The sequence below is a fragment of the Microbulbifer sp. THAF38 genome, assembly GCF_009363535.1.
GTDB lineage: Bacteria > Pseudomonadota > Gammaproteobacteria > Pseudomonadales > Cellvibrionaceae > Microbulbifer.
Map to the genome: position 1 here is coordinate 2,815,819 of NZ_CP045369.1, position 57,671 is coordinate 2,873,489.

Sequence of the window (57,671 nt, forward strand, 5' to 3'; positions counted from 1 at the left end):
TTCCGCTGGCCTGGTCACCCAAGACCTGCGGGTAATCAATCCGCAAGGGGATCCGCTGAATGTTGAGAGAAGAATTGTTATCGGTGAGCGGGTTCGCGATGCTGAAATCGGAGCAGATGGCAATCTCTATATCATCACCGATGGACCCCAGGGCCATTTACTTCGTATAGAGCCCGATCAGTAAACAGCCCCCTACTCCTGCACTCATTAGACCAGCAATCTTTTAATCTACTTTTCAGGGGGTATGAAGCCACCATAGAATGGTCGGCGACGAGAACAACAAGGCACTCCACCATGCGTCTAGCCCAAGCTCTGGCGGTGACACTACTCACCGCCACTTCTATCAGCTCTCAGGCAGTAACACTCATCCACAACTTCTCAGGCTATCAAACTACGGATAAAGCGCTTATTCAGTTCTCTGCCATGGCCTTCGACCAGGGCAAGGTGCTGGGAACTGGCAATATTGCCGAACTGGATAAAAAGTATCCCGATGCCGAGAGAGTGGATGCCAAAGGCAAGACTCTGCTACCCGGCCTGATTGATGCTCACGGACATATGTTAGGCCTGGGGCAACTCAATGAGTTACTGGATCTGCGCGACCAGTCTCTGGAAGGTTCTCTCGCGGCGATAAAGCGCCATGCTGAGGGGCTGGAACCAGGCCAATGGCTGCTCGGGCGCGGCTGGAACCAGGTTACCTGGCCCGGCAAGCAATTCCCCAGCCGGGAGCAACTGGATGCCCTGGAGATCGATCACCCCATCTGGTTGCGCCGGGTTGACGGCCACGCAGGCTGGGCCAACTCGAAGGCTCTACTTCTTGCCGGTATCGACAAGAGTACCCAGGCCCCCGAGGGCGGTGACATTCTGCGGGATAGCAAGGGCGAGCCCACAGGAATCTTAATTGACAATGCCATGAGCCTGTTACAAAAGGCAGTCCCCTCTCCCACTCTGACCCAAGAGAAAAAATCCCTACAGAATGCCTTTGCTACAACGCTTTCTTTGGGGCTGACCAGTGTGCACGATGCGGGTATCAAGGAGCAAACTCTCAAAGCCTATCGGGAGTTGGCCGAGGAAAATGCCATCCCGATGCGGGTGTACCCGATGCTGTCAGTCGATAGCCACAACTATGCCAAGTTGCTGAAAGCTGGCCATATCGGCAACCCCGAAGCGCGACTCTATATGCGCAGCATTAAATTATCTGCCGATGGCGCCCTGGGTAGCCGTGGCGCGGCGTTGCTGGAACCCTATCACGACCGCCCTCAGGAAAATGGTCTACTGCTCTATCCAGAGAGCAAAATGCTATCTCTACTCAAGCTGGCAACTGATAATAATTTCCAGGTGAACGTACATGCGATTGGCGATAGAGCCAACCATATAGTGCTCGATCATCTTGAAACCTTGAATAAAAAGAAAAGCCAGCAAGAATATCGTCACCGCGTAGAGCATGCGCAGGTCATTGAAGCAAAGGATATCCCTCGCTTTGCCCAACTCCACCTAATAGCCTCCATGCAGCCCACCCACGCCACTAGCGACAAAAATATGGCGGGTGACCGCCTTGGTGATAAACGCCTGATCGGCGCCTACGCCTGGCAAACACTCCTTAATCAGGGCACTCCCATCGCTGCCGGCTCCGACTTCCCGGTTGAACCCGCCAATCCCCTGTTTGGCCTTCACGCCGCAGTGACCCGTCGCGATCGCCAGGGCAATCCCAGCAAAGGCTGGCGCACCGAAGAAGCGATGACTTTAGAACAGGCTCTGCGCGCATTTACCCTGGACGCTGCCTACGCCAGCCATCAGGAGAAAGTAATCGGCAATCTACAACCCGGTAAATTTGCCGATTTTATCCTGATTGATAAGAATATTTTTGAAATAGATCCACAAGAGATCTGGCAGGTACAAGTTTTGCAGACTTGGGTTGAGGGAGAAAAGGTTTACCAACGAAATTTATAATTGGTTTGCCACTATTACCTCCCTATAAATTACTCGGTGCTTTTTTGTAAACCTCTATTAATAAGTATGCAATCTGGGCCCCATCAAAGCCCAGGTTGCATACAATACCCTTAAAAAGTGAGTTCTCAGTAGTTAATTGGCCAACTCATTGCACTTAGATTCTGGCATGAGAAATCCAGAAGTCAGCAGTCAGAGGAAAAATGAATATTAAATCAAGAGACCAACTTATCGACTTTGTAGTGGTCTAATACTTCCGGACACTTCGCTAAGATGGTAAAAACACCAAGCGAGGTGATGTATGACAACGAAAGGTACACGCCGGCAATTCAAGCCGGAGTTCAAGAAAGACGCCGTAGCCCTGGTCTCTGAGCAGGGATATTCTATTTCTAAAGCCGCAGAGGCTGTAGGAACCACTGCCAACAATCTGCGACGCTGGATAAAAGAGCTGAAGCAGGAAGAGAGCGGAGAAAGGCTGGATGTCGGCGAGCGCGCAGAATTGGACCGGTTACGACGCGAAAACAAGCAGTTGCGGATGGAGAAAGAAATCCTAAAAAAGGCCAGCGCTTTCTTTGCGAAAGAAATGAAGTAAAGTACAACTTTATTAAAGAACAGCAAGGCAGCTTTCCAGTTAGGACACTCTGCCGAGTGATGCAGGTAAATAAGAGTAGCTATTACGGGTGGTATCAGCGTAGTAATAGCTCAATAGATAGCCAGACATGGAAACTATGCCATCGTTTGAAGGCCTTATTTTCTGAATCTCGACAGAGTCTCGGAAGCCGTCGGTTAATGAAACTGTTACGCAAAGAAGGCTTTAAAATTGGTCGCTATCGTGTCCGCAAACTAATGAAAAAGCTAGGTTTGAGAGTAAAACGCAAGAAGCGATTTACACTGACGACAGACAGCAAACACCAACTACCTACCGCGGAAAACCTTTTGAATAGGGAGTTCTCACCAAGTGTTAAAAATCAAGTTTGGACTACTGATATCACGTACATCTGGACTGCACAGGGCTGGCTGTATTTGGCGGTAGTGATTGATCTCTATTCACGTAGGATTGTTGGTTGGCATCTAGATCGCCAGATGGAAACGGCCCTGGTAAGTCGTGCATTGATGATGGCTGTTAATTTGCGTACACCGCCAAAGGGTCTTCTACACCACTCTGATCGAGGCAGTCAGTATGCCAGCCATACCTACCAAGCGCAGTTGAAACAGCATGGTATGGTGTGCTCAATGAGCCGCAAGGGAAATTGTTGGGACAATGCACCGACTGAACGCTTTTTTAGCAGCCTAAAACGAGAATGGCTGACGGGAAATATCTATCCGACAAGGGAAGATGCGATAGCCGATGTGAGGGCCTATATTGCTTATTACAACTCACGCAGGATACATTCATCACTGGAGTATATAACCCCTATCGAATTTGAAAAATGTGCTTAAAGAGGTGTCCGGTTAGACTTGACCACAACACTTTGTAAATAAAGGAAATAAGGTTAAGTATCTCTACTTTTGGGGGCATCAAGAAAAAGGAAAGCAAGTCTCTAAGAGCTGCTTTAGCCAATGGTACGACTCCAAATTCAAAGAAGAAGGACATCATTTTATTACAGCTGAACACTACATGATGTATCACAAGGCCAAACTCTTTGGGGATAGCAATGCATGTAAAAAAATTTTGGCTTCACCCAATCCGGGCGAAGCCAAGAGCATAGGTCGGCAGGTTGTTGGTTTTAACCAGAATATGTGGGATAAGAAGCGATTCGATATAGTGGTTAATGCCAACCTTGCCAAGTTCTCCCAAAACATTGAACTAAAGGAGTTTCTGCTTAATACAGAGAACAGGGTCTTAGTGGAGGCCAGTCCTGTCGATAATATTTGGGGGATTGGCTTGGCGCAAGACAGTCCAAAAGCACAAGACCCGAACACCTGGAAAGGTCTCAACCTTTTAGGCTTTGCGCTTATGGAAGTGAGAGATAAGCTTCGTCTTTCTCCTGCTTAACACACTTAATTGTTATCAGGCTTGCGCATTTGCATAGCAAGCTTTAAAAAACTCAAAGTCAACTTAAAGTAAAGTAGCTTCCAAAAAAATTGAAAACGGGCAATGGAGTTATTTTAAATTAAACCTCTCCATTACCCATAAACTAACTACCTGCTAGGTGTTAGTAATCAACACTTAACCAGAGATTTTCAAAGTCAGTGTAACCATAAACAGCCACATACCAGATACCTGCTTGAGGCGCATTCACATCAATAGATTCATGGCTGCTCCAGTTTTCAGAGTAATAATCCGCATTGGTTGCCGAGACTTGTTCGCCATACTTGATATACAAGTCGGCATCACCGAGAGAACCAATAAATGATGGCCCAGTCGCAATGGAAAGCTTAGCTGCGCCCTCTGGCACCTGCACCTTAAAAGTGAGCATCTCACCCGCCTTACCATCCAAATCTGCGATTGTCTCTCCTGTTAATAGGAACTCAGATGTAGACTCCGTGAAAGAGCCCATCAAAGAAACATCTTCAAAATCCGTATAGCCCAACAGCATAACGTGCCATACACCCGCTTTCGGATTGGCGATTGAGACGGCCTCTTCATTACCACCTAAATAGGGACGATAATCATAGACTGATTCTGTTGGTTTCTCTCCAAAGCGCACGTAAAGATCCGCATCCCCAGTGCCGCCAGTCATTACAAACTTTAGGTCAGAAGCATTTTCTGGAACGGTCAGGGTGAAATGCAATGCTTCTCCAGTAGCGGCAGCCAATCCGGCAATCTGCTGTTGATTAACAAGCTCATTAGCTGGCTCTCCACCCAAATCCAGAGTCGCAGTCAAATCGACACCTTCAAAAGAACGCTCGACCGGTGATAACAGTACATACCAGCGGCCTTGCTCTGGCGAAGCAATCTGTATATTTTCGATGTTACCGGCATTTTCTGAACTGAAATCAAAATCTGTGGTACTGGGCTGACGGTTGTAAGCGACATAAACATTCATCTCGCCGCCCGTTCCCGACTCTTCTGTTTGAACAGTCAACTTTTGAGCATTTTCAGGGACATCAATATGGAATAGCTTTTCACCTTTAGCCCTTAAATCGACCCTAGGTTTACCCGAAATTAGCGTTCGCTCCGCCTCCTCATCACAAATGAATGTGCCACCACCTTTAACCGGGCTGTATTGGATATTGCCACCTTTTATCACACCATTAATTAGGGTGAGCATTTCACAAGAGTAAACATCCAATAGATTATTGGTAACATCCACATCTTTCAGGAAGGGCTTATCCAATACCCACTCAAATTTTGCTGCGTCTAAATAGTTGCCGGCAAAATTCAAGGATTCCAAGCGTTTGGGCAGCTCTGGAATCTCCGTCAGGTTTTCATTGACCGCGGTCAGATGTTTTAGATATCGAAATAGATGGATACCCTGCAGCGACTGAATTTCACCATTCCCAGGAGTCTGGATTTCCTCAACTTTTGCAGCCTCTAAACTGCTAATTTCACCGTCGTTATCGCTATCAAAATAGGCAAGTAGATAAGACTTAAATGCCGGATCAGGAATATTGATATTCACTGCGCCGTAGTGGGAAGCCGCCCCCACCTGATCACCAGCTCCGAGGTCGAAACGTTGCCCCACAATGCCATCATATTGCTCATAGCCTTTCTTTGGGACAATAGTTGCATCCCCATTAACGCTATATGCCCTGGAGGGATAGTGCATCACAGACAGGAAGTCATATTCACTGTAATTGTGTGATTGACGAATATCAAAGTTGTAGATATATGCGGGCTTTATATTTTCTTCAAGGATCATCACATATTGATCACGATCCGAACGCTGTTGTTCATGCCTCATACCAATTGCGTGGCCCAGTTCGTGAACAATAATATACTTCTCATCCCAGTTGTTCATACTGAAAAACTGCCCACCGCCGGACATTCCAACCATAGAGCGGTTTTCGCTGCCATTACGCACATAGATATAATTAGCTTGATCCGTGCGTTGCACAAACTTTAAGTCTGCAACTTCTTCCCAAACCCTGGTGGCTTCTAAGAAGCGTAGGCGGTTTTCTGCCGTTACATCCCCATAGAAATCATAATAGACAATACCTTCAGGCCATTTATTTGCTGATAGCTCAAAGGCTGACATGATACCTACTTGCTCAGATCCCTGTTGAACCAGCTCCAGCATGTCACCAGTTAACTGATAGAGTTTGCCATCGACCATCACTCTTTTTGCTGTGAATTGCTCTTCCAGTTGCGCAAATTCACTTGCAGTGAAGCTCGGAATACTAGGATTCTCTAGCTGACTTGAAGCCAGGGCTGATTGACCCATCAAGGCCAAACTTGTGGAAACCCCCAGCACTGCACCGGTTAATTTTTTCATTTTCATGTTCCTTCTCTGAAAATTTACGGATTTATAACCTAATCTGGTGTTCAAGGTTTTGAAAGACGACGTACTCACTTGATCTAAATCAAAAATTTCCATGGACCACGTCGACGCCGGCAAGAATACAGACTTTAAGTTTTTGGGTCGATAGAAAATCAAGCAAAGAAGGTTTAAAAATCATCTGCAATAGAAGAATTTTTTTTCATTATGAATTGATTATTACTGAAGTATTTCACTTACAAGAACCGAAACATTCCCGCAAGACAAAATCAGCAATAACAGGGCCATATTTCAGACAATTCAATTTGACTTGAACTCATTCATTCGGAATTAACCTAGCCCCCAAAAAGATGGTACGAAAGCAGTTAACTATTCCAAGGCCAAGCTAAACGCCAATACGGAGATTGCTTTTGCAAGAAACTATTTCAAAGTGCATTGACAGATGCTCACAAGCACCATCAAGGAAAATGTTTACATGAAAACCCAAACCCTTGGGAGAGAAATACCATTCAAAAGAAATAATGGCTATAAATAGAGACGAGGATTTCGACAGAATATCGGGGGATTTTAACGATTACACAACCAGAAATGCAGACAGGTTATATGAGCCTTAGGATATCCATCCTAAGGCCCTGTCCCCACTTGACATTCCCACTCGGCCGAAAAAAGCACACCTGATGAAATCAGCTCACCAACAAATTCTGTCGCAACTTCGAAGGAATGTGAAATAGAGTTAGCAAAAAGTTGGGCAACCCATCAAGGGCACTAAGAGGTGGCGCGCTAGGAATGGATGCTATACCGGACAAACCCAGCCCCCACTCACCATTTTCCGTAACGTTCCAGCTCGCCAGATAAAACCCTGCGCAATGGTTCCAAGTCCGCTTCAAAGTGCTTCCACTGCTCAGTGCCACTACGGTAAATGGGCTGGCGCACCTGCTCAGCGCTTGGAGTACGAACGGCGCGATCCGTACGATGAAACTGCAGGCACTCTTCGGCAAATGGCAGTCCACAAAAATCCAGGAGTCGCCGCACCTGCCCTTCCAGATCTTCAACGACCGATTCATAGTGCACACGAAGCACCTTGCCCGGTAGCACCCTGTCCCAGTGATCCATCAGGCGCACATAATCCCGATAGTGCTCACCCACTTGCTCCATGCCATAGGTGAACTCCTGCCCTTCCGCAAATAGCTGCTTAAAGCCACTGAAACAACAAGCCATGGGATGGCGACGGGCATCGATAATTTTTGCATTTGGCAGAATCAACTGAATCAAGCCAATATGACGAAAATTATTCGGCATCTTGTCGATAAACAGTGGAGCTTGGCCGCGATGAATAACGGCCTCTTCCAGATAGCGCTGACCAATCTGCCTCAGCTGATCCGCACTTAATTCATGCAAGACTGCGGGGTAGCGTGCCTGCTCGCCAGCTTGACCACGCCCCTTTAGGCGTTGAACCGCAGCCATAATATTGTGCAATTCAAAAGTGCCATCCACTTGGGGATGCGAGGCGAGAATCTGCTCCAGCAGCGTCGATCCTGCTCGGGGCAGGCCCACAATAAAAATGGGGTCAGGAGCATCACAGCCAGAGGAAGCATTCCTGGCAAAAAGCTCGGAGTTGCAGTGAGCAATTTGCAAGTCGGTATCCCTGCGGTTTTGTTCGATGCTGTACTGACACTCCTGTTGCTTGAGTGCATTACCTTGTTCATACCAGGAGAAAGAACCAGAATAATCTGCGCGATCCTCCAGAGCTTTGCCCAATGCAAAACAGAGGTGGTAGCGATCGTCACGCGCTATATCTGGCAAGCCTTGCAGCTCCCGCATACTGTCGATTTCGGCATCGGTAAAGCGGTAAGTTTTCATATTGGCCAGACTCCAATAGGCATCTCCAAAGTCCGGCTTGGCCCGATAGGCATCCCGATAGGCCTCGATGGCCTGCCCTGCTTCCCCCACGGTTTTTAAAGTGTGCCCTCGCTGCAAATGCACCCCGTGCAGATCTGGGGCCTCGGCTACCACACAATCATAAATCTCTAAGGCAGTCTGATAATCACCCACCATGGCGCTTTGTGTGGCGAAAAGTATATCGCTTTGGCGCCCCCCCTGGCCTGCTCGCAAGTGGCGGGCCTGTTCCAGCGCCGCAGCAAACTTCTGCCGCTTGCGCAGCACACCGATATAGTCGAAGCGCGCCTGGTGAAAATCAGGGTGCAGCTCCAGACAGCTTTCAAGTAAGAAGTCGGCATCATCTAGCACCCCCAATTCAGCGCCGATCAACGCCAGCAGGCGCATAGCTTCCGGATGGTGCTTGTTTTTCTGTAAAAAACTCCGGCAAAGCTGTTCGGCCTTATGAAGTTTTTTCTCATACATCAGGCTCGCGGCACTCAGTAGTGTAGGCGGCAGGTTCTGCAATCGTTGGAACTGGTGTAGGGCCTGTAAGGCATCGGCCTCCTTGCCTTGGGCGCGCAAGCCGAGCGCCAACCCTTTCCAGCTGGCATACAGTGCCGGGTTTAACTCCAGGGCGCGACGGTAAGCGCGTACCTGTTCGGCAAAATTTTCCTGCGCCGAAAAGTTATGGCCGCACTCCTGATACGCTCGAGCATGACTACCATCTCGCTCCAACAATTGCCCAAGGGTCGCCAGGGCGCCGTCAATCTCACCCGAATACCTTAGGCTAACCGCCAGTAGGTAGTAACCCTCAATGTCGCTGGGGTATTGCTCCACCAACTCTTTTGCCATGGACGCCGCGGCAGAGAAACTTTTCTGCTTCAGAGCGCTACGGATTTTTTGACTGAGTTCGGTTTGGCCACCCTGCAACGGAGAAGTTTCGGATTGCGAAGAATTAGACTGCGATGACAAAAGATTTTTCTCTCTAAGCCGTAAAAATGCGAGCCGCTACACCGACCACCAACGTAGCAGGGGGAACTCAACAGGATTTATGAAATGGCATTGATGCAACTTCACCAATAATTTATCCACGACAGCGGAGCGGAATCTAGCCGCCCCGCTATCGGGCTAATCACTAAAGAGACTTACAATCCCTCAGAAGTCATACGACACGCGCAAACCCACAGTACGCGGGCGATTGGTGGTGATGCGCTTGGAATTATCCAGGGTATTGATAAACAATTCCGCGCGCTCGTCGGTGAGATTCTCAACGTAGAGCTCTGTACCCCAATGCTCCTCGCGCAAACCGAAAGACGCATCCACGGTAGTGTAAGAGTCTTGCTTAAATCGGTCGTTCGGATCGATCACAATAGAACTCCAGGCTTCATCGCTATAAGAAACGCCCGCCTGCCAGTAAGCACCGAAGCTGGCCAGATCCCACTCGTAACGAGCACGCAGATTCATCTGCAGAGGTGGAGACAGGGCCAGTTCACTGCCTTCAGGAGCCACGTTAACCGCACTGCCTAGCACATCGGTAATTTCGGTATCGTTGTAAGACATAGCGCCGATAAGCTGGAGGTTATCAATTGGCAGCCAGGTCACATCCATCTCAAGCCCACGGATTTCCGCATCCAGGGCATTGTCGAGATAGAACAGGAAGTAGACATCGGGATCAAATACCGCAGTTTGAATATCTCTCCACTCTACGAAATAAGCGCTACCGTTAAATTGAAGGCTCTGATCCAAGAGAGTCGTTTTCCAGCCCGCTTCGTAGTTATCTACGGTATCGGTACTGATGGTATAGGGTACTACCGTCGTCTCATTGCCATTGCCGCCGCCACGGTTGTAAGCGGGCGGGCGGAAGCCCTCCGAGTAGGTTGCATAGAGCATTACATTATCTGTAGGTCTATAGCTGAGGGTGAATTTGGTAATGACATCACTCTCATTCATGGGGACATCGATACCGGTCTCCTGCCACTTGGAGTCCAGGTTATCGCCGTACATATCCAGGTCAATACCGCCTGCATTGCCAAACGAGGAGTTCGCGGAGCCCAACAACTCCACATCGATATCGTAATGACGCAGACCAACTGTGGCACTGAGCTGGTCGGTGATGTCATAGGTCAGCTCACCAAAAAAGGCCAGCTGCTCTTCTCTGCGGGTAATATCGTTAAAGAAAGCCACCCCTTCCGGGCGAGCGTTCGGGTCGATAGCAGTGGATTTCACCGGATCAGTGGAGTCCGGAGACCAACCGCGCGGATAGTTTTGCGGGAAGCCCAATTCCAAAATGGACTGATAATCAAAATTGCCCCGGTCGAGGATTTCGATATCCTCATAAAAAGCACCTACCGTAAGGCGCAGAGCGTATTCCTGCGGCGTGGACAGACGCAGCTCGTGACTGGTGCGGGTATTTTCCATAAAGCCCACATAGCCCTTTGTGGGATCGTAGCAAGTGTCCACATAGTTACAGGTGTAGTAGGCCGCATAGTTGCCCACATCGTTGTAACCGGTGTAGTCCATAGATTGCTCCACCTCGCGATCGAGGTAGGCACCAGTATACACGATATCCAAAGCCGCCAGGCGCCCTTCAAGAGTCCAACTTGTCAGATCAAAGCTGTCTTCCAGGGTATCGTCGTAGAATCGGTTTACTTCCAGATCTCCAACTTCTTCCGGGTCATGGTCAAACACCCCATCAGCTTCCAGATCTTGATGAGTGTGCTGCACCAGCAGAGACCAGTCATCACTGATCACATAGTTCACCCCTAAGCGAACCCCTTTGTAACTGGAATCGTTAAAGTCTTCCTCTACCAGCGCTTCACTGGAAGCGCTCACAACCGGCAGCCCCTCCCAAGCTGGATTAACGGAAGCATCGGGAGTGTAAGTACCGGCCACATTATCGATATAACCGCCTTCATTGGATTGATAGGCCGCTACGCGCACAGCCAGCTTATCCTCAATCAAAGGCAGGTTGATCATGGTTTCCAAACTATCGGACAGCTCGCCATCCTTAGTGGTCGCCAACCCCGCTTCTATACTGAGATCGAACTCGTCCAGCTGTGGTTTATTGGTGATCAAACGTACGGTACCCGCTTGGGAGCTGGCCCCAAACAGGGTGCCCTGCGGGCCTTTCAAAACTTCGACACGCTCAATATCGGTGACATAGACATCCAAATTCCTGCCACCAATACTCACTGGCGACTCATCCAGATAGAGCGCAACATTGGGTGCGGTTCCATTGGCCTGAGACAGCTGGGTGGCAATGGTTTCGGTCGCCATACCGCGAATGTAAATAGAAGATTGCCCGGGCCCACGCCCCCCGGCAGTCACATTGGGCATAAAGCGAATATAGTCATCAAAGTTAGAGACATTCAGGTCCTTCAAGCTTTCTTCGCCCAGAGCCTGCACGGTTACCGGGATATCCTGCGCGCTTTCAGCGCGCTTGGTAGCCGTAACAGTTACTTCCTCGATTTGCCTGGACTCGGCAAATACCGGTTGGTGGGCCAATACCGCCGCTCCTGCAGCCAGCACCGCGCTGTGCAGCTTGCTTTTCTCAAACACAGAAATCTCCTTAATTGACTTCGAATTATGCTTACCCAGTGCCCTAAGCAGAGGCTGACAACTCCTTTGGCAACCATACCCATTTGCTTAGTGCTGTAATTATTTTTTCGGAAATATGATCTTTGAAATAAACAGACTCACACTGTTCTAACTATCACAGGAAGGCCTAGATAGATGAAAGTGGGATCATAAGTATAAATTTTGGACGGAATTCTATACAAAACCCTTAGAAATATAAAGTTGGTATGTTTTTTAACCAAAAAAGCCCCGATGGAGAAAATTGGTAACGACTGGCAGCAAATAAATTTTTAGGGGTGTAATATTTTGATATCTAATATTTAAATCACTTAGAGTATCGCCCCAATATCAACAGCCGCTTGCGAAAGATCTAACTGGGTTGGGACTGGGACTGGGAAGCGAGCGAGTGGACAGGACTTGCTACAAGCACGCTTTTAGAACCTGCTCTCATGTGGCCACCTCTACAAGCAGGACAACGAATGGAAAGGGCCCTATAAATAATCAACTGCTATTAACGCCTTGCGAACAATCAGAACCCAGTAGCCACCAATAGGAAAAGAGTCAATTCCCAGAGGTAAAGCTGCTTATCTTTTTTCTAGATCGGGAGCTACCTTCAAGAAATAACACTTCGATAGGGAGATCACAGTCTAACAAAACACCGTTGATATCGGCCTGGGTCAACGCTTCAAAGACGGTATTTGATCCCCCATATTCCATTAACTAGCTTCCTATTTAAGATTACCCTCTAAGCAACCGAGATCACCTGGAACTGATTATGCAGTCGGCTTTTTCAACTTATAAAAGCAATCTATATAAAATATGCTAAGCTTGATTTCTTATCAAAAATACACATAAAAAAGGAGGAAATCGCTTTTAATCGTGAAACTCCACCCCATCACTAGCAGTATGGCAGCGCCCAAAACAATGCTTGCCCTATGGCGCTAGCCTATTAGTCGACATGCCTACTTTTCTTTGTAGAGCTTGGCACATGAAAAAATTCGAATCCGCCGAAATAAAGAATTTAATTACCGACTTTGATGGGACTCTTTGGCAGGGCTCCGTTGCAGAAAAAGAAATACCTCGCCTTAATTCTGATTACTATCATTATCTTGTTGATCTCTACAGAAAGGGTGTTGTCATCATCGGGATAAGTAAAAACGATAGGAGTGATGTGCAGGCGGCATTTCGAAAACTGAATATCAATAAAGAAATTTTTTTGACCGTCATTGCCAACTGGCAGCCTAAAACGGACAATATACACGCGCTATTTCAACAGCTCTCTCTTAAGGCCTCCCATACAGTCTTTATAGATGACAACCCACTGGAAAGAAGTGATGCGCAGGCCGCATTTCCAGACCTTTATGTACTGGATTTCAAAGAATGGCATTTACTTCAAGAAAACCCATACCTTAAAAATCCCATCTCCACTGAAAGGAGCATCAAAGACCGATACAAAAAGTATCGTCACGCACTCAATTTTTTTGATGCCAGAGCTCACTTTGATAAATCTGACAAGGAATTCCTATTCTCAAGAAATCGCTCGATACAAATTGGCTCCCCAGCCAATGAAGAAGAATTTTCCAGAGTTGCTGAGCTGTTCTTTAGAACAAATCGATTAAACTTTAACCCACGACAACTACCCTCAATTGAGGAGTCAATCGCTTATATACAAGGAATAGTCGAATCTGGAGGGAGGATTTATTCTGTTTCTGTTAAAGATGGAGGAGAATCCCTTGGGATACAGGCTGCATTTACAGTAGTCACTAATGGGCCAGCATCCATTGTCAACAATGGCACCATTTCTTGCAGTATGATCAGTTTTGGCGATTTTGAAGGAAAGATTCTAAATGAACTGCTAAAAAAGTGGTTCAAATATTCTAAGAAAGTGGAAATTCTAGTAAGGCGCACTAAAACCAATACCAGGATCTTTGAATTACTTAAAAAATTTCACTTTAAGTTAAAGCGCCAAGATAATTTAAACTCTACCTATTCCTTAAAGAGGGATCAATTCAAGGAGATCTCTGTACCCTGGATCAAATCCGATGAAGACGCTGAAGTAGACTACGATTATTTTGGCGTTCCGGCTATTAGAAATTATTTCTTAAATCGGGAGTGGAATAAGATACCAGCAAGCTCTCACGTGGTTCTATTGGGCTCAGGGCAAGGCGAAACACTAGGTGTAGCTGTTACCAATAAGCTCTTTAAGCACTTACAGGCCATAAACACAAAGTATGACCTTGTCGATATCGAAGACTATGGATTCAATATCGTCGCCAATGCAGAAAACCTAAACGATATTTATAAAGCGGAATCCGTTGATTATATTATCTGCACCGAGCTTCTTGAGCATACTGAGCATTATTGGAGAGTGATTAACGAACTATTGCGAATTCTCAAGGTTTCAGGTCAGGCGTTTGTCAGTGTACCCTTTAACTTTCCAGCACATGAATATCCAATTGACAAGTGGCGATTATCATTCGAATACCTTAAGGAAACTTTTGGAGTCTGCTGCAAAATTGAAGACTACCATCTTGAGGGCGACCCAAACAACCCACGCCATATCCTATTAAGCCTCACCAAAACAGGCGCTTTTCTTCAACACATAGAACCTAAGCAGGGATATATAGACCCCCATACTGGATTAACTTATATTTTTAGCGATCATGAAAAAATTAAAAAATTAAGCCATTAACTAAAAACTCTACAACAGCACTTAAAAACCGTCTTACATCCCCCTCTATTCTCTTTCAGTCCACCCAGCCTGAAACCATCGGTACACCGGTAAAGGTGTAATTAAATACTCTCACTATGGGTAATGATACTAATTCAAAATATTACTGGATAAAAAAAGGCCGCATCAGTCGATGCGGCCTTTTCGAACTAATTGTTAAGCTAAACGATCAGTTCTTAGAAGCAACGGTGCTCTCTTTCTTCTCCGGGATCGGGAAGCCACGATCACGCATCAGCGCTTCGATATTGGCATCACGACCACGGAAAGCACGGTAGGCATCTGCGGGATCTACAGCATTACGTGGTGCAAACAAGTGCTTCACCAGCTTGGCTGCTACTTCTTTGTCGTAGAAGCCACCTTTAGACTCGGAGAAGGCCTCAGAGGCGTCGGAAGTCAGCACGTCGGCCCACATGTAACCGTAGTAGCTGGCTGCATAACCTTCACCAGAAAAGATATGGCCAAAGTGCGGGGTGCGGTGACGCATGACCAGCTCGTTCGGCATGCCCAGCTTGTCCAGAGTTTCACGCTCAAACTTATCTGGGTCGATACCCTCAGGATCGACAGTGTGGAACTTCATATCAATCAGCGCAGAGGCCAGGTACTCAGTGGTGGCAAAACCAGAGTTGAACTTGGCGGCTTTCTTAATCTTCTTCACCAGATCCGCAGGAATAGGCTCGCCAGTCTTGTAGTGCACCAGGTAGTTATCGATGACCGCATCGGTAGACAACCAACGCTCCAGCAGCTGGGATTGGAACTCGGTGTAGTCGCGAACGCCGCTGTTCAGGGTCGGGTAGGTCACGTTAGAAGCGAGGAAGTGCAACGCGTGGCCAAACTCGTGGAAGAAGGTTTCCGCATCGTCCCAGCTCACCAGCACAGGCTCACCCGGCGCGCCCTTGATAAAGTTGGAGTTGTTAGAAGACAGGACGTTCTTCTTGCCATCAAAGGTGGAGTGGTCACGATACATGGTTGCCCAGGCACCGGAACGCTTACCAGCACGGGCAAATGGGTCCAGGTACCAGAGGCCGATATGGTCGCCACTGGTCTTGTCAGTGACTTCCCAGACTTTTACATCTTCGTGGAATACCGGTACAGAACCCTCTTTTACCGGGGTGAACTTGAAGTTGAACAGCTCACCAGCCACGTAGAACATGGCTTCACGCAGATTATCTAGCTGCAGGTACTGCTTCACTTCATCGGAGTTCAGGTCGTACTTGGCTTTGCGAACCTTCTCGGCGTAGTAACGATAGTCCCAGGGCTCAATAGTGATATTGGCTTTCTCGGCATCTGCCACCGCCTGCATATCAGCGACTTCTTCTTTTACGCGAGCAACCGCTGCAGGCCAAACCGCTTCCATCAGCTCCATGGCGCGCTCAGGGGTTTTCGCCATACGGTCTTGCAGGCGCCACTCCGCGTAGTTGTCAAAGCCCTGCAGGCCCACACGCTCATCGCGCAACTTCAGGATCTCAGCAATGATGGCGTTATTATCGCGCTCATCGCCATTGTCGCCACGGCTGTAGTAGTTGGTCCACACTTGCTTGCGCAACTCACGGTTGTCGGAGTAAGTGAGGAATGGGTCCATGGAGGAGCGGGTATTGGTAATTGCGTACTTGCCCTTCTCGCCCTTCTCTTCCGCCAGAGCTGCCGCCGCTGCAACGAAGGATTCCGGCAAGCCGCTCAACTGATCTTTGCTCAGGAAGATATCGTAGCCTTCCTCATCTGCCAGTACATTGTTGGAAAACTTGGTGTAAAGCTCAGCCAGGCGCTTGTTGATTTCCGCATAGCGCTCCTTGGCCTCACCCTCCAGGGTGGCACCATTGGTAGAGAACTGGGTATAGATCAGCTCAACCACACGCTTCTGTTCGGCATCCAGGTCCATCGCGTCGCGCTGGTCGTAGATCGCCTTGATACGCTTAAACAAGTCTTTGTTCTGGTAAATTTTGGACTCGTAATCAGCCCAGATCGGTGCTAGCTCTTGCTGAACTTTGCGGAACTCCGGTGAAGACATATTCGCAGCCCAGATTCCATAGTAAGCCGTTGCGCGGCCCAGCTCTGCGCCACTACGCTCCATAGGCACAATGGTGTTAGCAAAGGTTGGCTTGGCAGGATCTGCAGCGATCGCATCCAGCTCGGTAAGGCTTATCTCAATGCCCTTTTCAATTGCAGGCTTGAGATCTTCCAGCTTCATCTTGTCAAACGCAGGTACACCACCAAAGGGACCAGTCCACTCTGCCAGCAGCAAGTTACTGGCGTGCTCTGGAGTTACAGCCATGGACTCTTCGGCTTTCACAGTGTCTTTAGCTACCTCAGCCTGCTTTGCCTTTTCACCACAACCGCCCACAACCGCCAGGGATGCGGCTACGGCTAGTGCGATCATTGTCTGACGCATTTGCTATCTCCTCGTAAAAAAGGGTCTTGTAATAGTTTTAAGAGCGGGATTCTACCCTCTCTTGACCTGTGCCGGCCAATTCTACCGCCTCTGTGGCCTGGAACTGCGACTAACTGAGCGATTCGTGCGACAACCTCCTCCCCCTGAACTACCGGCACCTCCATGGAGATGAAGAGAACACCCAATATTGTTAACGGTTTATTAAGTTAATTCATTTGAACATAAGAATCATTCGAATGCTTAGTCAATGCGGCTCGCTTAGCCTCACCATAATAAGTTGGGGAATCTATAAGCTGGGGGATCTCAATACGAGTGCTGCTAACCAAATAATCTGCAGAGCACCAAGTGGCCAGCGGAGACAAGCCCGTTAAAACATTTAACTCTCACTGCTGGGAGGAATATTGTTTGTGCAGATAAGAAAAAGAAGGAATTTAAAACTCATTTTTTTGGGCAACCCTCTTTTCTTAGCCTACTTCTACAGGCGCTATAGCTAAGGACCTTGGCTAACGTCAAAATCTATAAGTCCTTTTTCCAACAAACCAGCATTGCCATTGGTGGAACACACTCAGAGTTTTCCAAATCTCCACACCAATTACCCACATTCTTCCCGAGTTCAACAAACTTCTGTAGAGATAGATTACTTTCAATTGCCACCATCAAAATATCTGACAAGGTGTGATGAAAATTATAATTTTCTTTAGCCTGATATTTTCTGCCATCCAAATAGCCCAATCCTTGATCATCCTTTTGCGGCTCGCGATTGAAATAAGACATGGCAATGTATGAGGGGTCACCTTCTTCATACATATTTAGAACCGGATGTATTTCTTCCATTAAAAGATAACCACCCGGCTTCAGCAGCGAAGCGCAGATACTCATAAACTGCTTAAGGTCCGGCATCCAGTTCAGTACGCCAATCGTGATAACTGCAAAGTCAAAACGGCCTTTATACTCATCAGGCAGCTCATAGATATTAGAGCAAACGATCTCTATATCCGAACATCCCGAAGCATTTACCAAAAGCCGGGCCTGATCGACAAAGGCTTGAGATCCATCAATGCCGACGCAACGACCAGCCCCTTTCTTTTTTATGGAGATAAGATCTTTTGCATTATTACAGCAAACTTGTACTACTGACTTTCCGGAAAGATCAAACCCATCCAACAAGTCATCAAAATCTTTTTCCAAGATATTAAAATTAGACTCGGAGACTTTTTCAAGTAGACCCTTGTTTAATTCCCAGTGAATAGGTCCAGCCTCATCCCAGGAGGCCAAGGATTTACTGACAAAAAAATCTGTATTTTCTTTCATGGAACACCTCTTTAGCGCCCAGCTTATATTTTAATAAACTCGACTGATCCATTCTGGGACTTTACAACGCCCTTATCCTGAAAATGAAATGAAAGATCTCTTTGGAACACTCCAAAATGCGCCTTGTATACCGCCCCAGTTTTTAGCAGTAGTCCACTGAGCCCTCCCCAGCTCACCATCACTTTATCCCCTTCAATATAGAGTTTTTGCTCCGGCCAGCCATTACTATTCACATAGGTACCAAGCAAGTTTCCTGGGAAATTTTCGGCGCTAACAACCAAGGCAGGATCTGGAGCTCCCAATAGCTCGCCTCGAACAGACTTCTCCAGTCGATTCATCTCCTGCTTAAACAGCGCATCCCTATTTGCTTTATTTAAAATTGAGTTATACGTATAATTAGCTATTACATGGGGTAACATATAAGCAGCATCCTGATTAGTGAATGCAATTACACCAATCTCTCTTTCTGGTATAAATGATACATGGATGCTATATCCACCATAATTTCCAAACCGCGTTAAAAGAGTTTCTTCATTATACTCTGCCAGATCCCACCCTAAGGTGTAGCCAGATCGTTCATAGGTGAAATAGGTTTTTGATTGATCTATCTGCTTTTCATGAAGCTCATCAAAAATATCAATATTAGATACATTTGACCTATCTTTGTTTATATTTACCTGAAGCCATGTCGCCAAATCGTTTACTGTCGAAACCAAGCCTCCTGAGGGGTGCATCGTTAGATCAGACTTGAAATGTCCTGAACTAAAGATATTACCACTACTGGAGGTGATAATAGATGGAAGAAAATTTTCCACTTTGGATACCTTATTCGTAGTCGAATTCATATCCAGAGGCTCAGTTATATACTTCTCTATAAGCTCTCCCCAAGCTTTTCCAGTGACGTTCTCTGCAATCATCGACGCGACTATCGGGCCCGTATTAGAATACCTAAAGTTGTAATCTGGCGCTATAAGTAGATTCTCACTCAATGAATGTACCAGCTCGTCTGGACCGGAATAACCTAAAAAAGCTGACTTAAAGGTATGTTGGATACTTGTAAATCCTGCCGTATGGGTCAGTAAATCCCTAATACTGATCTTATTGGTATCAACTTTTCCCTCAAGCCCCAACTGGAGCTTATAAGATGATATGGGTTTATCTAAATCCAACTTGCCCGAGCTATGCAGGATAGCCATCAAAGTACTGGTAAAAGACTTTGTGTGACTTGCGATTAAGATAGGAGTGTTCTCTGTAACTTTAGGGCCATCTTCAGAATAGGCATAAAAAAAATCAAGCCCTTTCTTATCAACTACTGCAACAAAATGTGAGCCAATTAAGCCGTTACTATTAGACAGCTCCGCCAGAGCTGATTTTATTTCTTTTTCAATACTATCATCTATGGCATAACAGTTATTGCCGGCAATCAAAGCCATTACGATATCAACAAGAAGCCTTATTATCATATCTAAAATTCTTTTTCTAAATGAGATCGAAATTGGAAAAGTTAACTGGCAACCAATTCAAACACTAACTTCATCTTTAAAAACAAGCAGCAACTATGCAAAATACGATAAATAGAATGTATATATAGGTATTCCGCAAAAAATACAATTAAACTATATCGGGATTACAGAATACTCTTGATCTTGACTCATTGTTGGACCCCCAAGTACAACCTCAATTTTCGTTACCGCTCATTATTATCCAAACATCCTTCACAGGCCTAAATTTCTCTTCAAGGCTAAGTATCTAACTTCAGATCCAGGAGTAAAATTTGTATACTTGCTACTATAGAAGCAGGATTTAAGGCCATGGCTCCACTGAGTGATCTCCCAAGAAAGAAAAGCGCAGAAACCGATCGCAAGTTTATTGAAGCCCTCGCCCGAGGACTGGATGTTCTGCGGGCTTTTCAGCCCGGTGATGGCTTTCTGGGTAACCTTGAAATCGCCCAACGCACAGGCTTGCCTCGCTCCAGTATTTCACGGTTAACCTATACTCTGACAAAATTAGGCTATTTGACCTACTCAGATCGACTGGAAAAGTACCAATTAGGAAGCGGCGTACTAGCACTGGGTTACTCTTTCGTGTCCAATCTGGCTATTCGCCAGGTTGCCAAGCCCTTAATGCAAGACCTGGCAAACTCCACCGGAACTGCTGTAGGGCTGTCTGACCGTGATCGGCTCGAAATGATATTTGTCGAGTTTTGTGCAGCCGCTAATGTTACGACTTTTCGCTACGAAATAGGTAACCGTGTTTCTTTAGCTACCAGTGGTTCAGGAAGGGCTTTCCTGGCAGCGCTACCTCAAGAGGAGCGCGAGTACTTTTATGGGCACTTGGAGAAAAGAAATAGCGAGCGCTGGCTAAAAATCAAGGTTGGAATTGAAGAAGCGGTAGCAAGCTATAAGCAGCGCGGCTTTTGTTGCTCCTTTGGCGACTGGAATCGCGATGTTAATGGTATTGCTGTCCCACTACAATTAAGCCAGGGGCGCATTTATACATTTAATGCGGGCGGGCCTGCTTACCGCCTGAGTCCAGAATTCTTAGAAGAAGAAGTCGCCCCCTTATTGAAAAATATGGTCGGCAATATAGAGGCCATGCTGATCCGCTACTAGATAGCTTAACCCCAGGTTAGTAGCTCAATGCGACCAACCTGGGGGGGCAACTCATCACCTCACGGCTGCCTGCCTCGCTAGTGCCCGGCAAATCGGCGGGTATGATAATCCGTACTACCGAACAAATACTGGATTGTGGTTAAACGTTTAAAGTAGTGGCTTACATCCAACTCCTCTGTAACCCCTATACCGCCATGTAACTGAATTGCTTCCTGGCCTACTAACCGGGCAGCTTTTCCAATGCGGCTTTTTGCTGCAGAAATTGCCTTAGGGGCAACGCCATTATTCACATCCAACTGTAACGCTGCCATTAATAGAATAGAACGGGCCTGCTCATATTCGGTAAACATATCCACCATCCGGTGTTGCAAGGCCTGGAACTTACCAATGGCAACGCCAAACTGCTCCCGGGTCTTTGTGTATTCCACGGTCTTTTTATAAATTTTCTCCATGGCTCCTACTGCCTCGGCACACAGCGCCAGTGTGGCCCGGTCAATTGTCTGTTCGATTACTGGTAAAGCAGCTCCCTCCTCCCCAACTCGGTTTGCCACAGGAACCATCACGTTATTAAACTTTACTTCAGCCGCACGGTGCCCATCCACAGTGGCATACCCCTGGCGATGAACACCCTCAGAGTTGGCATCTATCAATAATAAAGTGATACCTTCACAATCATGCTGACCGCCGCTAGTACGCACTGCCACCAATAGTTTATCTGCGGCTGAACCGTTCAAAACAACGGCTTTGTGGCCATTTACTACGTAGCTGTCTCCGTTCCTTATAGCTTTAGTAGTAATATCAGACAGGTTGAAACGGCTCTGGGGCTCAGCAAATGCAAATGCCAGTTGCAACTGGCCTTCCATCAACAAGCTTATTAACTCTCGCTTCTGCGCCTCATTGGCACCGCTTGCTATTAGTCCACCACTTAAAACTGCACTGACCAGGAAGGGTTCCACTACCAGGCCACGACCAAACTCTTCCATCACTAACATTAGATCAACAGCAGAGCCACCCAAACCACCGTCTTCGGCACTAAATGGAACCATTAGCCAGCCCAGCTCGGCAAATAACTTCCAGTTATCCTCACTAAACCCAGTATCACTTTCTATTAACTTGCAGCGACGATCAAAGTCATAATCCTGTTGAATAAATTTGCTCACACTGCTTTGCAGCATCTGCTGCTCTTCGCTATAGGAAAAATCCATCGTTCCAATCCTCATTAAACATCGCGTTTACAGACCAAGTACCCACTTGCTGATAATATTTTTCTGAATTTCGTTACTACCACCATAAATTGAGGATTTACGGTTATTTAAGTAACGGGGCACGCTGCTGGTAATAACTCCAGGGCCTACATGCTCGCCATCAAATCCGCTTTTAAATTGCTCCCGGACAAATGGCATTCCGTAGTAACCCGCAGTTTCCATGTAAAGTTCATCAATAAGCTGGGCGATTTCAGTTCCTTTAATTTTTAAAATGGAGGATTCCGGCCCCGGTGCATTACCGGTACTCACTGCCGCAAGTGCTCTTAGCTCAGTAAACTCCAGAGCTAAAAGATCTATTTCAACTTCTGCGAGCTTTTGCGCAAAGGCTGGATTTTCCAGGAGGCTGGCGTCACCATCACAAGTATCACCTGCCAGCTTTTTCAAAGTCTGTAAACGTTTTTTGGAAGTAGCAACCCTTGCAATGCCTGTGCGTTCATGGGTCAACAGTACCTTGGCATAAGTCCAACCGTGACCTTCCTCTCCTATTCGATTGGCCACGGGTACCCGTACATTGTTGAAATGCACCTCATTTACTTCATGATGGCCACCCAAAGTGATAATAGGCGATACCGTAATACCCGGGTGGTTCATTTCAATTAACAGGAAAGTGATTGCGGCCTGGTTCTTGACTTCGGGGCCTCCGGTACGAACCAGGCAGAAAATCCAGTCGGCCCAGTGCCCCAGAGTCGTCCAGGTTTTAGTGCCATTAACGATATACTCATCGCCGTCTCGCACTGCTATGGTTTTTAACGACGCCAAATCAGAGCCCGCATTTGGCTCCGAATACCCTTGGCACCACCAAACATTACTTGCCAAAATATCCGGTAAAAACCGCTGTTTTTGCTCTTCACTACCATAAGTGAAGATAACCGGTGCAACCATTTTAAAGCCGAAAGGAATTACATCTGGCGCGCCGAAGTTGGCACACTCATTGGCCCATATGTATTTTTGTGTTGGCGTCCAACCGGTACCCCCATATTCAACTGGCCAGTTAGTCGCAGCCCAACCCTGTTCGTACAGGATCTTTTGCCAGCGTTCATAGTCCTCTTTTCCCAGGGGAATTTCATCCAGAGTCCTCTCACTGATATCCGCCGGGAGCTTCTCTTGCAGGAATTGCTTAACTTCCTGCTGAAAAGCTAATTCTTCGGGGGAAAAATCTATATTCATTCGCTTGCTCCTGTTTTTATGGGTGCAATTGGCAGAGATTTTTCAGCTAACTTCCTTCACCAACTTGCACAATCAACATGTACTAAATTCGGAAGTTCCCTTATACAAGCGGAATAAATTCACTTTCGATCTGGCTCGGGGAGTTCCACTCTTTGTCTTAATTAAACCTATCTACAAACAATTTCAGGATGATATTGATATCTGAGCATCGCAATTTTGACTTTTTCCGACTCACGCAAGTAGGCCCTCAATTATCGAGACAACTCTATTGACGCAACTTTCTACTTAGTGGCGTTTATATATAGCTGATGTAAATATTTATCCGCCAATTCCCACCAATTAGCTTTTAAATAACCACTCGACGCACAAAACATTACCATTGAATTCCGCAGAGTGGAATGCTCTTTTCACTTTTGATATTGTCATCAACATAATAACCATAGTGAGAGAAGCCCCCATGTCTATCACGTCCACTTCCACTGGCAGTCCCATGCTGCAATCTCTTGCAGAAATCCAGGAATATGAAAAAGTACCTTTGTTACAACGTTATCCCTGGGAAAACACCTACGATTTAATTCGGCAGGCCGCCCGTCTTTACCAACAAGATACAGCCATCGAATTTCTTCCCACCGCAGTACCAGATGAAGAAAGTGTGACTGTGAGCTACTCGCAGCTATCCGAAAAAGTTAACCAAACCGCCAATCTACTCCATTCTCTCGGCGTTAATTCGACAGATACCGTTTCATTACTATTACCCAACCTTCCTGAAACGCATTTTGCACTCTGGGGTGGACAAGCCGCGGGAATCGCCAGCCCTATCAATCCGTTGCTGGAACCGGAGCATATCGCCGAGATCATGAATGCCACCAAAGCCAAGGTATTAGTCAGCCTTGGGCAGGATCTCAGTGAGGAAATATGGGAAAAGGTAGCGCAGGTCATTAAGCAGGTTCCAACCTTGAAGGCACTGCTGCTAATCAGTAAAAAACCGGTTAGCACCCTATCCATACCTTCCGGCATTAAGGTAGAGAATTTTGTACTGGCTATTGCCCAACAGCCAAATGACCATTTAATTAGTGGGAGAACTATTCAAGGCGATGAAATTGCCAGTTACTTTCACACAGGGGGAACAAGCGGACGACCTAAAATTGCGCGCCTGACCCACAGCAATATTGCATTTGTTGCACAGCTGAGTGTGGACACAACATCCAGTAAGGGGAGATTTGCCACCCTCAGCGGCCTTCCTCTGTTTCACATTTTCGGCACTGTGGTCGCCGGCATTGGCACCCTGCTCGCCGGCCGCACAATTGTCATAATGACTCCCTCAGGTTTTCGCTCCCCTAATGTGCTCCCCAATTGGTGGCATCACGTCGCCCACTTCCGGGTACAGGGCTTTGCCGCCGTGCCCACTATTCTGGGCATCTTGATGCAAATTCCTGTGGGCGACAATGACATCAGCTGCCTGACAGATGTTGGCTGCGGGGCCTCACCTTTACCCGCAGCGCTTAAGAGTGCGTTTGAGGAAAAATTCAATGTGACAGTAAGCAACGGCTATGGCATGACAGAGTCCAGCTGCCTGCTGGCCCGCCCGCCAACCGATATGCAAGCACCTGAGGGCAGCGTCGGCCGCCGCCTCCCCTATATGGAAATGAAAATTGCCGAAGTGGATGGAAACCGACTAATGAGAACCTGCAACACCGGTGAAGTCGGTATTGTGCTTGCACGGGGGCCACATATTTTTTCAGGCTATCTCTCCGAAGAGGATAACGCCAAGGCTTGGGTTGATCACAGTTGGTTTAATACTGGCGATATGGGATATGTCGATGGCGATGGCAATCTTTATCTGACCGGGCGAGCCAAGGATTTAATCATTCGTGGCGGCCACAATATAGATCCAGCCTTGATTGAAGAACCACTAAGCCGTCACCCCGCCGTGGCTATGGCCGTTGCCGTTGGCCAGCCCGATGCCTATGCCGGTGAGGTTCCGGTGGCCTATGTCACTCTATATCCGTCCGAAAATCCACCCACAGAAGAGCAGCTTATCGACTACTGCCGCACTCAGATTTCTGAACGTGCAGCGATACCCAAGCGGGTAGAGATTATTGATGAAATTCCTCTAACCGCGGTAGCCAAGGTATTCAAACCCGCTTTGCGCAATCGCGCGACCGAATATGTTATTGGCCAGGCACTTCAGGAAAAAAATATATCTGCAGAGTTTTCTGCCCGTTTTGATAGTGCCCTGGGCCAGGTTGCAAAAGTTCGCCTGGAAAAACCTTCAACTAAAACGGTAGCAGAGGAGGCATTGGAAAATATTCCGGTAGCGCTGGAGATTGATTAAGCCCGGATATTTACGACTACTCACAAAATAATAATCAGTCATTGGGAAAACTGACGATGCCACAAGCTTATATCTATGATGGCGGTCGAAGTGCTTTTGGTCGCCATGGAGGTAGCCTTTCCAGTATCAGGCCAGACAATATGCTCGCGCATGTCATTAAAACCCTGGTTGAACGTAATAATTTCGATCACAAGCAATTTGAGGATGTGATTGCCGGAAACACCAATCAGGCCGGTGAGGACAGTCGTAATATCGCCCGCTTTGCCGGGTTAATTGCAGGACTGCCAATCTCCACCGGTGGTATTACGGTAAACCGCCTATGTGGTTCAGGCTTATCTGCCGTTGCCGATGCAGCCCGCTGCATCAGGGCCTCGGAAGGTGATTTGTTCATTGCCGGTGGTGTTGAATCCATGAGCCGTGCCCCTTTGGTCCTCTCCAAAGCAAGCAGCCCTTTCGATCGCACCCAGCAACTGGCGGATACCACTTTGGGTCCGCGCTTCACCAATCCCGATATTGTTGCAGAATTTGGCAGCCATACCATGCCGCAAACTGCAGACAATATCGCCGCAGACCTGAATATTCAGCGGGAAGAGTGCGATATCTTTGCACTAGCTTCACAAGCAAAATATGAAAGCTCGCGTATTGATGGCTTTTTTATTGATGAAATTATCCCTATCGAGGTGCCACAGGGCAGAAAGCAACCACCCCGCCTTATCGATACTGATGAGCATCCCCGCCCCGATGCCAGCCTAGAGCGCCTGCAAACACTACACCCATTGTTTGAAGACGGTGTAGTGACTGCCGGAAATGCTTCCGGAATCAACGATGGTGCCGCAGCACTCATTATTGGCAGCCAGGAAGCCGGCCAGGCCGTAGATCTCAAGCCCCGCGCACGTATTCTCGCCAGTGCTATTGCGGGAGTCGAGCCAAGAATAATGGGGTTAGGCCCGGTCCCAGCTACCCGCAAAGCATTGGCTCGTGCAGGCTTGAGCCTGGCTGATATGGATGTCATGGAGTTTAACGAGGCTTTTGCTGCACAGGCCATGGGCTGCCTAAAAATGCTTGAGATTGATTACGAGGACTCCAGGGTTAACCCCAATGGTGGTGCAATTGCAGTTGGGCATCCCCTCGGTGCCAGCGGAGCCCGGATTCTACTCACAGCACTACGCCAGCTGGAGCTTAGCGGTGGACGCTACGGGTTAGCCACCATGTGTATTGGTATTGGTCAGGGAATCGCAGTGATTATTGAGCGTATATAAAAACCGGCGAGACGCTCTAGGAGAAACCATCTAATAGTCATTTAAGATCTGGAGATAACAATGTCTACCGTAAATTATGAACTTATTGGCGATATTGGTGTTATTCGACTTAACAACCCCCCTGTCAACGCGCTTTCCCACGGGCTGCGCGAAGGCATTTGGGGAGAGATCAAGAGTGCCCAGGAAGATGCCTCTCAAGCACTGGTTTTAATATGTGAAGGCCGCACTTTTATTGCTGGTGCAGACATCACAGAATTTAGTAAGCCACCACAGGCACCTGCCTTATCTGAGGTGATTACAGAAATCGAAAACTCTCGTAAACCGGTGATTGCCGCTATTCACGGTACCGCATTGGGCGGGGGCTTTGAGGTGGCACTGGCTTGTCACTATCGCTGTGCCCTGGCATCTGCCAAAGTCGGCCTGCCTGAAGTTAAATTGGGGTTATTGCCTGGGGCCGGTGGTACTCAGCGCACGCCACGTCTGGCCGGCGTTGCGGCTGCACTAGAAATGATCACCAAAGGTGCCCCAATCCCGGCCGCGAAAGCCAAAAGCATGAAGCTGATCGATCACGTGGTTGATGATGATCTATTCGAAGGGGCCCTCGCCTTTGCTCGCGAGCTAATTGACCAGAAAGCCCCACCACGCAGAGTCCGGGACATCACTATAGATCCTGCCAGTATTCCAGAGGGCCTGTTCGAGGATTTCCGCCAGCGACTGGAAAAAAGAGCACCTGGTCAACTGGCCCCACAGAATATTGTCTCCTGTGTGGAGGCAGCGGTGAAGCTGCCTTTCGATAAAGGACTGGCTAAAGAGCTGGATCTATTTATCGAATGCCTACTCTCAAGTCAGTCCGCCGCCCTGAGGTATATGTTCTTTGCCGAGCGACGTGCGACAAAAGTTCAGGGGCTCTCCAAAGATACCCCTATCAGAGAAATAAACAGTATTGGCATTATTGGCGGCGGCACGATGGGGGGAGGTATCGCCATGAATTTTGCCAATGCCGGTATCCCCGTCAAGCTGCTGGATATCGATCAAGCTGCCGTAGAACGTGGCCGTGCAGTAATCGACAAGAATTACAATATCAGTATGAAAAAGGGGAAGATTACAGAGCCCCAAAAAGCACACTGTCTCTCACTAATCCAGGGCATCACTGACTACACCGACCTGGTAGAGGTAGACCTCGTTATCGAAGCTGTGTTTGAGAATGTAACGCTTAAAAAGGAAATTTTTTCCAAGCTGGACCAATACTGTAAACCCGGCACCATTCTCGCAACAAACACTTCCTACCAGGATATCGACCAGATCGCCGCTGCTACCAGTCGGCCAGAAGATGTTATCGGCTTACACTTTTTCAGCCCCGCCAACGTTATGAAACTTCTAGAAGTCGTTCGTGGCTCAAAGAGCGCCGACGATGTTATTGCTACCGCAATGCGGTTGGCAAAAACTATCAAGAAAGTTCCCGTGCTGGCCGGAAACTGTTATGGGTTTATTGGCAACCGGATGCTGCGGCCCTATGCCCGTGAAGCGCAACTCTGTTTGATAGAAGGAGCCACCCCGGAGCAAATAGATACCGTAATGCAATCCTGGGGCATGGCCATGGGGCCCATAGCGGTTGGAGATTTGGCCGGTCTCGATATTGGCCACAAGGCCCGCGAGGGCCTGAGCGAAGCAGAAAAAGGCGACCCCAAAACCTATTGCATTGCGGATGCTTTAGTAGAGATGGGACACCTGGGCCAAAAGAGTGGAGCCGGTTATTATCGCTATGACCCAGAAACTCGCGCTCGTACCAGTGACCCCGAAGTCCAAGCAATTATTGAGGCTCAAGCCAAAGCGCACGGGATAGAGCGGCGAGAAATCTCTGATAAAGAAATTCTTAATCGCCTTACTTTCTCCTTAATTAATGAGGGAGCCAGGATCCTGGAAGATGGAATAGCCCAGCGTCCCAGTGATATTGATGTTGTGTATGTTTATGGCTATGGCTTCCCTCCCCATCGTGGCGGCCCCATGTTTTACGCAGATAGCATTGGCTTGAAAAAGATCTACGATACTATTTGCACATTCCGTGACCTACATGGCGAAGCCAACTGGACTCCTGCACCATTGCTCGTCCAACTGGCAAAAGAAGGTAAAACATTTACGGACTGGGCAGACGATCAGCGATAGTATTCGCTTCTCAAGGGTAACCGGTAAAAGTACCGGTTACTTTTTTGCCAAAGTTGAGATATTTTTAGTTGGCAACACAATGATAAGGCCTGATACGTTAATAGAATCGAAACTACGACCGAGCCAAATGCGTCTTAATGAGCTTCAGCTCGAACAGTCACCAGAACCGCCAGATCACCACAAAGCGATCCAAGCCAGGGTTAAGAGAAACAATTGGAAAGGCATAGGTTACGCACTAGCCACCGCTATGGTTGCCAGTACAGCCGCCGCAGCCAGTAAATGGATATCACCCGCGGTACCAGTACCTTTAATAATTCTCAGCCAATACAGCATCTGCTTACTATTACTTATTCCCTGGCTGGTGCGCCAGTCACCCCAACAGCTCATAACACAACACTGGAAAACCCATTTACTACGCGGCTTTGCGGGCTGGCTCTGCTTCTTTTCCTACTTTTATGCACTCAGCCATATTTCATTGGTGGAGGCAGGCTTACTGCGCAATGCCGCCCCTATTTTTGTTCCGCTTGTAGCCTGGCTTTGGGCGCGTGCACAGATTCCCGCCACAAGCTGGCTACCCATTGTGCTTGGGCTGCTTGGTATCGCACTGATTCTTCAACCTGATATCCATGGTATCAGCAGTGGCCACGCCTTCGGCTTACTGTCAGGTATTACTCTAGCTGCCTCTATGGTGGGAACACGTATTCTGTCTCACACTGATAAGTCGAGTCTTATTTTATTTTACTATGTCCTTATCTCATTTATGTGCAGCCTGCCCCTAGGTATCCACTACTGGCAGTCAATACCTAGTTGGACCATTCCCTACCTAGCTTTTAATGGAGTTTCTGTTTTATTAGCGATATGGCTCTATACCAAAGCTTATAGTTATGCAAAACCCAGTGTAGTTTCACCAATCAGTTATTTTGGAGTAGTTATTGCTGGCATTTTTGGTTGGCTGATATGGCAACATCTGCCTAACACAATTGCGTTGATAGGAATTCTTATAGTGGTCATAGCAGGTCTGCTCACAGTGTTTTTCTCTACACAGCGGGCTGCCCGAACGCACCCTGTCCCTAACCAGTCTCCCATAAGGTAAATCCAAATGAACTGGCAAGATATAAAACAACCACCGTTTAATGATCATTTGGGTGTAAAAATTGATGAGTGGCAGGAAGGCCGTGTAGTGATCAGCGTAACCGTACTTCCTGAGCATTTGAATAGCCACGGAGTACCCCATGGAGGGTTTATCACAACGTTAATTGATATTGCCGGTTCCTACTGTGGTCTCTACTGCCCATATCCAAATCGTCGGCGTAAATCCCTCACGCTTTCATTAACAACCAATTTCACCGGTCGAGCCAAAACCAACCAGTTAACCGCCATAGGTAAGTTGACTAGCTCGGGGCATAAAATCTTTTATTCCTATACTGAAGTTTATGACAGTGTAGGAACATTGCTTGCAACTGGTCAGATGACAATGCGCTATCAAACGGGTAGTGAACCATAAAAAACTTAGAAAGATTTCTCAATCAAGCTGAAAATTGACTTATCTTATAGCAACCCCAGAATAAAAGAGCACCATCAAGCCACACAGAATATCCTTAGTTTTTATGGCAAGCAGATAACCCGATAAGATAGGCAGGACAAAACCGACAAGACCTCATAAAGCAGGTAAGTTTTCTCCATAACTGCAAACTTATGATATGGCTCCCGTTAAAAAACGCACCTTTCGGAAGCCATATCCTCCTATCACATAAAATATCAACAGATATTGCTTTCGCCATCTATTAAATGGTGAACGAAAAAAAATCCTCAGTAGCCTTTAAAAAATATAAAAGCCAGTAATGCAGTTAAAGTAGATACCCACCCAAGGATATAGCGTCTCATCGCTTTATTAGCTTTCTTTTTTTCAATCCAGGTTCTTGGGCTAACACCCTTAAACAGAAATACCACTTTGCTCGCCAAATTAACACAGACGATATTAATAGCAAGCAACAACCCTGCACCGCTAGCTAGATGCATCTGCCCACTGCCAATCATTATCCCCATTGTTACTGCAGGTGGAAGTAATGCTACTGCGACCATAACGCCAACTAAAACACCAGACAGCCCCGTAGTTAGGGATAGTGTTGCCGCTGCACCAGAAGCGAGAGCCAAAGCAATTGAATCCAGACTTGCATTGGTTCGAGACATGATTTCATGGTTATCGAACTGTCCAGGCCATAGTAATCCAATCCATACAGACATCCCGATGGCAATAATAATACCAACAGATAAGGTTTTTATTGAATTCAACATTAAGTCGCCATCACCTAGAGAAGTACCAAGACTTAGAGCTAGATTTGGCCCAAGTAAGGGGGCAATTACCATAGCCCCTATAACAACTGCGACATTATTCTCTATTAGCCCTATAGCTGCTACGGTTGTCGCCAATATAACTAATAATAAATAATTGGAATCAAGACGCGCCCCTCTTTCAATATCCTGATATAGAGATTCACGAATGATACTGGCCGATACATTCTCTTTTTTCTCCTCCACCTTAGCTTTTGGTAAGTCAGCATAGACAGGCAAAACTACTATACGAACACTGGGTTGTGCTCCCAAAATGGTCTGAAGAGTATCCAAGGTTTCTTGAAGTCTGCTATCATCGACCAGCATGCGCATTTGCTGCATACCGTCATCCCCTATAACTCCGCCTCTGAAGTCAACAGCCTTAACCTTGTTTGCAATTGCTGAGATAGTTTTATAACTCCCGGCATTTGCGATTATTTCTACATATTTCAATGGTAGCTCTCTTATTAATACCGCTTTCCAGCTTTATGATAAAATATCAATTCATATCGATAATTCTGTACAATCATAAATAAATAAATCAAAAAAATCTAATAATTATAGAAACAATTTACTTGGAACTTCCTTACCCCGATAAAACCGACCTGCACCTCGGCAAAGCTTCGACAATATAGTTGCTAGAAAAGGTTTCAATCTTTAAAGAAGCAATATTGTTAATGTACTAAACTATATTTACTTTAAGGCTAACTGAATACATTTAATTTCAGAAGAATTTATAAATTTTAGTTTGCAAATAGTGGCCAAATGCTACTATCAAGTTTAGCTAGACACACCAAAAATTCCGTTTAGAAAAAAATAAACCTATCGAACCTTAACATAATCACGACTCATCTTGAGAGTTAATATGAATATTCGATCTGCTTCTAGATTAAATACAGCCTGCCTTATATGGATAACACTTTAGTTATATTAGTGGGATAAGAGGCTTCAATTTGTAGTCACCTCTCACAAAAATAGAAACGAAATAGATCAGGACAAGAGAGATTAGTTTGGCTGAAAGCTGATCTCCTTAAGATCTTTGCTGGCATCAGTTTCTCCAGAAAGAGGTTTATTCTGAAGCTCATATGCTTCTCTATATTGATTAACGAGCCACTTATCCCAGTACTTTTGATCATAAAAATACGAAATTTTCTCTTTCCCAAGCCTACCAAGAACTGCAAGCCGCTCATCATCATAGATTATTGAATTAATATCCTTATAAAGCTCGCCACTTATATATACCCTTTCTCCAACTCCACCAAAATTTGAATAAGTGCCCTTGTACCAGTTTTCCTCATTAATAATGCCTATGTATGATTGAGAACCAATAGCAATTACTGGTCTATTACTTCCCAAAGCATCAAGAGCACTCCTTCCAGGAGCAACTACCAAGTCAGCCGACTGGTAAAATTTATTAAGTTTCTCTTCTTCCTGCCAGCCTGTGAAATTTATACATTGGCGATCAAGTTCTTTATTCAATTCATTTGCAGCTGACTCTAACATAGGTCTTCTAGGCCCATCACCGACAACTAGCCAATTCCAAGTTGTCAATCTATTCTTGGCTTGATAAGCCCAGGCATCAATTACACAATTAAGTATAAATTTTTTATCCAGCCCCATTCGACAGGAAAAAACAATTATTCGATCGTTTGCCTCTATTCCATTCGGAAAATAACAGCTTATTGCGTTTATACGGTCTAATCGCTCACTATGACCACTATAAAAAAGATCTGTATTAACAGCATTTGGGTAGATCAGAATTTTATGGAGATTTTTGACTCCCTTTTTGACAAGATGATCTCTCACACCAAGGCTCACACAAAAGATTCGGCTAAAATCATCGGAGTCTTCTTCTAAAGAGTCGGTATATTTTCCGTGCATCGTGAGCATAATTGGTATATTTAATTTTCTAGCGATTCTCTGACCAATTTCCCTAGAAGCAAAAGGATGTGCATGTACAATATCAAATTTAAGTGCACTGGCTATATGAGTTGCTGATCCAGAGGGGTCTTTAAAATCATCCTCAATTACATCCAGACCAATATCACGACATTGCTGAGCGAAAATTCCAGGCTTACATAATATTGTACAACGCCAACCTACTTTAGTGATTACTCTTGCTTGTGCATATACATGCGAATGAAGACCACCAAGTGGAGCCTTGAAGAAAACCGGGATAAGGATATGCATAATTTTTCCAATAATTGAACATTGATTTAAAATCAACTTATTCAACCCAGTAACAACTACCTTTACATCACCCAAAGAAAGAATCAGTTTAACAACGCATTATAAACACCTATTAAATAGTTTGATATTTATCCATACTGTTGGAATATTTATCGGTAACTCATTGCGATACGCTTTAGCAATCAATCACCTAATAACTCAAAAGTGATAATCATTAAGCAATGAACATCCTATCATAACCTTATAAAGGTTATATATAGCTCCAACATCCGTTATTAGGGAACCCCTGAACATTCCATGAAACCTCTGACCTAAAGCCTGGTTCGCAATCAAAGTGCAGCTTCGCAAGAGAGCCCAGACCTATCAAGAAATCACAACGCAGAGTGTGAATCGCCCTGAAAGATCCATAGAGCTGGATTTGAAAACTATAGTTACTATGTTACATATTTAAAAGGGCTATGGCCACTCTCTGAAAATACCTGAGGCCTTCAAAGCCTGCAGAAATATTTCTGAATTATTCAGAGATTCCCTATATAAATGCACTCAAGCCCCCCCTTGAATCAAAAGAATCAATTTGCCGGATTTGAAGTGCTGCGAATACTTCTCTTTTCCCTCTTGAATATACGCCTTAAGGGATTCCCCATTGTACGCCCGGCATCAGAAGCATAGATACCTGCACCCAAAACTATTATGGCTCCAAGTAAGGTAAGATTATCCGGCAGATCACCAAAGATAACAAAACCAATCACAACCGCCCAAAATAACAGGGTATAACTAAAAGGCTGTAAAGTAGAAGCTGGTGCGAAAGCCAGCGCCTTTATCAGTAAATAGTGGCCCATAGCACCAAGAAGCCCATTCAAAATCAACAATTGCCAGCCCGCCGAAGTTGGCTCAACCCAATTAAAGGGTGCTAACCCTCCGAAAACCATAAGTCCAATGAGAGCTGTATAGAATACCGTCGTATTCGAACTATCAAACTGAGCAACACGGCGTGAAAGCACTTGATATGCTGCCCACAAAATCGCTCCGCTGATAGGGATAACTGTGTGCCAACTCATGACACCTAATCCAGGCCGAATAATAACTAGTGTACCTAGAAAGCCTATAGTGACCGCAACCCAGCTTCCTCTATCCACCTTTTCTTTCAGATACCACCCAGCCATTAAAATAGCAAATAATGGTGCCAATGCTGCGATAGCATGCACATCAGCCAACGGCATCATACTGAAGGCAATGATGAATACCGTAACCTCAACCACTAGCAACAATGACCGTATGACTTGGATGCCAATAGCTTTACTACGAATTTCTTTTAACTGGCCAGTTAAGCCAGAAACAAGAATTACAATTAAGAAAAATATCGCAAAACGAACCGTCATTATTTCAACGATAGGATAGTTTTGCACGAGTAATTTGCCGGTCGCATCCATACCAGCAATGCAGAGCATAGCTAAAACACATAAAATTATTCCTTGACCACTTTTTATATTCAATTTTTCGACTTCCTAAAAATAAATCTGGGTGATTTCACACCCTTATCTAATTGATACAATCATCCGTCTACTATAATATGCAGTATACTTAGTTGAGCTGGCACGAACTGATAACCGAAACTTAAAACTTCTCGGCAAAAGAGAAAATAATAGTGGATACCATAACAAAGAGAAAACTTCTGCTAATTATATTTTTTCACTAAAATTACATTCAAATTTTCCTGCTTAACATCCTTGGTTTTAAGGAAAAAGAATACCTATTAACATACAACAAACACGATCTATCAGTATCATATTTTGAGTAACTCACTAAAAAATTAGTGTTATGTATCTGATTTAGTGGAATGCTAAACAAGTGAGCAATGGCTTTATCACCTTCAGGCTGGATTGCTAATACAGCCCCAAATGTGATATCTAAACCTTCAATTCTACGCACTACTAAATTTTGAATATTCATTCCTTGATGAGAATTAAAAGCTCGATAGTAAAGTCGACCTTTCCTAACTCCTCGAAAGTCTTAACGATCTTGTAGATGTTTGATGGTGCAACCCTAATCTGAGGTGAATCAATTTTTGGACATACAAAAGAAGTTGCACTGGTCATCATAGGAACAAAGAGTACAATGAATAGTAACATCGATAATTTCAAACGCACTTTACCCTCTGCTTTCTCTCTACTGATTATTTCATGTCTTCCGTAAGAGAATATGCCTGGATACTCTATTTTCAAGTAAACGAACTAACGCTGGGTCCATACAATTATAATTGTCAGGTATATCTAAACAGATCAGCTTTTTATCTTTTAGGAGATCCTTGAACTTCTTTGAGACTTTGTTTTTATGAGACTTCTCCATAACAAAGATGACATCAGACCACTCGATAAGGTCGCCACTCACAGTTGTTTCGGCATCACTATTAGTGCCTGCACCGATAGCATTGATACCCTCGTACGTAGAGAAAATCTCTTCACCTGTCGGGCTTCTCAACCTATTTTCACTACACACAAACAACAAATTCATGATAATCCTTCTTTTAGATAACGCATGTTATTGGCGTGGACCCTAGGGATAATGATCTTACTTTAGTGGTATGTAGTTTACTTTTTGGGCTTAAGATCTTTTATTATCTGGGCATCGATCCAGTACAAGTCTGACTGAGAGCCTTCCCTACCGTTTCGGTGAGGCACCATCCTATTGAAGAAAAGAAATTTTCCATCAGGAGTGATTTGTGGCCCACCTTCTTCCGCTTCTGTATTTACCTTGTCACCAAGATTAATCGCTTCCCCCCAGGAACCATCTTTTTGGCGAAAACTGATATAAAGATCATTACTTCCAAATCCGCTCTCTCTTTCGCCATCCCACATAATATAGCTCTCGTCAGGAGCAATATACGGATGGGCTTTCCACTTACCAGTATTGATTGTTTGAGGTAGCGGTTTCGGAACTTCCCATTTCCCGTCAATAAACTTTGAGTACCGAAGAATTCCATCACCGGCCGGACTACCTCTCTCATCCATGACCAAAGTCCCTTTGCCTGATGCTGTAAGGCCCATGATTTGAATGGCTTCAAATGCAGGGCCAAGGCTTTTCATTTCTGACCAACCGTCAGCCTGGAGTACTTTATATTTGGCACCGTAATGAAGGATCTTTCCATCTGGTGAGTGGAAGGGTTTTCGCACTCCAGTCGGCATTACTGTCTTGTGCCACTGATCACCTACTTTTTTAAAAATGACAGATTCCGGCTCTCTTGCATCACGCGAGTGCTTCCACCTACCGACATATAACTCCGTCATATCTAAGGAAAAGCTCCCAGCATCTCCCCACTCCTCTGTATTTACGATACCCGGTGCGAAGGGTTTGGCGACTAAACCCGGAGGCTTTTGCCCAAGGTAAGGCCCTTTAATTACCGGAAGTTCATCTTGGCTATAACTTTTATTAGCCATCAAAAGAATAGAAAACAGAGCGACAACTAAATTGTTAGTATGTTTCATAATTTAATCCCACCCGAAAACCTGTGCAGAGCATTTTATTACAATGTGCATGCATGATACTACTTGTAATTTATCAAGGCACTTATTCGTCTAATCGTCGTATTGTTGATATTTCTCCACCATCAATTTCTGTTGAAGTCCAGACGCCATTAGAATTGACTTCCTCGTACTTACATCTAAATCTAGGAGCTTTGAAAGGTTTTGAGCAAAAAATACCGTTCTTTCGTTGCTCCCAGACCCCCTTTACGACCGAGCCGTCCCTTGCCGTACTTCTAAAGGTGCCATCGGCAAGAATGACCTCTCTGTAAACTTTTCCATCAGAGGCGGTAACATCAAATACACCATAAGGAGGTTTACCATCTGCAGCGTATATTCCGACTTTCATGACTGACGACTCAGAGTCATCCAAAGCCAAGCATGCATTGCCGGAAATGGCAACCCCCAAAATAAATGATGCTAAAATTTTTTTCATGTCGTAAGGCTCTAAGATATTAATAATGAATGACCTCTATCCATCGAAGGAGAGATTCTACATATTACCTTACTAAACGGCAGCAGGAACACAACTTAGGCTGTTCCGTGGAAGACGGGAGCTTTGTGTCCCGAAAAATTCAGCAACTTGTCAACCTATTCCTCCTCATCGCTCCGATCCACCAGATCATCTGGAGAACCAAAGAGAATTTTTTAATTCATCACTGTTTTTATTACTCTTTCACCAAAGATAAGAGTAGGCCTTAATTTTCAGGGATCAACGAAAAATCACCCTGAGACGGAATAGTTTTTCATCAGCTTATCCTTCAGCGGATCTATTACTCTAATTTTAGTCGCGCCGACTAGGTCCAAACGCTTCATACGCCAATCATGAAACAGGAAACATATCCCTTACGAGTAAGGCATGCTTGTTGAAACACTCAATAGATTCCAAGTGCATCGATGTGCCTCTTTAAGTCGGCCAATCAAGAATTAATGCGTACTAAGTACTTTAGTGCCACACAAAAGGTCAAACGCTTTCGGAATGAAAATTTTGTATCGATAAGGAAAATCACAACTCCAATTTCTAGATGATTCTTGAGCCAACATTTACTGATTTGAAAGCGGCAAGTGCTTTGTAAGATATAGCTTCTAACGAAATTTTTTTAGGGGAGATATCTTAGTAAGACTCTGGATGCCATGCCTCTAGCTTGCAAGCCAAATTTATTAATTTTTTATATAGAACACTTACAGTTCAACTTCTTTTGTCGATTTTACTTCCGTATAAGTTAACACCCAATGCACAAGCAAATAATTTGTTACGACCCCAAAGCACCAAGTGCATTTTATACTGGGGTCTGTTAGTTATTTTTTACAAGCCCAAATATGTCATCCAGAACAGACTCCCCTTGTTCAGTAGGTGCTAATTCATATTGCCATTTGTGATCTCTTGAATATGAACTTGACCAACTCCAAGAATCATTAATGAACTCTACCAAATCAGACCCATCTGAAGTTTTCGAATTTTCAAGTGAATATGGCACCTTCGAGTCAGGCTTTTATTAATTCAGAGCCACCAAGCTTTTCGAATTAAGAGAGATTAAAAGCTCAATAGCTAGCTCAAACTTAGCTATTAGTCCCATTTCGAGGTTGCCAGAATTAATCTCAGAAATTAACTCGGGGAGCGATTTCCAGAAATCCGTTAATTCTACTAACAACCATTTTTCCTGACCAGACAAATTGATAGTTTATTCTCCTTCGGCAACTAACGCCTGCATATGGGGTGCTTTAATTGTCCTACATACTCTTGTTATGCTTTCACTGCAAGGACTGTACCGATTCCAATCATAGTTGCACCGGAAATACGATTTAGTGTTTTTTGCGAATGTTTGCTATTTAACGCTTTCTTTGCTCGAACTGCTGTATATCCGTAGAAAAGTAAAGTTGAACCCAGCACTATTGCCACAACTGAACTTATCGCCAAAACATCTACGCCTGAGAGTTTTTCCAAATTCATAAACGTTGGTAAGAATGCAACATAGAAAAATATTACCTTGGGGTTTCCTAAAGTTATAAAGAGGCCAGTGAAGAAACTTGTCCTTTGAGAAATTTCTTTTGTTGATTCAATCTCTACTATATTTGGATCGGATGACCAGAGCCTCCATCCTAAATATATTAGGTATGCAGCACCAAAGTATTTAATCAGTAAGAACAACCAATGTATTTTCTCAGCTACTGCACTTAAGCCATAAATTGCAAATAGCAGAAAAATAATATCTCCAATAACGATACCAAAAACAACAATGGCAGATTCCTTCATCCCAGATGTTAGTGCCCTTGCAATTGTTGCGAAAAACCCTGGGCCAGGGGTAATAGCAAGGAGTAACATCGCTCCAGAGAAGATAAGAAGTGAAGTTAATGACATAGTTCCCTCAAAAACAGGACGCATCAATAACCGAAAGCTGGAACGCAGAAGCGTAAAACAAGCTATCCGGTACACGTATGCGTGTAGCTGATTGACTTGTTAAATGTACTAATCCGGAGGCAATACAATTACAGTCACTCCGAAACGAACCTCTAATTCTTTAAATACTGTGAGGCTATTATTTTCTACTTAGAGCTCAGCGTGATCACAGTTACTCCTATAATCACAGAAAACATCAACTTGGTATTTATTTTTCAGCTTCTTAATAGCCTTAGCATTCTAGTTTATTACAGATCAACAGCATTCATATGCTTAGATAGGCCTTCTTCATGAATATTTCATTCGCAAGCCCACATCGATTGAGAGTAAGGCTTAGTGCTTATAAAAATTTGTCACCCTTGAGGTGTAAAATCGTAGGCTCAAATCTCAACAACTTTTGTTATTTAATTGAGGTTTTCACTGCCTCCATACATTCTTAAGGAGGCAGTGACTGAAATAATCACCTTCACTCATACCCAACGCTGCAATCATCAACGACTTACTTTGTGCAAAAGGTACACAAAGTAAGACGTCGGCTGCATTGCTTTGTTAACAGGGCTCAACCAATACTTTTGAGACTAACGCCGCACCAAAAGCAATTTGGGCGCGACTTACGTATCTTATGGCCATCATCAAGACAGTTTTTCTCAGATATGGGATCAAATTTCCTATCACATAAGACAATTTAAGTCATTTTTTCTTTAAACTGACTCTCAGAGAACCCTTTAGAACGTTCAAGCTCTTCAAATAGTGCATGGCTTTGCAAAGATAAACGATCTGCTTTCTCTTCCAGCTAGCGGATTAATGCAAACGCCGCTCTAGTATCACACTATGCATCATTTCACGTTTTGATTATCCGAGATCTGTCACTGCTGAAAAACATCCCAAAGCCACAGCATGGTTGATAATTTCCTCTCTCTTAATTTATTAAGTGATTGTTAGCTATTTTTTTTGGATATAAGCTCATAAGCTGGCTTATCTGTTTCTATAGCATATCCAAAAAGAATATTTGAAGAAATAACAGGGGTTACCTTAATAATGCCAATTTTACTAGCGACCAATTCACGCTTTATCAATTCATAGCTGGTGTTAATCTCCTGCATATTTGGACTCATCGAACTTGAGCCAAACATAACTATAACCGTACCATCACTTGATCCAGCCACCTTCATTTTCATGCCAGAGATAGAGATCTTTTTAGTAGGCCCTGATAAGCCAGAACAATCCTGCGACAGTTGATGAGGGCTACTACAAGTCATACCAACTGCCGAAATAGAATCATTATTCAATGAATCTGGGACCAAAACAGGTGGGTTTGAAACACAGGCAGTCAGTAATACGGCAGAAAATAGTAGCAATGTATTTTTAATCATCTTTCTTCCTTATTGTTTAAAGTAAATAGTGCAGAAATAGCCTCATTAACTATTTCTGACGGTTTTTTCCTGACTAAAGAGGTTCTCTGTGAATATGCTGAGGCTAGCAGCAGGCTGGACTCTTTCTCATAAAAACGGATATCCACATTCAATAAATACCACGTCACGTCCCACTGCCATTGCCCCCCATAGACAATTTTTACATCATAATCTTTAGAAGTATCTGTCGATTCAGTATAAACTTTCAACCCTTTCTTCTTTAATTGACGTGAAATAATTTCATCTAGCCCCCTCTCATCAATCGCACTCTTCTCAACCATGTAAACTAAATTACGATCAATAGATTCTCCTGGGACAATATAGCCACCCATAGTACTTGAGCAACCCACTATGGATAAGAATAAAGCGGAAGAAATAAATATTATGTATTTCACTAAAACGCCTGGATTTGATGGATTTGATGGATTTGTATTTTCACTTAATGCCGAGCTCAGTTGCAGCTTGCTGCCTGTACATTTTCCAAAATAATAGGTACGCAGTGACCGTACAAAAGACACCCGCAGTAAGCTGTCGGTCTGCAGCGTAATGATAGCTTTTTCGCCTACTTAACCAAGCCGCACCCACTATAGAAAGTAAAAGCCACCCTAACATTACGGTGTTGAAATTACGCTACTGATCTGTTTCAGAACTGTAGAGTCTTAAATCAGCCAGATTCAGGAGCCATCCAACCAAATACACTAAAAAGAAATGGGTAATGCAGATGCAAAAAAATGCGACGACAAACCAAAGTAATTTTTTTATCATGCTACTGGAAGAAACTTTATTTTCTTAGATTTACCCAGGTCAGACCAAATGCTTGGAATTACTATATTGAATCTTGCACGAAAATATGAGCCAACTCCAGTCATGGCTCTACCATTCTAGAGATCGATATGATCTCCACCGCTACCATCGCTGTGGGGATAGTAGTCTTCAAAGCATATGATTCCTTTCCTCAACTCAACTTTTTTTCTTCAGTTTTCACCGGTGATATTTTTCATAATGAGTATATTTGGAATTTTGATTTTTGGATCTAATCTGCAAATTCTGCAGCTGCAGAATATGTTCTTCCTTAGGGTGAACACAACACGTCCTTCCTTTTGAGGAAGTATTGAATTTAATACTAGATTTTTTCACTTCATGACTTAGCCAAATCGCACATTGGTTTATAAAAAGTTTTTCACCATCCCAGTGCTTGCATTGCATGAATCTTCATTTGGGTAGTCTCCCCATAAACTACCCAAATGTACCATTTAACTTCCTTATAGGCTTTCTATTTCCGGCTAATGTGGTCTTGCCCGCAAAAAGTGGACATTCTAACTATACACATTTGCGCTTATACGCTGCATGGCTTACTTAACCCATTGCAGAGTACCTACGGACCCTATTGTAGGAAATTTCAATGTATTCAGACACCTCAGATTTTGCTTGCTCTTCGCTTTTGAATGCCTCAGCACGGCTTTCATCCTACTAAAGAATGATTCCATTTCTGCATTATCCCAACAGTTTGATTGCCGGCTCATGCTCGGCTTGCACTTGATTTCGGGAGGAGATCTTGATATTTCTGAGACTAGTATTGCACACTCCCATCAGAGTGATCAATTAGTCCAGACTTTGCTTTTCGTCTTTCTTGAAACACTTTCAATGCTCGACGTGTCAATTCATCGGTCATCTGAGAATCGAATGCCCAACCCACAATGCGTCGAGAGTACAGGTCCATAACTACCCCGAGGTACAACCACCGCTTTCGAACCTAGATATACATAATGCCACTCGTCCAGCGGTAATTTGGTCGATCCACATTAAAGCAACGCTTAAGTAGATTGGCTGCGACATTGATATTCCCCTCTACGGGCTGACTATATCGAAAGCCTTTACCGTTTCTCGCTTTAATATGTTCCTGTTGCATAAGCTTATGCGAGGTAGTTCCGTGAGCATGGTTCAACCAACTCTTGAAGCTCGGAAGCGATTCTAGGCGCTCCATAACGACCTTTAAACTCAGCAAACGTCTTCGGATTTTCTCGATTGTTCGTATCTTTCTAATCGTGCGTGGAGGTGGCAGCCGCCCTCCCCATCGATAATAACCCAATCTTGAGACTTCCAAACACCGACACATCAAGCTAACCGGGAATGACCCTACATGCTCTTGTATCAGTGCGTACTTTACTCTTGGTGGTTCGTAAAGTACGCAGTTGTAGGTTCAACCTCCTGGCGAGCTTCATGCAGCTCCTTCCTGAGCTTGCGAACTTCAGCGCTTTCCTGTTTTGAATAGTCGACGCCATCTAAACTATTGAACTGCTTATCAGATAGTCGATTAAACTGACGACGCCAGTTGTAGATCTGCTGCGCGCTGACGCCTAGCTCTCGTGCCACAGAAGCCGTTGTTGTTCCAGGCTTCTCAGCCCTCTTAACTGCTTCTCCGTATACGCCTGAGTTCTTTTCTTACCCATGATACACCTCCGTGTTAGGCCTAAACCTAACTATACAAGGTGTCTACTAAGCGTGGGGAAATCTTACTCATAATACCCGCAACAGGGACAAACAATGCTATGCACTTTTTGTGCGAAACTGGGAGCGCAGCGACCCACACAAAATGTGCATAGCGTTTGGCGTCCCGCGGAGGCCCGAAGGGGCGTATCATCCTGCTTTCGTTTGTTATGTGTTCAGTTGATTGGCAGCGCCGAAGCCCAGAATATACATGCCAAGCGCAAGTACGAACAGCAATAGCGCAACCGCTACGAGAATTGAGCCTTTCTTAAAGCCATACCCCTTATAAAAATAGTATGGCAAGCCTAGCGGAGGTACGAGTAACGTAAGAATCTTACTTCCCTTTGGGGCAATAATGCCATTTTCACTTGCATGGACCCCAATCCACCAAAATAAAAAACTCAAGATCACTAAACCATGGAATAGGCCTAAGCCATTACTCTCCCCAGGAAAAAAGGCTTCAAGCACTCCAAAGGCGATAAAAGTTAATAAGAGACCAAAAATTATTTTTCGTGAATTTTTCATAGCTCTTTACACTTAACGCCGCCAATAGGGGCGGCTTACCTTGTGCGCGTTTTGCGCGAAAATGGGAGCACAGCGACCCGTGCAAAATGTGTATAAGGTTAGCTGTCTCGCGGAGGGCTGAAGACTCGGAGCAAATTACCCGGCCTTGTTATGCTAGCGAACCTCGAAAATGTAAAGTTTCTTAGGCTTACCTTCTATAGGAATCCAAACCTCTTTGACACCTTTAAAGTCCAAGACTAAATCTGCTTCTTCCAATATGCTTTGACCTTGAATGAGCCCATCCCAGTAGACTCCACCACAGGTCCAGTAAAATAGTGCTTCTTTTTCAGGAATATTTACTATTAATTCGCCACTTTCAGGCCTGGTGATACTTAACTCGTGCTCTTTGAATGCAGCCGTAGAAATGAAGTTCTTTCCTTCAATACTCATGATTTCAGGAAGTTCTATTTCCCTCACCTCTTGAGACGCACAACCGCCAATGGTGATCAAAATTATTGCGAGAAAAATACGATTCATTTCATTCCTGCTTGAGCATAACGACTACAACAGGGGCGGTTGGAGCATAGCGTATGCCGCCCCGCGAAGGGTCAAAGGCCCGTAGCAACCTGCTTGTATTTGTTATACGTTGTTACGACCACACTACCCACCCGATTATGAAGCCTAGAACAAGGCACGTAAAATCCACCTTTACTGCCGTGCTCCTATCTGCGTTACTTTCCATGATAGAGCCTTTTATATAGAGCTCTAGAGCTGCTTGAACGTTTGGAACCCGGCAAAACGGATGATCATCTAAACGATCGTAATCGAGAGCCTGCTGAATTTCCTTTGCCTCACCAGTGTCGTGCAGCTCGGGACTCTCAGCTATCTCTTTAGCTTTTCGATAATATTCGCTTACGTCCATAACTAGATATGTATATAACGAGGCTGTAGAAAAACACTTTTAGAAAAAGTCGTCTCGCCTCAGACCCCTCCAATTAAAATTTCGACCTGAATTTAGCTATATCACCAAATTTCTTTCATTGTATTAAATTTAGGCGTCTTGATGCCCTTAATTTATACTCAATCACTGGATACTGCCATATCTCATCAACTTTTCAATGTTATGCACCAAGCAGAACATCTGCCATTGTCCCTGAACCTTACTTTTTCCTCGTAGCGAGAAGCGATTCAATCGTTTGTTGGTACCAATGTTCCCAAACACTGGCTCGACAACAGACATTCGATGCCCATAAATGGTCTTACCCTCAATACTATCAACCCGCTTTTTCATCCAGTCGGTGGCTGTCCGTCCGTTTGTCCAAGTAAGGGATACTTACCTTCCATGCCCTTTTCGAGAGCCTGCAGAATCTGGGTTTCGCATACACTGATTTTTAAGGCTGCATTACCTGCAGTCAGTGAGGCGCCCTTCGAATAATAGCTTTTTCTTACCTTCACTAACTTGCTCTTCTTTTAACAAGAGCATGGATTTTCCTGCCGGACAGATGCAGGTTTTCTTTTTCTTGTTGAATGTAAATTCACTAGCAGCGAAAGTCTGCTCAGCACTAGCTCTACCTTTTTTATTACGCTTGCCATACTTGGCTTTTTGCTTAACAAAAGCTTTATCACGTGAACGGAATTTATTGTCAGATATGTAGGCATTAATGCCTTTTTCTCGCAGGTAGCTATAATTAGCATCGTTGGAGAATCCAGTATCAGCAGTAATGATAACCTGCTTGATCAAGATGTCTTCTTCTATTCCTATATTCTTATAATGGCAACTGATGCCATTGAGAATAGGCTTCAGTGTATGATGTTCTTGCCCCTCACCAAAGGCCTGTGCTTCAACAACTATCTGATGCTTCCTATCAACTGCGGCAACACCGTTATAGCCCTGAATGGTTCCTTTGCTGGTAGTTATCTTGGCTGATTCATTATCCGTGATATTACTTTTTACCTCTTTAGGGTTTTTTCCTTGCCCCATCCTGGGGGAATGATTCTTTAAGAACTGATCAATTTTATCAAAGTGTTTCTGTAGAGTATCAGCCGCTTTAGCTACCGCTTGCTTTCGCTCTTTTTCTTTAGTTTTCCTGCCATCAAGCCTCTTGTGCTCTTTGAGGCAATGTTTGATCTTCTTGCTAATTTTTTCCTGCTTCTGCTCTAGTTCTTTAAAAGTCCCTGAATGTTCTTTGCTGACATTGGATGGCATCTTGCATCCATCTATTGCAAATAGTTCGTTGCCAAGCAAACCCTGTTGATCGCAGATCAGTAACACCGACTCAATCGCATCAGGATGACTACTTACGAAACTCGCAATACTAGTAAAATGCGGAACGGTATCGCATGACAGAGCTTTGAAGAGGATATTGTTCTCACACTGCCATTGAATTTCACGACTTGAAGTAATGCCTTTTGAGTAAGCAAACAAAATGATTTTCAGTAGGATAGCTGGATCATAGACGGTTCGCCCGCTGCTATCATTTTGATATTTTTTATGGAAGGCAGAGAGGTCGATATGGTTATCAATCAAATGATGAAGTGTAAACTCAAAGATTTCAGGTTGTAGTTGTTCTTCGAAATTGATGACGACCATTGCATCTTGATTGTAATCGTAACGTTTGAAGTTGGGCATATGGATAATCTCGTCATCAAGACCTCCATTTTAACAAAAAGCTACCTTTTAAGAGTTTTTCTACAGCCTGAACGCCTTGCTTAGCGGCAGCCGAAACACAGTGCAGGCTGTCCGGTGGAGGCCACGTCTTTTGTGGCCGGAACGTACTACAACAACTGGTTATGTGTACCCGCCGAACCGTCTAATTCGAGCTTTAAATCCATAGTTCACCTCCATTTTTGAGATCCTTTAACTTCCCTAATATTTCTTCAGCATGACTACGATCTCTGCATGGAATCATAACCTTTCCTTTACCTTTTTTCCGATTCCATATCATTGGATTACCAGATTTAGATTCAAGAATCTCAAATTCTCCGGCTGACCTTGGGATTTGATATTTTGGCAAAACTCAGTCCCTTCTTAAAACACATAACGTAAACTGTCCCACGGAGGGCCGCAGGCTCGGAGCAAACTGCCCGGCATTGTTATGAGTTTCCACGACTTCAGTGAGCACCGAATTCTCCCAGGCTTGGAAAAGCCAACGTAGTTGTAACGAGAGAAAACATTACTAAGGATTTTATTAAAAGCTCTACTCTTGACCTACGCCAAGCTTCGGGTGAACCTTCCATGTTGCTCCACTCTCCCGGCATATCATCATCTAGCTTGACCAAGTGACCGATCACAGCCCACACCGATAGACCGCAAAGTGTATAGATGTACGCAACACCCGCGAAAATTGACAACCCAACTACAACGACAAGGATAAACAAGCTTGATAGAAATATATTTATTTTCTCATTCACAATGAAACCTTGTCATTCGGACTCATAGCGCCTACAGCATAGACCGTAGCAAAATGTCGCTTTTGTTGCAAAGCAAGAAAAGTGACAGTTTGCGGAGGTCCAGCCCCAAGGGCGAACATGCCTGTGCTGGTTATGTGTTTGCATCCTGAGTCAGCCTTAATGAATTTACTCTTCGAATCATTACTCCAATTAATGTAGCAATTGATATTTCTACAATTGTTATTGGGGCATCGATTATCCATGTTTTAGGGTAATAGATTGTTTCTAATAAAATTGCCAAAGTAGCAGTGCTAAATAACCAACAAATGACACAAGTAATAGTACAATGAAGAAACGTAAAATCTTCCCGTTTCTCAGCTAAAATACTCAATATTACGATAGATAAAAGACTAGATGCACCATAGCTTAGCAAAAAGAACTCCTTGGATTCTCCATATTCTAAAGCAGAGATCCCCCAAGAATAGCTTATACAAGTTGAAAGTGTAGTAAGCGAAATAAATAGTAATATCGAAAATTTTAATATTCTAATCCAGTTCAACTTGAGCCCTTCTTATTGGCACATAACGCCTCAATCAGCCGACGCGTCAGCGGTCGGATGCATTGATTTGGTACGCCCAGCATGGGCGTGAACTAATGGGGTGAAAGTCCCCTGTAGGAGGATCACCATTTAATGGTTTCCATTAAATGCTAACTACTAGCGAATGGCAACTGCAATACCGCGAGGTCTTGTGGGGAGGAAGCCGCTAGCAAAACTACGAGCTGACGGACAGAAACATCATATAAGGCTTAGCCTGGAGGCGAGGTAGCCAAGGATACCAAAGCCATGTGGTCTAACGGGTAGAGTAAATGATGCAGTTGTGTAGTGAAAGTTCACGTTCTTATCTGGGGAGATCTGTTCAACCTGCTGCTGTAAAGCTGTCAGCGTGGCCGCTGACTCATAAGTAGGCCCAGCCCGTTAGCCACCATCGCGGGGGTAAACAAAATTGGTGGAACACAGCGGCGCCTCGGCCAGTAATGGCCAAGGTGATTGAACAGAAGTCAGCCGACGGCATAGTAGCCTAATACCAAGATTAATACCTTGGATACGGTGAAGGCCTGAACCCAAAATCCACGAGTTAAAAGACAGGGCTAGCCTGCCGATATGTTGCCAGCCGGATATAAAATTGACGTAGCGCACTGCCATGACACTCAACTCAAATGAAAATCTGCTTGAAACCATCCTCAGCAAAGAAAATCTTAATGCTGCATGGAAACACGTGCGAAGCAACAAAGGTGCCGCAGGCATTGACGAGATTACTGTCGATAATTTTATGCAGCACTTCAAGGCAGTTGGCGACGACCTCATCGAGACTATTCGACAGGGTCATTACCAGCCGCTTCCCGTCAGGCGCGTCTACATTCGCAAGCCAGATGGCGGCCAGCGTGGTCTCGGGATACCTACGATCTTTGATCGTGTTATACAGCAGGCTATCGCCCAAATCATCGGTCCCAGTTTCGATAAAACCTTTTCGGAGTTCAGCTATGGGTTCCGCCCAAAGCGATCACAGCATCATGCGGTGAAAAAGCTACAGAAGTATATCGAAGGCGGGAAGCGGATAGCCGTAGATGTCGATTTATCTAAGTTCTTCGACCGGGTCAACCATGACTTCCTCATGAGTTTACTTGGCCAAAGAATCAGCGATAAGCGTTTACTCAAGTTGATCGCAAGTTACTTGCGTGTAGGAAGTGTAGAAGATGGATGCTGGAAAGCCTGTCATGAGGGGGTGCCACAAGGGGGCCCTTTATCGCCGCTGCTCTCCAATATTGTACTCGACCTGCTCGACAAAGAGCTGGAAAAACGCCAGCACGATTTTGTCCGCTATGCGGATGATTTTGTGATTGTCGTTTCCTCTAAACGTGCCGGCGAACGGCTTATGGCGAGCATTAAACGCTTTGTTGAGCGCAAGCTTAAACTCAAAGTTAACGATGCTAAAAGCCAAGTAGCCCCCGTTAGTCGTTGTAAGTTTCTGGGTTTTTCTTTTCGTGGAGCAAAGCTTGTCTGGCATGATAAGTCACTGCGCCAATTTAAATACCACGTCCGTCAGATTACAGGACGGTCCCGTGGCATTTCGATGGAAAAGAAACTGAAGGAACTTACCGTATACCTCCGTGGCTGGATCAACTATTTTGGAATAGCGCAAGGCTATCAAAAATGTATTGATCTAGACTGCTGGATACGGCGGCGATTAAGAATGAGCTATTGGAAGAATTGGCGCAGAGTGAGAACGAAAGTTCGAAATTTACTGCGTATGGGTGTGAGTGAATCGCTGGCAGTTACCTGCGGCTCGACCGGTAAAAGTTACTGGCGAAGCGCAAAAACTGAGGGTATTCATATTGCGCTCAATAATGAGTTCTTCGAAGAGATGGGGTTGATTTCATTGCGAGATCGTTGGGTAGAGATTCATTACGGATAGGGAACCGCCCATTGCGGACCCGCACGATGGGTGGTGTGGGGGCCGGTAGCTAGAAACTACCGGCTACCCGATTTAGCATTTAATTTAGGTGGTAAAACCTCGAATCCAAACTTTACTACATCATCAACCTTCCCAAGTCCAACCTCTGATGTTGCATGAAATTCTCTCGGGCTTCTAATAGCTATTGTAATCCAAAGCTTCTCGCCAACATGGCTATTTTCTATCGTCAAATCAAAATCACCACTATTTTTCCATTCAAATACATAAGGGAATGCCCCAGGCAATACAGCATATTCCAATGTATCACCAACAGGATCAGTTGCAGCTACATTAAATTGGATTTGATCACCCGGCCTTAAAATGCAGTTTGTATTAAATGTATTACGCTCTCCAATAGTCCAAGTATTTCCTAAACTATCTTGAATGCTTTCAATCCTAGGGTAATATGATTCGCCTGTTTCCATTTTACTAAAGTACTCTGTAATTTCTGCTCGAATTTTTCCACTAATGCCAATAGCCAGGTGCTTTTGATATGGGAGTAAGTTTCTCCTGTGAGCATCTGGATTTCGAAGTTCCTCTAATATATCGAGAAGAACCTCAATTTCTTTCCACCTTCCAAATACTTCCGAAAAACCCTTATCCCAGCATTTTTTAAGAATTGTTTTTAAATCATAAAAATCAGCATAATAAATTATTCGTGGATCACTATATCCAAATTTCTTTTCGTCAATTTCTTTTCGGTCTTTCCACTGGGTTATTCGTTTTTCTGACACCCCACATGAGTCATGCCAGTTATTTCCGCTTTGTTTGAGTAAAATGAAATTTATCAAATCCCTAAGTGAGTTTTCTGCACGCTTAAGTGAATCAGAAATATCCATTATAGATCCTGTATTTCTAACGCCCAAAGCAGCGGCGCGCGTTAGCGCGTCCAGCCCGAAGGGCGGTGCTGCCTTTGTTTGTTAGTACTTTAGGCTGGTATCGGTTCATGATTATTGTCCAAACCAATAGGAGGTTTAACTCTTTCGACCCAATCTGGATGTTCTAAATCAGGATCAACCGGTACTGTGCACGCTTCGTTAAAATCCTGTTCAGTGCTTTGTAACACCAGGCCTTCAAAACCTTGAGCGTCTTGCGAACTAAAATAAGACCTAAACTCGTTAGGAACGTGGAGTACAGTAATTTGAAAATATCCCTGCTTTTCAGAAACGGCAATTACTTTATAAACCTCATTCATTCCTACAACTGAATGAGCAAAGCTTGGATTGGGACTCAACACGCTTAAATCTTTTGGTGTGGACGTTACGATTAGAAACCTTACATTTCCATTGATACCGCCAAATTTCGCCGTCGCATCACATGCAGTATGCTCCTTAAAGAACATACCTACTTGAAATTTCGACAGTTGATCTTTCGAAAGATTAGTGTCCCGATAAATGAATTTTGAGCCAGCAAGCAGCTGTTTTAGGCGTACCCCACCATCTTTATATGGATCATATTGCTCCACCAGAGGTTCAACATTTTCCTTCACGTTTTTATTTTTTTCTTTAGCCAATTAAACATGATATTTCCAATATAGTACTAATACTGCGTCCAGCCGCGCCAAGTTGGACGGCTTTTGTGGTATAAGGGCAGCGTACCACAAAAGACACACAGCCTTGGATGTCGTGATGCAACGTCTTGTTACACATTTACCAACCATTACTGACAAAATTGATAAAACCAACATAAAGTAACCATACCCCCCCAAAAAAAACAGCTACCAACTCAACTTTAAAATTTGTAGGGTGTTTCTCTTTAGGCATTAACTTATTATTTACATGAAAAAAAATCCCGGTATTAATCATACTTCTACATAGATTAAGTAAAGAAGAACCTAAAATAATTGGCCAAACAACCCCCATACTGTTTTCACCTGCGATCAAAAAGTATATGGAATAGCCAAAAAATAGAGCAATACAAAAATTTGCAAATGGCCGAAATTCAGCAATTCTATGTATTATATCTTGCTCTTCCTGCTCTCTCTCTTCTCTTTCAATAATTATTTCTTCTTTGATACTCTCATATTTGTGATAAGCGACGCCACATGAGGGGCATTGCCACTCCGGCACCCTTTCATAAGGGTTTCTTTGATATTGACATTTAGGACAGATCATAATTAGGTATAACGCCGCGCTTACCGGCGTAGTAAAATTGGTGGCTTTTTTGCGCCTTATGTAAAAAAGACGGCAGTTTTACGGAGTCCGCTACAGCGCCTTGTTAAGGCTGGGCTTCCGCTTTGGCAATTGCTTTATCTATACTGCGATTAATGAAGTAACTAATTACAACAGGCAAGACCATTACAACACCAACTATATCAGAGACAACCCCTGGAATTACAATTAGAGCAAAAGCAACACCATAACGAACCACAAAGAAAAAAGGTCTCAACTTTTCAAGTTGTTCTGCTGATAGCGAATATTCTTCACCCGCAAATTGCTTTTTAAATTTCTTACCTATCTTTTTGGATGCATTCATCGACCGCTTGAATTCAGGGTATTGCATATATAGAAACACGCCACCGATGGCAGTAGTAACTATATAAAGTCCTATCAAAGCATAAAGGCCAAGTATTGAATGCAGTTGACCTATGACTGCAACTTCACTTACCCCAAGAATTATCAGAAAAATTAACCACTTCATACGATTCTGGATGCCTTAACGCCGCGCTCAGCCGCGGACAATTTTGGGCGCTTTATGCGCGATAATGGGAGCGCAGCGACCGCGCAAAAAGCGCACAAAGTTGTCCGTCGGCCTGCAGCGCTTTGTTAGAGATTTAGCTTGATCCGCCTGGCAATACCTTTAGGTAAAGTCACCTCAATGCGCTCTTGGTGATCCCAAAATAACCTAAATTCATCTTGCCACTCATCTTCCGTTGATTTAAGAAAATGATTGCGATTATAAGATGCAGTGTACTCACAACACTTCGCAATACTTACCTTCCCCAGCTGATCATCAATGACCTTCTTTAAGACATCAACATCCAATATTTTTACGCATGCTTTCTTATTGAGTTTCTTAGCTATTTCCTTGCTCTTTCTATTACATAGGGAAAGGATGACTCCATCCTCATGATATTTAGATGCCCTTACATTTTCAGCTATAGTTCTTCCATTCTCTACTATTTTTCCTATTTTAAGATCCCTAACTCCATCAACCTTTATGAGATGTCCGAATGATTCTAAATCATGTGTAGACTCATAAATGAGGTTTTCATCCGGCGTATAGATACCTTCCCTATCCATTTTTTTGTAGGCGCTGGCAGGATTCAGTGGAATTTTCCCTCCACTTACCCAAGCGCTCGCCCATTCTGGGTGAGTCAAATACAGATATTTATACATCCTTGATCTCTAACGCTTGCAGCAAAGGCCGACCGTCAGGGAGGTCCAGCCCGCTTGCGGGCGATTTTGCCTGCACTGGTTATGTGTTCGCATTACCTGCCCATGACTGAGGGTCTACTAATTTGACCTCTACACTAATCTCTTCAAACTCTGGAGAGTAGTCTTCAATGTGGATAAAGTGAGTAGAAATTTTATTACCTGACTCATCTTGAAGGGTTAACTCTAAATCATCTCTTTTCTGATGATATTCATCATATTGCTCGTTGGCGAACAGTTTAAAAACATTTTTTACTTTTTGATAATCAGGTTCTTGCGTAAAAATTCCATGAACCATGCCCATACTTAAATCAACATGTTCCAGTCTCGATTGACCTAAGCATAGGTCTTTTGAAAGCATGTAGTAATTCATGTATTCACATAACGCCTAAAGCAGCGGCGAGCGTAGCGAGTCCAGCCACGAAGTGGCGTTGCTGGCTTTACTTGTTAGGCTTTTTTTACATAGTTGCATCGTGAACCTCAATACCTAGAGCAATTGAAAGCTTTGCACATAATTGCGTAAGCCAGCCGACCCAAAGATCATCATTAACATTACCGGAAAAGAGAAGGCCACTTGGTTCGAATGATACGGAAATGTATCTTTCATCCTCTTCTGTGCCATACCAATACGGAAAATCTTTCCCTTCGATCCAGCCGTCCATACATTTATATACTTCGGATATTTTTTCCCATCCTTCATCAGAAAGATTTTGAGGGATGTTCAAAGTAATAGATTGATCCATATTCCTACCTTAGGGCCTAACGCTTAGATAACCTGCACTGCAGGCGGTAAAAAAAATGACCTGGCATTAAATTTAGGCCGAACTAAAGAGGCCCATTCCTGCAGTGTCTGGTTCATCGCCATGTTGTACGTTCCCGCCGGCACTATCTTGCCGAGCCACCCCCTTTATAAAGGAAATTCCTTTTTTCGCCTTAGACCACACCCTGCCACTCAGTTTTGTGGGCTCGTGGCACTGACCACACTCTACCACCAGATCTTGGATTTGTAATCCAGCCGGGAGTGGTTGATCTTTCATTAAACCCACGAGATTGCTACATAGATCGTGCTTTTTCTTGTTACATCCAGCATATAATCCGTAACCTCGTACCATATGCTTACCTATCGGGGGTATGTGCTGCAAAATACGCCTTAAGAACTCCTGAGGCTTTAACCGTAGTTGCTTACGTCGCTGATCACGGTGATCAAAATAACGAAACTTCAGCCCCTTATGATCCACATTTAATATCTGCTTTGGCTTCAGCGGACCGCCTTTGATATAGCGTGAAAAATACAGCAGAACACCTCGGCCATGCTCATATCGTTCCTGAATACGAACCGACCATTCTTTGCGATAGCAAGCTTTAAAGAGGATATCAAATTGGCCTATTGACCAGTTGGGAGGGAGCTTGAGTAACCCGGCACGATACTGTTCTAATAAAAGCGCTTGAAATTTTCCTCTATAAAGGCTCTTTACCACTCGCACAGGTAATAAATATTCACCTGTTTCTTTCCAGTTTTCCCTTAAAGTCAAACCGCCGGCGGTTATCAAGCAGTGTATATGAGGATGTAAAGTTAACTGTCTTCCCCAAGTATGCAGAGCCATAAGCATCCCAGGGGTTACTCCGTGATAAGCCTTACTCGCCATCAATTCAAATAGCGTTTCTTTACTTGATAAAAAGAGTATATCTGTAAGCCTTTCTTCGTTGTATTGCCATAATTGCAGATACTCATGAGGAATAGTAAAGACCACATGAAAATGCTCTGTATCAAATAATTTACGACGCTGCTGATCAACCCACTGTAACTGTTTTCGACCTGAACAAAGAGGACAGCTTCTGTGTCTGCAAGAATGATACTGTTCAGTTACATGGTTGTGCTTACAGCGATAATAACTGCTTCCCATCGCTTTTGTACGGCACTCTTGAATTGATGAGATAGCTTTCAAATTTTTTAGTGGCTGCGCAGTTTTAGATAAATAACCACTGTACGCAGAAAATATATTTTGCAATACCCGGTTATGCATTTTCTAAAATGCCTCTTATAATTTAAAGGTGGCACCACTCCCGCGCAGCGGGTTTGTACAACATTTATATAGTGATCATCACGACCACTATTATCTTGATTACTATTTCAGATGCAAATTCCCGCCATAGCTCTGACTTCTCTTTAAAAATCAACTAGATACAATCAATTGCCACCATGTTCACAAATGGAAAAATGGTCATAATGACCACTATCACAGATTTTCTTAGCGTATCCAACCCGTTGATTTTATTAGGCTTTCATCTTCAATCTACAAATACTCAGAAATAACGGTCACGACGACCGAAATCTCTGGTCTGTTTTGATCACGAAGTGGGTGTAGGTTTCAAATTTGAAATTATTGAACGCTGGAACCAGTAACTGGCAATCAAGCTGGGGGCCATTTCTTAGCTCAAGACTCTTAACTCTCAGCTTTATTTCCAGTAAAGAAAAACCCCTTGTCCAAGTGTCGATCTCAGAGCAAGGGGCCAATGTATTAGCATTTAAATTAAGCCGTTAGGCAATCCGTCCAGCCCGCAACCATTCAGACACACAGAAAGCCAACTCTAATACTTGGTCGGCATTGAGTCTTGGGTCGCACTGGGTGCGGTAGCAGCTGGCAAGATCGGCTTCAGAAATTTTCCAGGCGCCGCCAGTACATTCGGTGACATGTTGCCCGGTCATTTCCAAGTGGATGCCGCCGGGGTGGCTGCCTTCGGACCAGTGTACGGAGAAGAAGTCGCGGATTTCTCGCAGAATTTTATCGAAATCGCGGGTTTTGTAGCCATTGCCGGCTTTTACGGTATTGCCATGCATGGGGTCCGTACTCCAAACCACGGAGCGCCCTTCTGCTTGTACTGCACGTACCAGCGCGGGCAATTTATCGGCGAGGGTATCCGCTCCCATGCGGGTAATCAGGGTTAGGCGGCCGGCTTCATTCTCTGGGTTGAGTTTATCGATCAAACGCAGCAGCTCATCAGGCTGCATACTGGGGCCTACTTTTACGCCAATGGGATTGCAAACCCCGGAGAGGAATTCCACATGGGCACCGTCCAACTGGCGAGTGCGCTCGCCAATCCAGAGCATATGCGCGGAGCAGTCATACCATTTGCCGGTGAGGCTGTCGGTGCGGGTGAGTGCCTGTTCGTATTCCATCAACAGTGCTTCGTGAGAGGTATAAAGCACGGTTTCACGAATTGCCGGAGTATTCTCTGAGGTCACTCCACAAACAGCCATAAATTCCAGCGCTTCCTGCAGGCGCTCGGCCAAGAGTGCATATTTTTCGCGTTGGGGATTATTTTTCAGGAAGCTCAGATTCCAGCCATGCACCTGATGCAAATCGGCCAGGCCGCCCTGGGCAAAGGCGCGCAACAAATTGAGAGTTGCCGCCGATTGGTTATAGGCGGTGACCATTCGCTGGGGATCTGGCTGGCGGGCTTCGGCGGTAAAGTCGATGCCGTTGATAATATCGCCACGATAGCTAGGTAGCTCTACCCCATCAATCGTTTCCGTATCGGCGGAGCGAGGCTTGGCGTATTGGCCGGCCATACGCGCAACTTTGACTACGGGCAGGTTACCGGCAAAGGTCAGTACCACCGCCATTTGCAGTAATACTTTAAAAGTATCGCGAATGCGGTTGGCATTGAAGTCGGCAAAAGATTCGGCACAGTCGCCACCCTGCAACAAAAACGCCTTGCCTTCCGCTACCTGGGCCAACTGGCGACGCAATTCGCGCGCTTCGGCGGCAAACACTAGCGGCGGGTGACCAGCAAGCTGCTTGGCAACTTGAGAAACTTCTTCGGCGGAGGTGTATTTGGGCTGTTGGTGTGCGGTGAAGTTTCGCCAGCTCTGCGGGGTCCAGATTTGGGAGGGGGATTCAGACACTGGGGCTCCTAGCTCAACTTCCATCTTTCACTCTTACTTCTTTAGGTAAATGTTAAAGGGCGAGCATTCCGCTCACCCCCAATTTGCCGAATTTACAGCACGCTGGCAACCGCCTTGCAGAAGTATTCCATATTGCTGGAGCTCAAGCCGGCAATACTGATGCGGCTGGAGTCCACCATATAGATGGAGTAGTCCTTCTGTAGTTGCTGTACCTGCTCTGGGTTAATGCCCAGGAAGGAGAACATCCCTTTCTGCTGTCGGATAAAGCCAAAGTCGCCTGCAGCTCCGGCAGCAACCAAGCCCTCAACCAAGCCGGCGCGCAGTCCGTTGATACGCTCACGCATCTCGGTCAGTTCTGCTTCCCAGTTCGCTTTCAAGCCTGCATCTGTAAGGATAGATTCCACAATCGCAGCACCGTGGGAAGGTGGCATGGAATAGTTCCCACGAATTGCACTCAACATCTGGCTGTGACCTTTATCGGCGCTCTCGCCATTGGCATAGATCACCATGGCCAGTCCAACGCGCTCACGGTAGAGGCCAAAGTTTTTGGAACAGGAAGCCGCCACCAGCATTTCGGGTACAGACTCTGCCATCAGGCGCAAGCCGTAGGCATCGTCTTCCAGGCTTTCGCCAAAGCC

General features: G+C 44.9%; 42 protein-coding genes and 3 pseudogenes (2 of these 45 only partly in view). 12 read left to right on the top strand and 33 right to left on the bottom strand.

Going from position 1 to position 57,671, the window contains the following annotated elements; all coding sequences use genetic code 11:
- From FIU95_RS11890 to FIU95_RS11905, 4 genes and pseudogenes are all read left to right on the top strand, one after another.
- A protein-coding gene (locus FIU95_RS11890; RefSeq protein ID WP_152453983.1) for a PQQ-dependent sugar dehydrogenase crosses the window boundary here: on the top strand, positions 1 to 184 show its final stretch. It extends 980 nt beyond the left edge of the window; 184 of the gene's 1,164 nt are visible here — the last part of the coding sequence; its start codon lies off the left edge, out of view; the stop codon is at positions 182 to 184.
- A 110-nt stretch (positions 185 to 294) separates the two neighbouring features.
- On the top strand, positions 295 to 1,947 hold the full coding sequence (locus tag FIU95_RS11895; RefSeq protein ID WP_152453984.1) for an amidohydrolase: 1,653 nt from the start codon (positions 295 to 297) through the stop codon (positions 1,945 to 1,947).
- A 298-nt stretch (positions 1,948 to 2,245) separates the two neighbouring features.
- Positions 2,246 to 3,384 (top strand): IS3 family transposase gene (locus FIU95_RS11900; protein ID WP_152453787.1). Its coding sequence is split into 2 segments (ribosomal slippage): positions 2,246 to 2,495 and positions 2,495 to 3,384, totalling 1,140 coding nucleotides; the frame shifts between segments, so codons are not numbered across the junction.
- A 73-nt stretch (positions 3,385 to 3,457) separates the two neighbouring features.
- A pseudogene (locus FIU95_RS11905) lies at positions 3,458 to 3,940 on the top strand (NADAR family protein); the annotation flags it as partial.
- A gap of 160 nt (positions 3,941 to 4,100) precedes the next feature.
- Here the strand turns inward: FIU95_RS11905 and FIU95_RS11910 are convergent.
- The 3 genes from FIU95_RS11910 to FIU95_RS11920 all read right to left on the bottom strand — a co-directional run bounded on the left by FIU95_RS11910 (position 4,101) and on the right by FIU95_RS11920 (position 11,762).
- Positions 4,101 to 6,425: a pre-peptidase C-terminal domain-containing protein gene (locus FIU95_RS11910; RefSeq protein WP_152453985.1), complete on the bottom strand. Its 2,325-nt coding sequence runs from the start codon at positions 6,423 to 6,425 to the stop codon at positions 4,101 to 4,103.
- A 720-nt stretch (positions 6,426 to 7,145) separates the two neighbouring features.
- Positions 7,146 to 9,056 (bottom strand): tetratricopeptide repeat-containing sulfotransferase family protein, encoded by a 1,911-nt coding sequence (locus FIU95_RS11915; RefSeq protein WP_152453986.1) that lies wholly within the window; start codon positions 9,054 to 9,056, stop codon positions 7,146 to 7,148.
- A 303-nt stretch (positions 9,057 to 9,359) separates the two neighbouring features.
- Positions 9,360 to 11,762, bottom strand: coding sequence for a TonB-dependent receptor (locus FIU95_RS11920; protein WP_152453987.1), 2,403 nt, complete (start codon positions 11,760 to 11,762; stop codon positions 9,360 to 9,362).
- 1,006 nt (positions 11,763 to 12,768) lie between these two features.
- Here FIU95_RS11920 and FIU95_RS11925 point away from each other — a divergent pair.
- The gene (locus FIU95_RS11925) at positions 12,769 to 14,472 is read left to right on the top strand and encodes an HAD-IIIC family phosphatase (protein ID WP_172975387.1); all 1,704 of its coding nucleotides are present in this window, start codon (positions 12,769 to 12,771) and stop codon (positions 14,470 to 14,472) included.
- 208 nt (positions 14,473 to 14,680) lie between these two features.
- Here the strand turns inward: FIU95_RS11925 and FIU95_RS11930 are convergent, their stop codons facing one another.
- From FIU95_RS11930 to FIU95_RS11940, 3 genes are all read right to left on the bottom strand, one after another.
- A complete protein-coding gene (locus tag FIU95_RS11930; protein ID WP_152453989.1) occupies positions 14,681 to 16,897 on the bottom strand; it encodes a M3 family metallopeptidase in 2,217 nt (738 codons plus the stop codon).
- Between the two features lie 516 nt (positions 16,898 to 17,413).
- Positions 17,414 to 18,208 carry a bifunctional 2-polyprenyl-6-hydroxyphenol methylase/3-demethylubiquinol 3-O-methyltransferase UbiG gene (locus tag FIU95_RS11935; RefSeq protein WP_152453990.1) on the bottom strand — a complete coding sequence of 265 codons (795 nt, stop codon included), beginning with the start codon at positions 18,206 to 18,208 and terminating at the stop codon, positions 17,414 to 17,416.
- 23 nt (positions 18,209 to 18,231) lie between these two features.
- Positions 18,232 to 19,671 (bottom strand): serine hydrolase, encoded by a 1,440-nt coding sequence (locus FIU95_RS11940; protein ID WP_152453991.1) that lies wholly within the window; start codon positions 19,669 to 19,671, stop codon positions 18,232 to 18,234.
- Between the two features lie 348 nt (positions 19,672 to 20,019).
- Here FIU95_RS11940 and FIU95_RS11945 point away from each other — a divergent pair, with 348 nt between their 5' ends.
- Positions 20,020 to 20,820: an IclR family transcriptional regulator gene (locus FIU95_RS11945; RefSeq protein ID WP_152453992.1), complete on the top strand. Its 801-nt coding sequence runs from the start codon at positions 20,020 to 20,022 to the stop codon at positions 20,818 to 20,820.
- Between the two features lie 77 nt (positions 20,821 to 20,897).
- Here FIU95_RS11945 and FIU95_RS11950 read toward each other — a convergent pair whose 3' ends face one another.
- Together FIU95_RS11950 and FIU95_RS11955 are read right to left on the bottom strand one after the other, a co-directional pair.
- Complete coding sequence (locus FIU95_RS11950) at positions 20,898 to 22,025, bottom strand: acyl-CoA dehydrogenase family protein (protein WP_152453993.1); 1,128 nt, start codon at positions 22,023 to 22,025, stop codon at positions 20,898 to 20,900.
- Positions 22,026 to 22,052: 27 nt separating this feature from the next.
- On the bottom strand, positions 22,053 to 23,252 hold the full coding sequence (locus tag FIU95_RS11955; protein ID WP_152453994.1) for an acyl-CoA dehydrogenase family protein: 1,200 nt from the start codon (positions 23,250 to 23,252) through the stop codon (positions 22,053 to 22,055).
- A 457-nt stretch (positions 23,253 to 23,709) separates the two neighbouring features.
- Here FIU95_RS11955 and FIU95_RS11960 point away from each other — a divergent pair, with 457 nt between their 5' ends.
- Genes FIU95_RS11960 through FIU95_RS11980 form a run of 5 tightly spaced genes read left to right on the top strand, consistent with a single transcriptional unit; the run spans position 23,710 to position 30,513 of the window.
- Positions 23,710 to 25,587: an acyl-CoA synthetase gene (locus tag FIU95_RS11960; RefSeq protein ID WP_152453995.1), complete on the top strand. Its 1,878-nt coding sequence runs from the start codon at positions 23,710 to 23,712 to the stop codon at positions 25,585 to 25,587.
- Between the two features lie 56 nt (positions 25,588 to 25,643).
- Positions 25,644 to 26,846 (top strand): 3-oxoadipyl-CoA thiolase, encoded by a 1,203-nt coding sequence (locus FIU95_RS11965; protein WP_152453996.1) that lies wholly within the window; start codon positions 25,644 to 25,646, stop codon positions 26,844 to 26,846.
- Between the two features lie 60 nt (positions 26,847 to 26,906).
- Entirely contained in the window at positions 26,907 to 29,009 is a 2,103-nt protein-coding gene (locus tag FIU95_RS11970) for a 3-hydroxyacyl-CoA dehydrogenase NAD-binding domain-containing protein (protein ID WP_152453997.1), read from the top strand.
- Complete coding sequence (locus tag FIU95_RS11975) at positions 28,918 to 30,102, top strand: DMT family transporter (RefSeq protein WP_253868600.1); 1,185 nt, start codon at positions 28,918 to 28,920, stop codon at positions 30,100 to 30,102. Before FIU95_RS11970 ends, FIU95_RS11975 begins: the two co-directional genes overlap by 92 nt.
- 6 nt (positions 30,103 to 30,108) lie before the next feature.
- Positions 30,109 to 30,513, top strand: coding sequence for a PaaI family thioesterase (locus FIU95_RS11980; RefSeq protein WP_152453998.1), 405 nt, complete (start codon positions 30,109 to 30,111; stop codon positions 30,511 to 30,513).
- 305 nt (positions 30,514 to 30,818) lie between these two features.
- Here FIU95_RS11980 and FIU95_RS11985 read toward each other — a convergent pair whose 3' ends face one another.
- The 15 genes and pseudogenes from FIU95_RS11985 to FIU95_RS12050 all read right to left on the bottom strand — a co-directional run bounded on the left by FIU95_RS11985 (position 30,819) and on the right by FIU95_RS12050 (position 46,478).
- Positions 30,819 to 31,793, bottom strand: a complete 975-nt coding sequence (locus FIU95_RS11985; protein ID WP_152453999.1) for a TIGR00341 family protein — start codon at positions 31,791 to 31,793, stop codon at positions 30,819 to 30,821.
- Positions 31,794 to 32,345: 552 nt separating this feature from the next.
- Positions 32,346 to 33,575: a glycosyltransferase family 4 protein gene (locus tag FIU95_RS11990; protein ID WP_152454000.1), complete on the bottom strand. Its 1,230-nt coding sequence runs from the start codon at positions 33,573 to 33,575 to the stop codon at positions 32,346 to 32,348.
- A gap of 524 nt (positions 33,576 to 34,099) precedes the next feature.
- On the bottom strand, positions 34,100 to 35,023 hold the full coding sequence (locus tag FIU95_RS11995; protein ID WP_152454001.1) for a DMT family transporter: 924 nt from the start codon (positions 35,021 to 35,023) through the stop codon (positions 34,100 to 34,102).
- Positions 35,024 to 35,708: 685 nt separating this feature from the next.
- A complete protein-coding gene (locus FIU95_RS12000; RefSeq protein ID WP_152454002.1) occupies positions 35,709 to 36,041 on the bottom strand; it encodes a low molecular weight protein tyrosine phosphatase family protein in 333 nt (110 codons plus the stop codon).
- A 77-nt stretch (positions 36,042 to 36,118) separates the two neighbouring features.
- The gene (locus FIU95_RS12005) at positions 36,119 to 37,012 is read right to left on the bottom strand and encodes a PD40 domain-containing protein (protein WP_152454003.1); all 894 of its coding nucleotides are present in this window, start codon (positions 37,010 to 37,012) and stop codon (positions 36,119 to 36,121) included.
- Positions 37,013 to 37,094: 82 nt separating this feature from the next.
- Positions 37,095 to 37,484, bottom strand: coding sequence for a hypothetical protein (locus FIU95_RS12010; RefSeq protein ID WP_152454004.1), 390 nt, complete (start codon positions 37,482 to 37,484; stop codon positions 37,095 to 37,097).
- A 1,308-nt stretch (positions 37,485 to 38,792) separates the two neighbouring features.
- Positions 38,793 to 39,407, bottom strand: a complete 615-nt coding sequence (locus tag FIU95_RS12015) for a LysE family translocator (RefSeq protein ID WP_172975388.1) — start codon at positions 39,405 to 39,407, stop codon at positions 38,793 to 38,795.
- A 977-nt stretch (positions 39,408 to 40,384) separates the two neighbouring features.
- Positions 40,385 to 40,819 (bottom strand): hypothetical protein, encoded by a 435-nt coding sequence (locus FIU95_RS12020; protein ID WP_152454006.1) that lies wholly within the window; start codon positions 40,817 to 40,819, stop codon positions 40,385 to 40,387.
- Positions 40,816 to 41,253 carry a hypothetical protein gene (locus tag FIU95_RS12025; RefSeq protein WP_152454007.1) on the bottom strand — a complete coding sequence of 146 codons (438 nt, stop codon included), beginning with the start codon at positions 41,251 to 41,253 and terminating at the stop codon, positions 40,816 to 40,818. Before FIU95_RS12025 ends, FIU95_RS12020 begins: the two co-directional genes overlap by 4 nt.
- Positions 41,254 to 42,428: 1,175 nt before the next feature.
- The gene (locus tag FIU95_RS21750) at positions 42,429 to 42,596 is read right to left on the bottom strand and encodes a DDE-type integrase/transposase/recombinase (protein WP_371416908.1); all 168 of its coding nucleotides are present in this window, start codon (positions 42,594 to 42,596) and stop codon (positions 42,429 to 42,431) included.
- A gap of 425 nt (positions 42,597 to 43,021) precedes the next feature.
- Positions 43,022 to 43,264 (bottom strand): annotated as a pseudogene (locus FIU95_RS12035) (transposase); the annotation flags it as partial.
- Between the two features lie 249 nt (positions 43,265 to 43,513).
- A complete protein-coding gene (locus tag FIU95_RS12040; protein WP_152454010.1) occupies positions 43,514 to 43,870 on the bottom strand; it encodes a hypothetical protein in 357 nt (118 codons plus the stop codon).
- A 153-nt stretch (positions 43,871 to 44,023) separates the two neighbouring features.
- Positions 44,024 to 44,386, bottom strand: a complete 363-nt coding sequence (locus FIU95_RS12045; RefSeq protein ID WP_152454011.1) for a hypothetical protein — start codon at positions 44,384 to 44,386, stop codon at positions 44,024 to 44,026.
- Between the two features lie 547 nt (positions 44,387 to 44,933).
- Positions 44,934 to 45,143, bottom strand: a pseudogene (locus FIU95_RS21480) (transposase); the annotation flags it as partial.
- A 108-nt stretch (positions 45,144 to 45,251) separates the two neighbouring features.
- Entirely contained in the window at positions 45,252 to 46,478 is a 1,227-nt protein-coding gene (locus tag FIU95_RS12050; protein ID WP_253868604.1) for a transposase, read from the bottom strand.
- A 1,963-nt stretch (positions 46,479 to 48,441) separates the two neighbouring features.
- On the opposite strand from FIU95_RS12050, the gene ltrA reads away from it, so the two are divergent.
- On the top strand, positions 48,442 to 49,713 hold the full coding sequence (gene ltrA, locus FIU95_RS12055) for a group II intron reverse transcriptase/maturase (protein WP_152452240.1): 1,272 nt from the start codon (positions 48,442 to 48,444) through the stop codon (positions 49,711 to 49,713).
- A 56-nt stretch (positions 49,714 to 49,769) separates the two neighbouring features.
- On the opposite strand, the gene FIU95_RS12060 is transcribed toward ltrA, so the two are convergent.
- From FIU95_RS12060 to FIU95_RS12105, 10 genes are all read right to left on the bottom strand, one after another.
- Positions 49,770 to 50,591 (bottom strand): hypothetical protein, encoded by an 822-nt coding sequence (locus FIU95_RS12060; protein WP_152454012.1) that lies wholly within the window; start codon positions 50,589 to 50,591, stop codon positions 49,770 to 49,772.
- An 89-nt stretch (positions 50,592 to 50,680) separates the two neighbouring features.
- Entirely contained in the window at positions 50,681 to 51,265 is a 585-nt protein-coding gene (locus tag FIU95_RS12065; RefSeq protein ID WP_152454013.1) for a hypothetical protein, read from the bottom strand.
- Between the two features lie 136 nt (positions 51,266 to 51,401).
- Entirely contained in the window at positions 51,402 to 51,821 is a 420-nt protein-coding gene (locus FIU95_RS12070) for a hypothetical protein (RefSeq protein WP_152454014.1), read from the bottom strand.
- Between the two features lie 148 nt (positions 51,822 to 51,969).
- The gene (locus tag FIU95_RS12075) at positions 51,970 to 52,392 is read right to left on the bottom strand and encodes an FxsA family protein (protein WP_152454015.1); all 423 of its coding nucleotides are present in this window, start codon (positions 52,390 to 52,392) and stop codon (positions 51,970 to 51,972) included.
- Positions 52,393 to 52,517: 125 nt separating this feature from the next.
- Positions 52,518 to 53,090: a hypothetical protein gene (locus tag FIU95_RS12080; protein WP_152454016.1), complete on the bottom strand. Its 573-nt coding sequence runs from the start codon at positions 53,088 to 53,090 to the stop codon at positions 52,518 to 52,520.
- A gap of 79 nt (positions 53,091 to 53,169) precedes the next feature.
- Positions 53,170 to 53,499, bottom strand: a complete 330-nt coding sequence (locus FIU95_RS12085; RefSeq protein ID WP_152454017.1) for a hypothetical protein — start codon at positions 53,497 to 53,499, stop codon at positions 53,170 to 53,172.
- An 85-nt stretch (positions 53,500 to 53,584) separates the two neighbouring features.
- Entirely contained in the window at positions 53,585 to 53,869 is a 285-nt protein-coding gene (locus tag FIU95_RS12090) for a hypothetical protein (RefSeq protein WP_152454018.1), read from the bottom strand.
- A 72-nt stretch (positions 53,870 to 53,941) separates the two neighbouring features.
- Entirely contained in the window at positions 53,942 to 55,150 is a 1,209-nt protein-coding gene (locus tag FIU95_RS12095; RefSeq protein WP_152454019.1) for a transposase, read from the bottom strand.
- 515 nt (positions 55,151 to 55,665) lie between these two features.
- The gene (locus tag FIU95_RS12100; RefSeq protein WP_152454020.1) at positions 55,666 to 57,057 is read right to left on the bottom strand and encodes a class II 3-deoxy-7-phosphoheptulonate synthase; all 1,392 of its coding nucleotides are present in this window, start codon (positions 57,055 to 57,057) and stop codon (positions 55,666 to 55,668) included.
- A gap of 68 nt (positions 57,058 to 57,125) precedes the next feature.
- Positions 57,126 to 57,671 carry the 3' end of an amino acid aminotransferase gene (locus FIU95_RS12105; RefSeq protein ID WP_152454021.1) on the bottom strand. It continues 645 nt past the right edge of the window, so 546 of the gene's 1,191 nt are visible here — the last part of the coding sequence; the start codon falls outside the window, past its right edge; it ends in the stop codon at positions 57,126 to 57,128.

What these genes read in the sequence shown, in the direction of transcription:
- FIU95_RS11895 (WP_152453984.1), top strand. Translation starts at nt 295, where the DNA reads ATGCGTCTAGCCCAAGCTCTGGCGGTGACACTACTCACCGCCACTTCT.
- FIU95_RS11910 (WP_152453985.1), bottom strand. Translation starts at nt 6,425, where the DNA reads ATGGAAATTTTTGATTTAGATCAAGTGAGTACGTCGTCTTTCAAAACC.
- FIU95_RS11915 (WP_152453986.1), bottom strand. Translation starts at nt 9,056, where the DNA reads ATGGCAAAAGAGTTGGTGGAGCAATACCCCAGCGACATTGAGGGTTAC.
- FIU95_RS11925 (WP_172975387.1), top strand. Translation starts at nt 12,769, where the DNA reads ATGAAAAAATTCGAATCCGCCGAAATAAAGAATTTAATTACCGACTTT.
- FIU95_RS11930 (WP_152453989.1), bottom strand. Translation starts at nt 16,897, where the DNA reads ATGCGTCAGACAATGATCGCACTAGCCGTAGCCGCATCCCTGGCGGTT.
- FIU95_RS11935 (WP_152453990.1), bottom strand. Translation starts at nt 18,208, where the DNA reads ATGAAAGAAAATACAGATTTTTTTGTCAGTAAATCCTTGGCCTCCTGG.
- FIU95_RS11940 (WP_152453991.1), bottom strand. Translation starts at nt 19,671, where the DNA reads ATGATAATAAGGCTTCTTGTTGATATCGTAATGGCTTTGATTGCCGGC.
- FIU95_RS11945 (WP_152453992.1), top strand. Translation starts at nt 20,020, where the DNA reads ATGGCTCCACTGAGTGATCTCCCAAGAAAGAAAAGCGCAGAAACCGAT.
- FIU95_RS11950 (WP_152453993.1), bottom strand. Translation starts at nt 22,025, where the DNA reads ATGGATTTTTCCTATAGCGAAGAGCAGCAGATGCTGCAAAGCAGTGTG.
- FIU95_RS11955 (WP_152453994.1), bottom strand. Translation starts at nt 23,252, where the DNA reads ATGAATATAGATTTTTCCCCCGAAGAATTAGCTTTTCAGCAGGAAGTT.
- FIU95_RS11960 (WP_152453995.1), top strand. Translation starts at nt 23,710, where the DNA reads ATGTCTATCACGTCCACTTCCACTGGCAGTCCCATGCTGCAATCTCTT.
- FIU95_RS11965 (WP_152453996.1), top strand. Translation starts at nt 25,644, where the DNA reads ATGCCACAAGCTTATATCTATGATGGCGGTCGAAGTGCTTTTGGTCGC.
- FIU95_RS11970 (WP_152453997.1), top strand. Translation starts at nt 26,907, where the DNA reads ATGTCTACCGTAAATTATGAACTTATTGGCGATATTGGTGTTATTCGA.
- FIU95_RS11975 (WP_253868600.1), top strand. Translation starts at nt 28,918, where the DNA reads ATGGCGAAGCCAACTGGACTCCTGCACCATTGCTCGTCCAACTGGCAA.
- FIU95_RS11980 (WP_152453998.1), top strand. Translation starts at nt 30,109, where the DNA reads ATGAACTGGCAAGATATAAAACAACCACCGTTTAATGATCATTTGGGT.
- FIU95_RS12000 (WP_152454002.1), bottom strand. Translation starts at nt 36,041, where the DNA reads ATGAATTTGTTGTTTGTGTGTAGTGAAAATAGGTTGAGAAGCCCGACA.
- FIU95_RS12005 (WP_152454003.1), bottom strand. Translation starts at nt 37,012, where the DNA reads ATGAAACATACTAACAATTTAGTTGTCGCTCTGTTTTCTATTCTTTTG.
- FIU95_RS12010 (WP_152454004.1), bottom strand. Translation starts at nt 37,484, where the DNA reads ATGAAAAAAATTTTAGCATCATTTATTTTGGGGGTTGCCATTTCCGGC.
- FIU95_RS12015 (WP_172975388.1), bottom strand. Translation starts at nt 39,407, where the DNA reads ATGTCATTAACTTCACTTCTTATCTTCTCTGGAGCGATGTTACTCCTT.
- FIU95_RS12020 (WP_152454006.1), bottom strand. Translation starts at nt 40,819, where the DNA reads ATGATTAAAAATACATTGCTACTATTTTCTGCCGTATTACTGACTGCC.
- FIU95_RS12040 (WP_152454010.1), bottom strand. Translation starts at nt 43,870, where the DNA reads ATGAAAAATTCACGAAAAATAATTTTTGGTCTCTTATTAACTTTTATC.
- FIU95_RS12045 (WP_152454011.1), bottom strand. Translation starts at nt 44,386, where the DNA reads ATGAATCGTATTTTTCTCGCAATAATTTTGATCACCATTGGCGGTTGT.
- FIU95_RS12050 (WP_253868604.1), bottom strand. Translation starts at nt 46,478, where the DNA reads ATGCCCAACTTCAAACGTTACGATTACAATCAAGATGCAATGGTCGTC.
- ltrA (WP_152452240.1), top strand. Translation starts at nt 48,442, where the DNA reads ATGACACTCAACTCAAATGAAAATCTGCTTGAAACCATCCTCAGCAAA.
- FIU95_RS12060 (WP_152454012.1), bottom strand. Translation starts at nt 50,591, where the DNA reads ATGGATATTTCTGATTCACTTAAGCGTGCAGAAAACTCACTTAGGGAT.
- FIU95_RS12075 (WP_152454015.1), bottom strand. Translation starts at nt 52,392, where the DNA reads ATGAAGTGGTTAATTTTTCTGATAATTCTTGGGGTAAGTGAAGTTGCA.
- FIU95_RS12080 (WP_152454016.1), bottom strand. Translation starts at nt 53,090, where the DNA reads ATGTATAAATATCTGTATTTGACTCACCCAGAATGGGCGAGCGCTTGG.
- FIU95_RS12085 (WP_152454017.1), bottom strand. Translation starts at nt 53,499, where the DNA reads ATGAATTACTACATGCTTTCAAAAGACCTATGCTTAGGTCAATCGAGA.
- FIU95_RS12090 (WP_152454018.1), bottom strand. Translation starts at nt 53,869, where the DNA reads ATGGATCAATCTATTACTTTGAACATCCCTCAAAATCTTTCTGATGAA.
- FIU95_RS12095 (WP_152454019.1), bottom strand. Translation starts at nt 55,150, where the DNA reads ATGCATAACCGGGTATTGCAAAATATATTTTCTGCGTACAGTGGTTAT.
- FIU95_RS12100 (WP_152454020.1), bottom strand. Translation starts at nt 57,057, where the DNA reads ATGGAAGTTGAGCTAGGAGCCCCAGTGTCTGAATCCCCCTCCCAAATC.